This is a genomic window from Methylobacterium nigriterrae (assembly GCF_037106235.1).
GTDB classification, from domain to species: Bacteria; Pseudomonadota; Alphaproteobacteria; order Rhizobiales; family Beijerinckiaceae; genus Methylobacterium; species Methylobacterium nigriterrae.
In genome coordinates, this window is the sequence record NZ_JBAWTG010000037.1 from 1 (window position 1) to 55,498 (window position 55,498).

Consider the following 55,498-nt stretch of genomic DNA (forward strand, 5'->3'; position numbering starts at 1 on the left):
ACTGAGCCGACCCCACGATCCCCGCGCGGATCCAAGCCCGATCCCGCCACACTCACGACAAGCCCGGCCGAGAGGCCGGGCTTTTTTCGTCGCCCCAAAACACCGCCGCCGGCGCGATTGGTGCAGCATCGTCCGCCGACGCGGCGGGTTCGGGGCGCGACACTGCGGCGCCATGACGGGCGCGCTGTCCGTGGCCCGGAGATCAGGGAGGATGCCTTGCCGCCGGGGCCGCCACGCGCCTCGGGGCGCGGATCCTTGCCCGCGGCAGCAGCCGAGCCGTCAGCTCTCGCGACGGCCGAAGGTCCGATCATGCGCCGAGGCGGCGGCCCGGCCCCGCGGCCGGGCCGCTGCCTCGGCGCCCGATCCGGGATCAGATGTCGAGCTCGGCCCCGTCCGCGAAGGCGGCACGCTCGGAGATGAAGGCGAAGCGCGCCTCGGGCTTGTTGCCCATCAGGCGGTCCACCGTGTCGCCGGTGGATTCGCGCGCCTCGTCGAGCACTGCGACCCGCAGAAGCGTGCGCTTCTTCGGGTCCATGGTGGTCTCCTTCAGCTGGGCCGGCATCATCTCGCCGAGGCCCTTGAAGCGGCCGATCTCGACCTTGCCGTTCTTGAACACCGTCCTGATCAGCTGATCCTTGTGGGCATCGTCGCGGGCATAGGCCGTCTTCGTGCCCTGCTGCAGCCGGTAGAGCGGCGGGATCGCGAGGTAGAGATGCCCCTTGTCGATGAGCTTGGGCATCTGCCGGTAAAAGAAGGTGATCAGCAGCGAGGCGATGTGGGCGCCGTCGACGTCCGCATCCGTCATGATCACCACCTTCTCGTAGCGGAGATCCTCCTCGCGGTAATGGCTGCCGGTGCCGCAGCCGAGCGCCTGGGTCAGGTCGCTGATGAGCTGGTTCGCGCCGAGCTTGTCCCGGCTCGCCGAGGCGACGTTCAGGATTTTTCCGCGCAGGGGCAAGATGGCCTGGGTCTGGCGGTCACGCGCCTGCTTGGCGGAGCCGCCGGCCGAATCGCCCTCGACGATGAAGATCTCGGAGCCCGCCATGCCGGCCGCCGAGCAATCCGCGAGCTTGCCGGGCAGGCGGAGCTTGCGGGTCGCGGTCTTGCGGGCGACCTCCTTCTCCTGGCGGCGGCGCAGGCGCTCCTCCGCCCGGTCGATCACCCAATCGAGCAGCTTGTTGGCCTGGGTCGGCGAATCCGCGAGCCAGTGGTCGAAGGCGTCGCGGATCGCCGTCTCGACGATGCGTGAGGCCTCCACCGTCGCGAGCTTGTCCTTGGTCTGGCCCTGGAACTCGGGCTCGCGGATGAAGACCGAGAGCATCGACGCGCAGGTCGCCATCACGTCGTCGGTGGTCACCGCCGCCATGCGCTTGGCCTGGTTCACGCGCTCGGCGTGCTCGCGCAAGGCCCGCAGGAGAGCGACGCGCAGGCCCGATTCGTGGGTGCCGCCGTCCGGCGTCGGGATGGTGTTGCAGTAGGAGGACGAGACGCCGTCGTCGGTGACCATCCAGGCCACCGCCCATTCCAGCGAGCCGTGGCTGCCCGGCCTCGTCACCTTGCCGGAGAAGATCGCGTCGGTGACGAGCTCCTTCCCGTCGATGTCGCGGGCGAGATAGTCGCGCAGTCCACCGGGGAAGCGGTGCACGGCCTCCGGCGGCACGTCGGGGAGCCCCTCGAGGAGGGCGGACGCGCAGCGCCAGCGGATCTCGACGCCGCCGAACAGGTAGGCCTTGGAGCGGGCCATCTTGAACAGGCGGCGCGGATCGAACTTCAGCGAGCCGAAGATCTCGGCGTCCGGATGGAACCGGACCCGGGTGCCGCGCCGGTTCTGCACGCGGCCGACCGTCTCCAGCGCCCCCTGCGCATGGCCCCGCGAGAAGGTCTGGCGGTAGAGCGTCTGGTTGCGGGCGACCTCGACCTCGAGGAGGTCGGACAGGGCGTTCACCACCGAGATGCCGACGCCGTGCAGGCCGCCGGAGGTCTCGTAGACCTTCGAATCGAACTTTCCGCCCGCGTGCAGCGTCGTCATGATGACTTCGAGCGCGGACTTTCCCGGGAATTTCGGGTGCGGGTCGACCGGGATGCCGCGGCCGTTGTCGGTGACGACGAGGGCGCCGCCTTCCTCAAGCTCCACCTCGATGAAGGTGGCGTGGCCGGCCACCGCCTCGTCCATCGCGTTGTCGATCACCTCGGCGAAGAGGTGGTGGAGCGCGCGCTCATCCGTGCCGCCGATATACATGCCGGGCCGCCGCCGCACCGGCTCCAGCCCCTCCAGCACCTCGATGGCGGAGGCGTCGTAGCCGGCCTCGGCCGCATCCGGGACGGCGTGCGGCGGGGCCGAAGGCGCGGGGCCGAGCTTGCGCCGCCGCTCGCCCTCGCCGGCCGTCGGCAGCTGCGAGAGAGAGGCCCCCTTCGTCCCCGGCCCGAACAGATCACGTGCCGGATCGCTCACGCGCGTCCCCCGTGCAGGTGAATTTCGTCTCGCAGCATTCGCCTTCATCCGCTCGTTCTACCGGAACAAACCGGAAACATCAAAGCGCTCGTTCCGCAGAACCGTGCGGTGGACCATCGCACGCGCACGGGCGCCGAACCAACCGCGCCGCGCGCGGACCGGATGCTCCTCCCGCGCCGGATCGTGCGGTCGTCATCAAACTGATGCGGCAGGATGGTTAAGATCGCCTCACGCGCCAGTTCAGGGAACCTTCAGGCGCATCCGCGCATTGATACGGCAAAGCTTGGCCGTGCCGCGCGCGGCACGTGGAGGGAGCGGGAACCTGATGAGCAACGCCGCAGCGCAAGCCCGCCACATCGCCCTCGCGCGCTGCGAGCGCGTCGCGGGCGAGGCGTTCGGGTTCGCGGAAGAGGGCGGCCGCGTCGGGCGCGGCATCGTCGTGACGCCGACCGTCGTCGCCCTCGCCACCTTCGCGACCGCGCTCGCCGCCACGATCACCTACCTCGTCTGAGCCGCGGCCGCCGTCCCCGCTCATCGCGGTTCGGACGAGCCGCAGCCACCGCGCGGGGCGGCCGGATTCCTCAGCCCCCCGCCGCCTTCTTCGCGGCCGCCTTGACGGCAGGCGCGGTCTTGGCGCCGGTCTTGCCCGCGGGCTTCGCGGCAGCCCGCTTCTTGGGGGCAGCCCGCTTCTCGGGCGCCGTCTCGTCGCCATCCGCCTGCGCCGTCCGCGCGGCCGCCTTGCGCGGCGCCGCACCCTTGCGGCCGCGGGCCGGGACCTTGCCGCCGCCGGCGGCGCGCTTGGCGTTGACGAGGGCGATGCCCTCCGCGAGCGTCAGCGCCTCGGCGCTCATCGACTTCGGCAGGGTCGCGTTGGTCTCGCCGTCCGTCACGTAGGGCCCGTACTTGCCGGCCTTCACCACGAGGGCCCGGCCGGTGGTCTCGTCGGTGCCGAGTGCCCGGCCGGGGTCGGAGGACGGGCGCCCGCGCCCGCCGCCCTGCTCCTTGGCGACGATGAGGTCGATCGCCCGGTTCGCGCCGATCTCCAGCACGTCGTCGTCGCGCCCGAGATTCGCGTAGGTCTTGCCGTGCTGCACGTAGGGGCCGAAGCGGCCGAGATTGGCCAGGATCGGCTCGCCGCTCTCGGGATGGCGCGCCACCTCGCGGGGAAGCGCCAGGAGCCGCAGCGCCTTCTCCAGGTCGACGGCCGAGGCACTGAGCCCTTTTGGCAGGGAGGAGCGCTTCGGCTTCTCGGCGCCCTTCTCGGCGGATGCCTCGCCGAGCTGCACGAAGGGCCCGAAGCGGCCGTCCCGCAGCGTGACGGGCAAGCCCGTGACGGGATCGTTGCCGAGCACGCGGGTGCCGGGCTGCGCCCCGTCGGCCGAGGCGCCGTCGCCCTCGCCCTCGATGCCCGTCGCGGAGAGCTGGCGCGTGTACTTGCACTCGGGGTAGTTCGAGCAGCCCACGAAGGCCCCGAACTTGCCGAGCTTCAGCGAGAGGGAGCCGGAGCCGCAATTCGGGCAGGCGCGCGGATTCGACCCGTCCGCCCGCTCGGGGAAGATGTGTGCGCCGAGCAGGTCGTTCAGCGCCTCGAGCACTTCGGCGACGCGCAGCTCCTTGGTGCCGCCCACCGCCGCCGAGAAGTCGCGCCAGAAGTCGCGCAGCACCTCCCGCCAGTCGATCTCGGCATTCGAGACCCGGTCGAGCTGCCCCTCGAGGTCGGCCGTGAAATCGTACTCGACGTAGCGCTTGAAGAAGCTCTCCAGGAAGCCCGTGACGAGGCGGCCCTTGTCCTCGGGCACGAGGCGCTTCTTCTCGATCCTGACATATTCGCGGTCGCGCAGCGTCTGCAGGATCGCCGCGTAGGTCGAGGGCCGGCCGATGCCGAGCTCCTCCATGCGCTTGACGAGGCTCGCCTCCGAGTAGCGCGGCGGCGGCTCGGTGAAGTGCTGCGTCGCGGCGATGCGCTCGCGCCTGAGCGGGTCGCCCGCCTTCATGGACGGCAGGCGCCGGCTCTCCTCGTCCTCCTCGTCGTCCTTGCCCTCCTGGTAGAGGGTGAGGAAGCCGTCGAACTTCACGACCTGTCCGGTGGCGCGGAGATCGATGCGGCGCGGACCGACGCGCGCCGCCACCTCGACGGTGGTGCGCTCGAGCTCCGCCGATTCCATCTGGCTCGCCACCGTGCGGGTCCAGATCAGGTCGTAGAGCCTGGCCTGCTCGGGATCGAGGTAGCGGGCGATCTGCTTGGGCAGGCGGCCCATCTCGGTCGGACGCACGGCCTCGTGGGCCTCCTGCGCGTTCTTGGCCTTGGTGCTGTACTTGCGCGGGGCGCCGGGCACGTAGGCATCGCCGAACTCGCGCCCGATCACCCGGCGGGCGTCCTGGACGGCCTCGGGCGCCATGTCGACGCCGTCGGTGCGCATGTAGGTGATGATGCCGACCGTCTCGCCGCCGATCTCGACGCCCTCGTAGAGCTTCTGGGCGACCCGCATGGTCTGGGCCGGCGCCATGCCGAGCTTGCGCGAGGCCTCCTGCTGCAGCGTCGACGTCGTGAAGGGCGGCTGCGGATGGCGCTTGGCGGGCTTGGCCTCGACGCTGGCGACGCTGAAGGTCGCGAGTTCGAGGTCGCGCTTGAACGACGCCGCCTCGTCGCCGGAGCCGACGTCGAGGCGCTGGATGCGCTTGCCGTCCGCGCCCACGAGCCGCGCCTCGAAGACGCCGCCGGCCTCCGTCGCCAGCGTGGCCACGATCGACCAGTACTCGCGGGGCCGGAACGTCTCGATCTCGTACTCGCGCTCGCAGACGAGGCGGAGGGCCACCGACTGGACGCGGCCGGCCGAGCGGGCGCCCGGGAGCTTGCGCCAGAGGACCGGCGAGAGGTTGAAGCCGACGAGGTAGTCGAGCGCCCGGCGCGCGAGGTAGGCGTCGACCAGCGCCTGGTCGATCTGCCGCGGCTGGCGCATCGCGGTCTCGACCGAGGCCTTGGTGATGGCGTTGAAGGTGACGCGCTCGATCGGGATGCCCTTGAGCGCCTTGCGGGCGGCGAGCGCCTCGACGACGTGCCAGGAGATGGCCTCGCCCTCGCGATCCGGGTCGGTGGCGAGGATCAGCTTCTCGGCGCCCTTGACCGCCTTGGCGATCTCGGAGACGCGCTTCGAGCCGCGGTCCTCCAGCTCCCAGACCATGTGGAAGTCGGCCTCCGGGTCGACGGAGCCGTCCTTGGCCGGCAGGTCGCGGATATGCCCGAACGAGGCGATGACCTCGTAATCGCGGCCGAGATACTTGTTGATGGTCTTGGCTTTGGCCGGCGACTCGACGACGACGACTTTCATGAACGGTTTAGCCTCTCGCCGGAGTCCACCGTGACGACGGTCAGATGCAGTTTTCGCGGATGCCGGCCGTCTCGGGGGAGGGACCTTGCGCCGCGAGAAGTGGTGGAAGGGCGCCGGGTTGTCAAATCACGGGGACGCGGCACGCCGGGGCTTGCCCGCGAGGGTTGTCTCAGCGGAATGGTTCGCGCGGGGTCGCGGGGCGTTTCTCCTCGACACCGCGACGGTCGGCGAAGCGTCCCCGTCCCGCGCGGGCCCGCCGGATTCACGCATCGACGCCGGCGCACGCCTCACTTCTCCCGTGCGGGAACGGGTGCGCGTTGCCCGTCTCAGCCCGTTGCCGCCCACGATGCGTGAACAGGTTGGCCCGCACGGACGAGGCGAGGCGCGTTTCGTACGAAAGCGGACGTTTCCGGCCCGCCGTCAGATCCCGGCGTACCACTCGTAGCCGCGATCCTCCCAGTAGCCGCCCCGGCCGTCGCCGAACCTCGCGAGGGAATCGACCACCTCGACCCGCATCACGTACTTCGCCATCTTGTAGCCGAGCTGGCGCTCGAGGCGCAGGCGCAAGGGGGCGCCGTGCTGCACCGGCAGGGCCTGGCCGTTCATGTCGTAGGCGAGGATCGTCTGCGGGTGGTAGGCGTCGGTGAGGTCGATGCTCTCGTAGTACTGGATCGGCGTGCCGGCCTCGTCGAGGCCGCCGCCCGCGAGTTCCATCGTGTCGGCGCAGTGGAACACGATGTAGCGAGCGGTGGGCTTGAGCCCGGCGCGCGCGAGGATCTCGGCGAGGGGCACGCCCGTCCACCGGCCGATCGAGCTCCAGCCCTCGACGCAATCGTGCCGGGTGATCTGGGTGCGCGCGGGCATGGCCCGCAGGTCGGCGAGGCTGAGGGCCTGCGGCGCCTCGACGAGGCCGCCGACCGCGAGCTTGAACCCCGAGAATCCGTCGGCGACGAGCGCCTTGTAGGCTTCGTCTGGCGGGTCGATCGTGCCGTTCGGCTTGAAATCGGCCGAGATGGCGGATTCCGGGAACTCTCGGGCCAGAGATTGCGGCGTCAGGAGCAGGCGCTGCACGAACAGGTTCGCGTCCTCGCCGAGCTTGAGGGCGCGCTGGCCGAACGGCGTCCCGGCGAGCCGGTCGCAGCCGCCGAGCGCCGCCGCGCCGAGCAGTCCGGCCGCGCCCCGGAGCACGCGGCGGCGATGGGGGGCCGTGCGCTTCACCGGCTTTCTCCCGCGTTGACCTCGGCGCCGCGGTCCGACCGGATCGCGAACCAGCCCGTGACCATGCCCCGCATGTTGTTCCAGAACCCCGAGACCAGCACGAGCACGACGTGCACGAGCACGAACAGCACGAGGAGGTTCGCTACGATGAAGTGGACGGAGCGCGCCGATTGCCGGCCGCCGAACAGATCGGTGAGGACGGGCAGGGCCGCATCCATCCCGGGCGACATCGCGAGCCCCGCGAGCACCATCACGGGCAGGAGGATCGCGACGACGACGAGGTAGGTCAGCTTCTGCAGCACGTTGTAGCGCCTTGCCTCCTCGCCTTCCGGGAAGTGCAGCGTCAGGTGCTCGCGGATCGAGCCGCCGATGTCGCGGATCTGGTCGCCGTCCGGGATGACGCGGCGCCGCAACTGCCCGCTGCCGATCCCGTAGAGGAGGTAGACGAGCCCGTTGATCACGAAGGCCCAGGCGAACAGGAAGTGCCAGCGGCGGCCCGTCGCGAGATCCTGGCCCGCGGGAAGCGTCGACCAAGACGGAAAGGCGCGCTCGGCCGTCTCGCCCCCGACCTGCGAGAGGCCGAGCCAGCCCGTCGTGTCGAAGCGGCGGCCGCCGATCTGCGTGAACCCGCGCAGCTTGCCGTCCGGCCCCTCGTCGCTCGTGATGGCGAGCGCGGGCGAATCGAATGTCGAGGCCGCGCCCCAGTAGATGGCCGGGTGGGCGTTGAAGATCTGCAGCCCGCTCATCAGAAGCACGGCGAGGCAGACGACGTTGATCCAGTGCGCGAGGCGGATCACCAGGGGATGGCGGAAGATCAGGAGCCGCGCCGAGCGGGAATCGTCTCCCGCGAGGCGGGCCGGAGCCGATGGGGAAGCCAAGGGATGTCGCTCGCGGTTCGGTGGCGTCGTTCGTCGACCGCTGTCATTCGCCGCGGACGCACGGGAGTTACCGCCCATACGTCGGGCGGCCCGCGCAGGTTGCGAGGTGCGCGCACTTCACGCCTTCGTGGGGGAGGGCCGGCACCAGCCTTGCGGCGGCTCCGCCCGCGACCTATAGCCCGGCCTCAGCATGAGCGCGCCCAGTCCCCCGAGCTTCCCGCACCGCCACCTGCTCGGCATCGAGGGCTTGTCGCGACCCGATATCGAGGCCCTGCTCGACCGGGCGGATGCCGCCGTCGATATCTCCCGGCAGGTCGAGAAGAAGCGCAACACCTTGCGCGGGCGCACGCAGATCAACCTGTTCTTCGAGCCCTCGACGCGCACGCAATCCTCCTTCGAGCTCGCGGGCAAGCGGCTCGGCGCCGACGTGATGAACATGTCGGTGGCCTCCTCGTCCGTGAAGAAGGGCGAGACCCTGATCGACACCGCCGCGACGCTGAACGCGATGCGGCCCGACATCATCGTGGTGCGCCACCACGCGGCGGGCGCCGTGCATCTTCTGGCGCGCAAGGTCGATTGCGCGGTGGTCAATGCCGGCGACGGTGCGCACGAGCACCCGACCCAGGCGCTCCTCGACGCGCTCACCATCCGCCGCAACAAGGGCGGCATCGAGGGGTTGCAGGTCGCGATCTGCGGCGACGTCCTGCACTCGCGGGTCGCGCGCTCCAACATCATCCTGCTGCAGGCGCTCGGCGCGCGCGTGCGGGTGATCGGCCCCTCGACGCTCCTGCCCACGGGGATCGAGCGCTTCGGCGTCGAGGTCGCGACGAACATGCGCGCGGGTTTGGCGGGCTGCGACATTGTGATGATGCTGCGCCTGCAGCGCGAGCGCATGAACGGGTCCTTCGTGCCCTCCGTGAAGGAGTATTTCCGCTATTTCGGCCTCGATCGCGACAAGCTGGCGCTCGCCAAGCCCGACGCGCTCGTGATGCATCCGGGTCCGATGAACCGGGGCGTCGAGATCGCCTCCGACATCGCCGACGGGGCGCAGTCGCTGATCCGCGAGCAGGTCGAGATGGGCGTCGCCGTGCGCATGGCGGTGCTGGAGGCTCTGGCGATCCACCTGCCGAACGCGTGAGACCCATGTCCCTGCGCCCGCTCCTCCTCACCAACGCCCGCCTGATCGATCCCGCGACCCTCCGCGAGGCGCCCGGCGCGGTCCTCGTCCGCGAGGGCCGGATCGCCGACGTCGCCTGGGGCCAGCCGCCCACGGCACCGGAGGGCGCCGAGACGATCGACTGCGCTGGCCACGTCCTGACGACCGGCCTCGTCGACCTGCGCGCCTTCGTCGGCGAGCCCGGCGCGGAGCACCGCGAGACGCTCGCGAGCGCGAGCGCGGCCGCCGCCGCCGGCGGCGTGACGACGCTCGTGTGCATGCCCGACACCAACCCGGTGATCGACGGGCCGGCCATCGTCGACTTCGTGCTACGGCGCGCCCGCGACACCGCGAGCGTCAATGTCCTGCCGGCCGCAGCCATCACCAAGGGCCTCGCTGGCCGGGAGATGACCGAGTTCGGCCTGCTGCAGGAGGCCGGCGCCGTGGCCTTCACCGACGGCCTCAAGGCGGTGACGAACGCGCAGGTGATGCGCCGCGCGCTCACCTACGCGCACGATTTCGGCGCGCTCCTGATGCAGCACGTGGAGGAGCCGGACCTCGTCGGCGACGGCGTGATGAACGAGGGCGAGATGGCCTCGCGCCTCGGTCTCCTGGGCATCCCTCGGGAGGCCGAGACCGTGATGCTCGAGCGGGACATCCGCCTCGTGCGGCTCACCGGCACGCGCTACCACGCGGCGATGATCTCCTGCGCGGATTCCGTCGAGATCGTCCGGCGCGCCAAGGAGGACGGCCTGCCGGTGACCTGCGGGGTGTCGGTGAACAACCTCGTCCTCAACGAGGGCGATATCGGGCATTACCGCACCTTCTGCCGCCTCTCGCCGCCGCTGCGGAGCGAGGCCGACCGGCTGGCGGTGGTGCGGGCCTTGAACGAGGGCCTGATCGACGTCGTCGTGTCGGATCACAACCCGCAGGACGTCGAGACCAAGCGCCTGCCCTTCGCGGAGGCCGCCGACGGCGCACTCGGCATCGAGACCCTGCTGGGGGCGGCGCTCCGCCTCGTCCACACCGGCGACATCGCGCTGCCCAGGCTGCTGCAGGCGCTCTCGGCGCGCCCGGCCGGGATCCTCGGTCGCGAGGCGGGCCGCCTCACGGCGGGCGCCCCGGCCGATCTCGTGCTGATCGATCCGGACGTGCCCTACCTCCTCGACAAGCGCCGGCTGAAGTCGCGCTCGAAGAACTCGCCGTTCGACGAGGCGCGCCTGCAGGGCGCGGCCGTGCTGACCCTCGTCGGCGGCCGGATCGTCCACCGGGGCCACGATTTCGCGGAGGCCGCGTGATGGGGGAAGCCGCCTGGCCGATCCTCGCCACCTGCCTCGTCGGCGGCTACCTCCTCGGCTCGATCCCGTTCGGCCTCCTGTTCACGCGGTTCGCCGGCCTCGGCGACGTGCGGGCGATCGGCTCCGGCAATATCGGGGCGACGAACGTGCTGCGCACCGGCCGCAAGGGGCTCGCGGCCGCAACGCTCCTGTGCGACGCCCTCAAGGGCGCGGCCGCGGTGCTGCTCGCCGCCCGGTTCGGCGCGGACGCGGCCCTGGCGGCCGGGCTCGGCGCCTTCCTGGGCCATCTCTTTCCGGCCTGGCTCGGATTCAGGGGCGGCAAGGGCGTCGCGACCTTCATCGGCGTTCTGCTGGCGCTGAGCCCGCTCGCGGTGCTGGCCTTCGCGGCGCTCTGGCTCGGGCTGGCCTTCGCGCTCCGGTACTCGTCGCTCTCGGCCCTCGTCGCCTCCGCCGCCACGCCCGCCGTGCTCTGGGCCCTCGGGCAGCCGCGCGCGGCCCTGCTGTTCCTGGTTCTCGCCGCCCTGCTGTGGTGGAAGCACACGCCGAATATCCGCCGTCTCATGGCCGGCACCGAGGGCCGGATCGGCCAGAAGGGCTGAGCCCGGCCGCCTCCGCCGAACGTGAACGCGGCGCCCGTGCCGGCGCCCCTGCCGCGGTGCTAAGACTCGGCTCCGCCCATCGGGGGCGGCTCGACGGCCTTTCGGGGGAGGGGCCATGCACCTCACGGACGCCCAGCGGATCGACTGGCTGCGGCTGATCCGCAGCGAGGGGATCGGCCCGCGCACCTTCCGCGGCCTCGTCAACCGGTTCGGCGGGGCCGCGCCCGCCCTGGAGGCTCTGCCCGAGCTGACCCGAACCCGCGGCAGGCGCGTCGTGCCGCCGACCCGGGCCGAGGCCGAGGCCGAGATCGCTGCGGCCGGCCGAATCGGGGCGCGCCTCGTGGCGCTCGGCGAGCCCGACTACCCGAGGGCCCTGCAAGCGACCGAGACGGCGCCGCCCCTCCTGGCGATCCGGGGGAACGCCGCCGCGCTGGGGCGCCCGAGTGTCGCGATCGTCGGCTCGCGCAACGCGTCGGCCGCCGGGCTCGCCTTTACGGAGCGCCTCGCCCGGGGCCTCGGCGAGGCCGGTCTCGTCGTCGCCTCGGGGCTCGCCCGGGGCATCGACGCGCGCGCCCACGGGGCGGCCCTGACCACGGGCACCGTCGCGGTGCTGGCGGGCGGCCAGGACCGGATCTACCCGACGAACCACGCCGACCTCGTCGCGGCGATCCTCGACCAGGGCGGCGCCGTCGTCGCGGAGATGCCGATGGGCTGGGTGCCGCGCGGGCGCGACTTTCCCAGGCGCAACCGGATCATCTCCGGCCTGTCGCTCGGGACCGTCGTGGTCGAGGCGGCACGACGCTCGGGGTCCCTCATCACGGCGCGCTTTGCCCTGGAGCAGGGTCGCGAGGTCTTCGCCGTGCCGGGCTCGCCGCTCGATCCGCGCGCCGAGGGCACCAACGACCTGATCCGCCAGGGCGCCACCCTGGTGGCGGAGGTCGATCACGTCCTCGCCGTCCTGGCGCCGCTGGTCGAGGGCGAGGGGGCGGGCCCCGGACTCGCGGTCGACCGGCCGGACCTTGCCGATGCGCCGATCTTCTGGGACGAGACGGATTTCGACGGCGACGTGATCCCGGTTCCCGTTCCGAGCCTCGACGCGCCGGAGGATCCCGAGGGCCAGGAGGACGAGAGGCCGGGCCTCGTCGAGCCTGCGGACGAGCGTGCCCGGCTGATCGCCGTCCTCAGCCCGGCGCCGATCACGACGGACGAGCTGGCACGGGTGACCGGGCTCGGCGTGCGGATCGTCCAGACGACGCTCCTCGAACTCGAGCTCGACGGCCGCATCGAGCGTCACGGCAGCGGCGCCGTCTCGCTCATCGGCTGAACCGCTTCAGAACTCCTCCTCGGGCCCGATGAGCCGGTGCATGGCGTCGAGACAGCCCTGCAGGATGTAGGCGGCCGCGAGCTTGTCCACGAGCTCGCTGCGCCGCGCACGCGAGGCGTCGGCCTCGAGCAGCGCCCGGGTGACGACCGCGGTGGAGAGGCGCTCGTCCCAGTACAGGACCGGCAGGTCGAGGAGCGGCTTCAAGTTCCGGACGAAGGCCCGGGTCGACTGGACGCGCGGACCCGCGCTTCCGTCCATGTTGAGAGGCAGGCCGAACACGAGGCCGCCGACCCGATGCTGCTCGCAGAGCGCGCGCAGGCGCGCGACGTCGGGGGTGAACTTGACCCGCCGGATCGTCTCGAGCGGAGAGGCGATCCGGCGGCCGACATCCGAGAGCGCGAGCCCGATCGTCTTGGTGCCGAGGTCGATCCCGATGAGGCGCGGGCCGCCCTGCGAGGCCTCCGCGAAGGCGCTGATCTCTTCAGGGCTCACCGGCCGCTCCTCCCTGGCCCGCTACCGCGCAGGTCCGCCGTCGGGCCTTATCCGTCCGCGTCGGCCCGCGCCAGGATCGCCTCGTCGATGCCCTCGAATCGCGCGGGCAGGGGCTCGGCGGCGGGGCCGAGGATGGTGCGGACCCCGGCCCCCTGCGTCGCCCGCAGGAACGCGACGAGCGTCTCGCCCCCGAAGCGGACCGTCTCGAGGTCGGCACCCATCACCCAGATGTCGTACTCGCCCGTCCCCTGCACGTCCCAGAACAGGAAGGCGCCGTCCTCGCCCTCGCCGAAGAAGCAGGCCCGGTCGAGGATCCCTGTGTCGCCGCCCTCGATCTCGAAGCGGAACGGCGTGCCCGCGAAGGCCGGGTTGTCGTCGAGCGCCCGGATCGCCGCGCCGACGCTGTGGGCGATGAGACCCGAGCGCGCGACGAGATCGGGCGCCTCGAAGGGCAGGGGCGTGGCGATCCGGAACTGCGCGTTGGCGCGCCCTGCCCCGCACTCGCGGCAGAAGCTCCGGTAGGAATCCGGCAGCGCGAAGCCGAGCGCCGCCTCCGCCCGCGCGATCTCGGCCTCGCTCGAGGCGAAGCCGCGCCGGAACTCCCGGAACACCCCGTCGTACATCGCAGCCCCTCCCTCTGATCGCGCCGCGTTAACCATAACGAAACGTTGCTCTGGCCCCGCCGGCACCGGTTCCGCCATAAGCTCGTTTAACGTTTCGTTAACCCTGTGCCCCGGGCTGCCATGACCGCGCCGAATCCGACCTCGCGAGAGCGGCCGCTCCTGCGCCTCGTCGCCGACGGGACGGGCGCAGCGGTCGCGCCGCGCCGGACGGTGCCGACCGAGGCCATCGTCGCCGTCGGGCGGACGGCGGCGCCCGCCTCCGCGCGACGCCCGATGCCGCGCAAGCACAAGCTGATGCTGCTGCTGGCGTTCGAACTCGTGGTGTTCGGACTCGCGCAGTCCGGCTTCCGCGATGCCCGGCCCGGCATCGTGATCGAGATCTCGGTGACGCCGAATCACGTCGTGACCTGACGCGTTGCGGGCGCGGGAAGGCCGATGCTATAGCGCGCCGAACCGGCGCCGCCCGCCGCGGGCGGTGCGCGGTCCTCACCTTCCAGCGCGCAAGGCGAGCCAGCGCGCAAGACGAGCAAGGCAGCATGTCGGTCGACGCACAGACAGTCCGGCGCATCGCGCATCTCGCCCGCATCGCGGTGAGCGAGGAGGACGTCGCGCCGCTCCAGGGCGAGCTCAACGCGATCCTGGCCTTCGTCGAGCAACTCGGCGCCGTCGATGTCGCGAATGTCGAGCCGATGACCTCGGTGACCCCGATGCGCATGAAGAAGCGCGAGGACGTGGTGACGGATGGCGGCCGGGCCGAGGAGGTCGTCGCCAACGCACCCGAGACCGAGGATCACTTCTTCATCGTGCCCAAGGTGGTCGAGTAGGGCGCCCCCGGGCGCCCGCCGGCCGCGGCCGGCTTCCAGCGACGCAGAGCCCATTCCGGCCCACCCCCGGCTCCATCCCCGGGACGGGCCAAGCCCGCCGCACGGGCGGCCGAGGACGAACAGCGTGACCGAACTCAACGAACTCACTCTCGCCGAGGCGCGCGACGGCCTGAAGGCCGGGACCTTCTCGGCCCGCGAGCTGACGCAGGCGCATATCGCGGCCGTCGAGAAGGCGCGGGCGCTCAACGCCTACCTGCTCGAGACGCCCGAACGCGCCCTGAGGATGGCCGAGGTCTCGGACGCCAAGATCGCGAGCGGGGCGGCGCGTCCGCTCGAAGGATTGCCGCTCGGCATCAAGGACCTGTTCTGCACCCACGGCGTGGTCACGACTGCGGGCTCGAAGATCCTCGAGGGCTTCGAGCCGCACTACGAATCGGCCGTGACCCACAATCTCTGGCGCGACGGCGCCGTGATGCTGGGCAAGCTCAACCTCGACGAGTTCGCGATGGGCTCCTCGAACGAGACCAGCGCCTACGGCAACGTCGTCTCGCCCTGGCGGCGCAACGGGTCGGAGACGCCGCTGGTGCCCGGCGGCTCGTCCGGCGGCTCGGCCGCCGCGGTGGCGGCGCATCTGTGCCTCGGGGCGACGGCCACCGATACCGGCGGCTCGATCCGCCAGCCGGCCGCCTTCACGGGCACGGTCGGCATCAAGCCGACCTACGGGCGCTGCTCTCGCTGGGGCACGGTGGCCTTCGCCTCCTCCCTCGACCAGGCCGGCCCGATCGCCCGCACGGTGCGCGACTGCGCGATCCTGCTCGGCTCCATGGCCGGTCCGGACGCGCGCGACACCACCTGCGCCGACCTGCCGGTGCCCGATTTCGAGGCGTCGGTGGCGCGCGGCGTCAAGGGTCTCACCATCGGCATCCCGAAGGAGTACCGGGTCGACGGCATGCCGGCCGAGATCCAGCGGCTCTGGGACCAGGGCGCGGACTGGCTGCGCGCGGCCGGCGCCACGATCCGGGAGATCTCCCTGCCGCACACGCAATACGCGCTGCCGGCCTACTACATCGTGGCGCCGGCCGAGGCCTCCTCGAACCTCGCCCGCTACGACGGCGTCCGCTACGGCCTGCGGGTGCCGGGCCGCGACATCGTCGGCCTGTACGAGAACACCCGCGCGGCCGGCTTCGGCCGCGAGGTGAAGCGCCGCATCATGATCGGCACCTACGTGCTCTCGGCGGGATACTACGACGCCTACTACGTGCGCGCGCAGAAGATCCGCACCCTGATCAAGCGCGACTTCGAGCAGGCCTACGCGTCCGGCATCGACGCGATCCTGACGCCCGCGACGCCCTCCTCCGCCTTCGGCATCGGCGAGAAGGCCTCGGCCGACCCGGTCGAGATGTACCTCAACGACGTCTTCACCGTGACGGTGAACATGGCGGGGCTTCCCGGCATCGCGGTGCCGGCCGGCCTCGACGCGCAGGGGCTGCCGCTCGGCCTCCAGCTGATCGGGCGCCCGTTCGACGAGGAGACGCTGTTCGCCGCCGCCCAGGTCATCGAGGAGGCGGCCGGCCGCACCAGGCTGCCCCGGGCCTGGTGGGCGTGAGCGTCCCCTACTATCCCTGGACCGTCTGGATCTGGGCCGCCTTCGACCCGATCCTCGTGGCGCTCGCGCTCTATCTCGGCTGGTCCGCCAGCCAGTTCGGCAAGGTGTTCATCGCGGCGATCATCGCGCTCGCCGTCTCGGTCCTGGCTTCCTGGGCGATCTCGGCCCTCGGCATCCCGTGGCCGGCGCCGGTGAGCCACGACGGGCCGACCTTCTTTCCCGTCCGCGCGGTCGCGGCGCTCTCCTGGGCGGTGCTCGCCTTCCTGGCGCGCCGCGCGATCCGGCCCCGCGCTTGACCGGCGGCGGCACCGGCCCGTAACTGCCGGGAGACCGGCCCCGTCCCGCATCCTCAATCCGGCCCCGGACCACCATGAACGCACCCGTCAACCCGAAGAAGCTGATCAAGGGCGGCCTGCACGACTGGGAGGTCGTGATCGGCATGGAGATCCATGCCCAGGTCACGAGCCGATCGAAGCTCTTCTCCGGCGCCTCCACCGCCTTCGGGGCGGAGCCGAACGACAACGTCTCCCTGGTCGACGCGGCGATGCCCGGCATGCTGCCGGTGATCAACCGGGAATGCGTCGCGCAGGCCATCCGGACCGGTCTCGGCCTCAAGGCCAGGATCAACCTGCGCTCTGTGTTCGACCGCAAGAACTATTTCTACCCGGATCTGCCGCAGGGCTACCAGATCTCGCAGTACAAGGACCCGATCGTCGGCGAGGGCGAGGTGCTCGTCGACCTTCCGGACGGCGAGTCGATCACGGTCGGAATCGAGCGTCTCCACCTCGAGCAGGATGCCGGCAAGTCGCTGCACGACCAGAGCCCGAACCAGAGCTTCGTCGACCTCAACCGCTCGGGCGTGGCGCTGATGGAGATCGTCTCCCGGCCGGATCTCCGTTCCTCGGAGGAGGCGCGCGCCTACGTGACGAAGCTGCGCACCATCCTGCGCTATCTCGGCACCTGCGACGGCGACATGGAGAAGGGGAACCTGCGCGCCGACGTGAACGTGTCGGTGCGCCGGCCCGGCGAGCCGCTCGGCACCCGCTGCGAGATCAAGAACGTCAACTCGATCCGCTTCATCGGGCAGGCGATCGAGACCGAGGCGCGCCGCCAGATCGCGGTCATCGAGGATGGCGGCACGATCGACCAGGAGACGCGCCTGTTCGATCCCGGCAAGGGCGAGACCCGCCCGATGCGGTCGAAGGAGGAGGCGCACGATTACCGCTACTTCCCCGATCCGGACCTGCTGCCGCTCGAATTCGACCAGGCCTACGTCGACGGGCTCGCCGAGGGGCTGCCGGAGCTGCCCGACGCCAAGAAGGCGCGATTCGTCTCCGAATTCGGGCTCTCGGCCTACGATGCCGGCGTGCTCGTGGCCGAGCGGGCGTCCGCCGACTACTACGAGGCGGTGGCGCGGGGCCGCGACGGCAAGGCCGCGGCGAACTGGGTGATCAACGAGCTGTTCGGGCGCCTCAACAAGGAGGGCAGGACGATCGAGGAGACGCCGGTCTCGGCCGAGCAGCTCGGCGCCATCGTCGATCTGATCGGCGAGGGCGTGATCTCGGGCAAGATCGCCAAGGACCTGTTCGAGATCGTCTGGTCCGAGGGCGGCGACCCGCGCGGAATCGTCGAGACGCGCGGCATGAAGCAGGTCACCGACACCGGCGCCATCGAGGCTGCGGTCGACGCGATCATCGCCCAGAATCCCGACAAGGTGGCGCAGGCCCGCGAGAAACCGACCCTGCTCGGCTGGTTCGTCGGCCAGACCATGAAGGCGACGGGCGGCAAGGCCAACCCGGCTGCCGTCAACGCGCTGCTGAAAGCCAAGCTCGGCATCGACTAGGGGTCGGGCGCGGGCTCGGCCCGCGCCAAAATCCCCGGCTCGCGATGAGCGAGGGGGCCACGACGTTTCCGGTGGTGTCGAGGAGCGCTGAAGGCTCCGCCGCGATCCGCGGCCGGAAGCGGCTTAAGGTGGGGCATGTCGCGTGTTCGAAGTCGCGCCGTATCGGCCGCTTCTGCGCCCCTGGAGCCGCTTCCGTCCCGTTGTTCGTGTGTTTCCCGCTAGGCCTCGGGCCGAACCGGTCCCGGTACCCTCTAGGCGGCTTCCTGCTGAGGTGGAGTCATTCCTGTCTCCTCCAGCTTTGGCGTGCCGGACCGCCTCACCGAAGGCGTTGGGCCGGCCCGACTGTGCTTCGTTCGTCCAATTTCGCCGAAGCACCCACCTACCCTGCGAGCGTATTCGTACCGCGTCAAGACTGAAAATGCGGCGACGCTAGCATCTGTTATCGTGATCGATTGCTTTTCGCGGCGCACCCCTGACAATTCAGAACCTTGCGCCGAAATTTTTGCGATGCGCAAAATCCCGGTCTGGCGGCCTACTGCGCCGGCTGCCCGGCGCCCGCCTCGCCGGTCAGGCGCCGGCGCATGGCCATCAGCCAGTCCTGGCGATGCGCGCCGGGTTGGCCGACCGAGACCGTGCAGGTCATGCCGGCCACCAGGGTGATGCCGTCCGGAACCGCGTCGATGCGGATGCGCACGGGCACGCGCTGGGCGAGGCGCACCCAGGTATAGACCGGGTTGACCGAGGGCAGGCCCTGCGTGCTCGGCGTGGCGTTCGGCGTGCTGATGCCGAGCGTGATGCTCTCGACCGTGCCGCGGATCGGAGGATCGAAGCCGATCAGCGCGACCTCGGCCGGATCGCCCACATGGATATGGGCCATCTTCGTCTCCTCGAAATAGCCGTCGATCCAGAACGAATCCGTGTCGATCACCGCGATGTTGACACTGCCCCTGGTGGCGTAGTCGCCGTTGCGCAGGAGGAGATTGGTGACGCGCCCGTTCACGGGGGAGCGCACTTCCGTGCGTTCGAGGTTGATCTTGGCCTGGGCGAGCTGGGCCTTGGCGCTCTGCAGGGCGGCCTCCGCGATCTTGGCGGTGCCCTCGTATTGCTGCCTCTCCTCGACCGAGGTCGAGAGGGTGGTCAGCGCCTCGCGGCGCGCGGCCTGCGTCTGCTTGACCTGAAGGTCCGCCTCGCGGTTCTTCAGCTCGGCTTCCGCCGAGGCGATCGCGACCTCGTAGTCGAACGGGTCGATCTTGTAGAGCACATCGCCCCTGCGCACCGTCTGGTTGTCGGCGACCCGGAGCTCCACCAGCTGCCCGGAGACCTGGGGCGCGACGCTCGCCACCTGCACCCGCACCTGCCCGTCGCGGGTCCAGGGTGCGGTGACGTAGAAGCTCCACACGAAGGCGGCCGCCGCGACGGAGCAGGCGAGGATCAACACGGTCGCGAGAAGCCGGAGGATCCGGCCCGCGCGCAGGCGGCGGCGCGCCGGCAGCATCGGCTCGACGGCGAGCTCCGTCCGATCCGGCTCCGTGCGATCCTGCGTGGCCGCGCCGGCCCCGGCGCCGGCAGGGCCGGAGGCCGCCGCCTCGGCCGGTGGCTCGCTCCTGCGGGTCTCGGCGTCGGGATCGGGCATCAGAACAGGGCCACCAGGAGAGCGACGATGCAGATGTAGAGGCCGGCCTCGACCAGAGGCGGGTTGGCGACGTAGCGGCTGAAGCGGATTCGGGCGAAGCCCGCGCGCAGCACCACCATGATGACGAAGGCCGCCCCGGCATAGGCCACGAAGGGCGAGAACAGGATACCGCCGATATCGAGATCCTGGCGCATCGCTTCACAGGCTCGGGATCCGGAGATGGCGCAGGAACCGGCGGTTCCGGTCCATCACCCGCCATGCCGCCGTGAGATCGCTGACCGCCCGGGCGATGCACAAGGCCGTGTCCGCATCGGTACCGCGGGCGCGTCTCAGCAGATCGCGCGCGGCGTCGGGGATCGCGGCGGACGGCCCCTCGGCCAGCACGGTGCGGGCCCGGAGGGCGCTCTGCCGCAGGTCCGGCCGGGACCAGAGCTGACGCAACTGCGCGTGGGCGCGCGCCGCCGCGCCCTCGAGATGCGCGAGCGCGAAGGCAAGCTCCAGGCGGCGCTTCCGCACGGGCTCCGGTCCAGTGTTCCACTGCGCGTACTGGTAGAGCCGGTCGCTGTTGAGGCTCGTGCGCGTGGTGATGTCGCCGCCCTCGCCCACGAGGGCGTCCCTGACGTCCCGATGGGCCGATTCGAAGGCGTAGAGCCGGGCTCGCTCGGCCGAGACCGGAAGGACGAGCCGAACGACGAGCGACAGGATCACGGCCGAGACCACGACGAGGAGCGCGTTCTGCAGGAACGTCTGCAGGTCGTAGGCTTGCGGGTTCGCGGGCGAGACGAGAACGGGGAAGAACACCAGCAGGATGAAGCCGAGGCCGAAGGTCGGCGGGTTCAGGCTGAGGAAGCAGGCCGCGAAGATGACGGGCGCCATCGCGATGGCGAGGAGCGGGAAGCCCTGCCCGCCGGCCAGCACCACGAACAGCACGATGCCGGCCGAGAGCGAGGCCAGGATCATCCCGAACAGGACGCCGTTGGCGAATTTCTTCGGGTCGGGGTTGAGCGCGGACAGCGCGCCCGTCGCCGCGACCTGGACCAGGGCGAAGGAGGTTGCGGGCCAGCCGGCGGCGATGAAGAATGCGCAGGTCAGCCCGAAGGCGAGCGCGATCCGTGCCGCCGCCCGCAGGGCCACCGGGAAGTCGCGGTGCGTCGGAAGCCCGACGTCGCGCATGGGCCGGTGCCCGTCCGACAGGGCACGAAATCCATCCTGCGCGTAGGCGATGGCGGTCGCGAGGTCGAGGGCGCGCTGCAGGGCCAGCACCTCGCCGGAATCGGGGATCTCGGCGCGGACGGCGGCGAGCAGGAGCGCGCGCAGCCGCGCATGCGCGGCGTTGAGGGCGTCGGTGTCCGGCGGCTCGCCCCCGGTGAGCCGGGCGCAGATCCGGCCCGCCTCCGCGACGGCCGCGCTCGGCCGGTCGAGGCGCTGCACCGCCAGCGCGAAGGTACGGGCATTCGCCCCCATGCCGTAGAGCGCCGCGACGGCGCTGCGGGCGCCCGCCGCCCGTTGCGGCCCGTCGTCGAGCTCCCCCGCGATGGCGCTCGCATCCGCCCGCATCGGCGCGACCCGGCCGATCTGGGCGAGGGCGGCCTCGGGGCCGGGATCGCCGCGGGTCACGCAGGCATGCGCGAAGTCCCGGGCTGCGGCGAGCGTTCTGCCCATCGTGTCCCGCAGCGAGCGCCACGTGCTCGGCGAGGCCAGCGCATCGTTGATGAAGGTGATCGCCACGATGCCGACCGTGATGGCGGCGACCCGCGACACCGTCGTCTCGAAGGCGTTCTGGGGCGTGTCGATGTTGGAGATCGCGATGATCGCGACCGTGTAGCCCGACAGCATGGCGCCGTAGGCCCGCGTGTCCTGCAGGTAGTTCGCCACGAACACGCACAGGCTCAGCCAGGTGGTGAAGGCGACGAGCAGGAGCACGCGGTCCTGACCGAAGGCCGCGACCATCAGGAGCGCGACGAAGCCGCCGACGATCGTCCCGAGGAAGCGGTAGAGCGCCTTCGACAGGGCCTGGCCGCGTTTCGGCTGTGCCAGGATGGCCACGCAGACGGCAGCCGAGGAGGCGCTCTCGAGCTGGAGCCAGAAGGCGGCGTAGAGCGCCAGCATCATGGCGAGCCAGATGCGGATCGCGAAGGCCCAGGCCCGGGGCGCCGGGACGACGGCCTCGATGCGGTCGAGGAGGCGGTCGATGCGGGCCGGAGCGGGAGCAGGCGTCGCGGCGTCGCTCATGGCCGGCGCCTCACGCGTCCCGCATCGGGGCGGAGGCTGGCATGCGCGCCAGGCCCGCGACCCGGGTCTGCCACAGGCAGAGGAGGGGCGTCAGGCCAAGCTCCACGCAGAGCGCGGCCAGCATCGTCAGGGAAGGCAGGCCCGTGAGGTAGAGGCCGAGCAGCCGGGCGAGGCCGCCGAGCACCACCACCAGGGTCAGGAAGCGGAACAGCCGCGTCTTGCCCTCGATGCCGGGCACGCAGAACCAGAACAGGATGCCGATGCCGGTGAGGAGGCCCGACAGGTAGCGGAAATGGCTGTCGGCCGAGACGCTCTCGATCCCGCCCGCGATCCCGTTCACGCCGAACAGCACCCCGTACAGTCCGGCGGCCACGGGAATGCAGGCAGCCGCCGCCACCACGCGCTGGAGCGCCCGCCGCTCGTCCATCATCCGCCGCAGGCTCCTTGCCCCCTCGGGCGGAAGAACACGCGGGGACGCCGATCGGTTCGGGCTCGGTGCGCTCAGGCCTTCTGCTCCTTCAGGCGCTTCACGCACTTGCTAAAATACTGGGGCCATTTCGGCCCCTGAGCAGCCTTCTCGGTGGCCGAGAGGCCACGCCACTCGGCGCCGCATTTCTTCTGCCGCTCGCGGGCCGCGCTCTGGCCGACCGTCGGCTCCTTGGCCGTCTGGGTCGCCGCGGGTGCCGTCGCCGCGGTTGCCTTGGCGGACTCCCTCGCGAGGGCGGGAGAGGCGAGGAGGAGGGGTGCGGCGAGCGCCGCGAGGGAGAGGAGGCGAGGGCGCATCGGCGAACATCCCGGTGGCAGGCGAACCGGCGAGCTTGACGGTTCAACGGCGCATCTCAGCGGCAAGCCGCGGGCCCGGCAAGGGGTGCGAGGCGCTCTCCACCGGGCGCGAGCGGCAGATCTCGCGATCGTGAGACGATCCGCCGCCGATCGATCTGTCGTCTTGAGCCGACGGGGAAATCCGGGCTAGCTGCGGCGAGCAGCCGCGCGGTCCTCGATCCGCGCGCGATTTGACGGGACGAGAGCCGGCGCGAGCCGGGAGGAGCGCACGAGATGGCCGCCGTGACGGGCAAACCCATCGACGTCCACACCTGGAGCACGCCGAACGGCTGGAAGATCCCGATCATGCTTGAGGAATGCGGCCTGCCCTACAGGGTCGTTCCCGTGAATATCGGCAAGGGTGAGCAGACGGCCCCCGATTTCCTGGCGATCTCGCCCAACAACAAGATCCCCGCGATCGTCGATCACGACGGGCCGGGCGGCGAGCCGATCTCGATCTTCGAATCGGGCGCCATCCTGCAATATCTCGGCCGCAAGACCGGACGGTTCTATCCGACCGAGGAGAGGGCGCGCGTCGCGGTCGACGAGTGGCTGTTCTGGCAGGTCGGCGGCTTCGGGCCGATGCTGGGGCAGGCACACCATTTCCGCATCTACGCGCAGGACAAGATCCCCTACGCGATCGAGCGGTTCACCGCCGAGGCCAACCGCCTCTACGGCGTTCTCGACAAGCGCCTGGCGGACCGGGACTATCTCGCGGGCGAGTACTCGATCGCCGACATGGCCACATTGACCTGGGCCAAGTTCCACGGGAAGCAGGGCATCGAGTTTGACGCCCTGCCGAACGTCAAGAGATGGCTCGATCGGCTCCTGGCGCGCCCCGGCGTGCAGCGGGGCCTAGCCGCGATCTGACCGCCTCGGACAGGCCGGCGCGGCCTTACTGAGCCAGCGCAGCCTTGGGCGCCGGCTTCGCGGCGGGCTTCGGAGCCGGCACGGCCGCTTCCGAGGCGGTGTTGGCCGCCTGCTGGTTCACGTCCGGAACCTTGGTCCAGGTCTGGGAGCCGCACAGAATCTTGAGGAGGCAGCCCGAGACGTTCAGCTCGTTGCCGCTCTCCCGCTCCAGGCTGACCTGATAAACCTTGCCCTCCTCCGCGTTGTAGATGCTGCCCGAGAACTTGCCAGCCTCGTCCTTCTGCGCGTCGATGATCTGCAGGCCGATCACGGGCCGCGAGCGCTTCTTCGGGTCGGGGTTCTTCAGGTCGGTCCGCGGCGCGCCGGCATCGGTGTTCGGGACCTTGAGCCACACGACTTTGCCGCAGACCTGCGCCTGCGACTGGCCGCAGCGGTCGATCCGGATCTTCGCCCGTCCGTCCTCGGTGAGCCACGTGCCCGAGGGGTCCCTGGCCGTGTCGGCCGCGGCCGCCGAGAGGCCTGCGAGGAGAAGGGCGGAGGTCAGGACGATGCGCATCGAAATCGGCTCCAGGGCTTGCGCCTGCGGGCAGGCAGTGCGGAAGGGGTCGTCTGCGTGCAATCAACGGTGGCTTTCGGGCGATTTTTCGGCGGTGTTGCGCCGGCGCCATATTCCGGGCGTCCCATCCGCGGGTTGAGAGCCGCGGACGGGGCCGCTATAAGCCCGGCGCCGAAGCGGTTTTTCCGCCTTCGCAGGATTTCCTGACACAACCCGGACGGATCATGGCCACCGAGCGCACCTTCTCCATCCTCAAGCCCGACGCGACGAAGCGGAACCTCACCGGCGCGGTCAATGCCGTGATCGAGGAGGCGGGCCTGCGCATCGTCGGCCAGCGCCGCATCCGGATGAGCCGCGCCCAGGCGGAAAAGTTCTACGAGGTGCACAAGGAGCGCCCCTTCTTCGGCGAGCTCGTGGAGTTCATGACGTCCGGCCCCGTCGTGGTGCAGGTGCTCGAGGGCGACAACGCGGTGGCCAAGTACCGCGAGGTGATGGGTGCGACGAACCCGGCCCAGGCCGCCGAGGGCACCATCCGCAAGAAGTTCGCCCAGTCGGTCGGCGAGAACACCGTCCACGGCTCGGACTCGCCCGAGAACGCCGAGATCGAGATCGCCCAGTTCTTCCAGGACAGCGACATCGCGGCCTGAGGCCCGGAATCGGGACGGCGGTCGCCCGCGCGGTGACCGCCGCACCACACCCGTGCCGCGATGTTCGCGGGCAGGCCATGGCGCCCGGCGATTGGGGTCGGGTGTGGCGGGCGCGCCCTTGACGGGCGAGCCCTGCGGAGAGTCCAACGGCGAAGGTTTCACGACCCTGCCAAACGGACCCGATCCCCAGATGACGACCCGCCGCTTCCCCACGCTGATCGCCGCCGGCCTCCTCGCGCTCGGCGCGACCGCCGCCCTTGCCGGCGGCTCTTCCGCCCCGTTCGAGCAGTACCAGCCCGACCCGGCGCTCCGCACCGCGCCGAAGGCGAACCTCGAGGGCCGCGTCCGCCACGCCTGCGCGGTCGTCCAGGCCCGCATGACGAACGCCTCGGAGGCCTCGCTCGAGCGTCCCTGCGGCTGCTACGCCAAGCAGACCCTGCGCTCCCTCGACGAGTCGGAGATCGAGGCCTACCGGACCACCGGCTACTTCAACGATTCGGCCCGCACGAAGGCCCTCTCGGCCCTCGATTCCTGCAAGCTGCAGCGTCCGGTCTGAGGCCGGAATTCCCGTCTCCCGCGCGGGCGTTCGCGGATTCGCATCGAGGCCGGTGCAGGGTCTGGCGCGGCCACGGCCGGGGGCGGGCCACCTCTCGCGTCCGGGAGAGGTCGAGTCCGCGTCAGCGGACCGGGCGAGGGGTTCGCCATTTCCGGAGAGGTCGCACCCCTCACCCCGTCCCTCTCCCGCACGGGAGAGTGGACTCGCGCTTGCGCCGGGCGCTCTGAACACGTCCGCTTCCGAACCCGTGCATTGCCGCAGGCACGGGGGCGCAATGCCTACACGGCAAGGCTAAGCAGCGCGCCGTCCGCTCGCGCGACGTCGCCGTCGAAGGCCACGCGTCCATCCTCCAGCCTCGCGCTCCCGCCCGCCACCAGCGCGAGGGCGGCCGGGTAGAGCCGGCGCTCCTGCACGATGACCCGGTCCGCGAGACCGTCCGCGTCGTCTCCCGGTCGAACCGGCACCGCCGCCTGCGCGACGATCGGGCCGGCATCGAGCTCCGGCACCACGTAGTGCACCGTGCAGCCATGAAGGCGCACGCCGGCATCGAGCGCCTGCCGGTGCGTGTGCGTGCCCCTGAACAGGGGCAGGAGCGAGGGATGGATGTTGAGCATCCGTCCCGCCCAGCCCTCGACGAAGCCCGGCGTGAAGATCCGCATGAAGCCGGCCAGGCAGACGAGCTCGACCCTCGCGGCCTCGAGCTCCGCTTGGAGCGCGGCGTCGAAGCGTGCCCGGTCCGGGAAGTCCCGGTGGTCGATCGCCCGCGCGGGGATGCCCTCGGATGCCGCGTGCGCGAGCCCGGCCGCCTCCGGGCGGTTCGACAGCACGAGCACGATCTCGGCGGGATAGTCCGGCGCCTTCGCGGCCTCGATCAGCGAGATCATGTTCGAGCCGCGTCCCGAGATCAGGATCGCGACGCGGGTCTTGCGCAACGGCGCCGTCACAGCGCGAGGGTGCCCGTGAAGGTGACGGGCTCGGGGCCCCGCCCGGTGATCCTGCCCAGGCGCACGGCGGCCTCGCCGGCCCGGGCGAGCGCGGCGGCGACCGCGTCGGCTTTTCCCGCCTCGGTCACCACCACCATGCCGATCCCGCAATTGAAGGTGCGCAGCATCTCCGGCACCGCGACGCCGCCCTCGCGCGCAAGCCAGCCGAAGACCGGCGGCGGCGCCAGCGCGCCGAGATCGATCTCGATCCCGACCCCGTCCGGCAGCACGCGGGGCAGGTTGTCGGGAAAGCCTCCCCCCGTGATATGGGCGAGCGCCTTGATGCCGTCGCTCGCCTTGAGGGCCGCGAGCAGCGGCTTCACGTAGATCCGGGTCGGCTCCAGCAGCGCCTCGCCGAGGCTGCGGCCGGGCAAGAAGGGCGCGGGCGCGTCCCAGCCGAGCCCCGTGCGCGCCACGATCCGGCGCACCAGCGAGAAGCCGTTCGAGTGCACGCCCGAGGAGGGCAGGCCGAGCACGACGTCGCCCGCCGCGATGCCGCCGCGCGGCAGCAGGGTGCCGCGCTCGGCCGCACCCACCGCGAAGCCCGCGAGGTCGTAATCCTGGCCGTCGTACAGGCCCGGCATCTCGGCGGTCTCGCCGCCGATCAGCGCGCAGCCCGCCTGCCGACAGCCTTCGGCGATCCCCCGCACGATGTCGGCGCCGACGCCCGGAACGAGCTTGGCGGTTGCGAAATAATCGAGGAAGAACAAGGGCTCGGCGCCCTGCACGACGATGTCGTTCACGCACATCGCCACGAGGTCGATGCCGATCGTGTCATGGCGCCCGGTCTCGATGGCGATCTTCACCTTGGTGCCGACGCCGTCATTGGCAGCGACCAAGATCGGATCGCGGAAGCCCGCGGCCTTCAGGTCGAACAGGCCGCCGAACCCGCCGATCTCGGCATCCGCTCCCGGCCGGCGCGTCGCCCGCACCAGCGGCTTGATCGTCTCGACCATGGCGTTGCCGGCATCGATGTCGACGCCCGCCCCGGCGTAGGTCATGCCTTCCTTGCGCTCGGCCGTCATACCCACTCGTCCCCGTCGCGAACGCCGCGACCTCGCGGTTCCTCTATAGGGTCGGGACGGCGAGCGCGAGTCGCGACGGGGGCGGGACGGCATGCGCCGGCGTCGCCGGCGGCGCATCGCCCGGATGGCCTCGGGACCGGCGATCGGTCCATCATGCCGCCATGACCATCCCGAACCTCATCACGATCGGCCGCCTGATCCTCGTGCCCTTCGTCGTCGCGATGATCGGGCAGGGGGAATGGGGTCTGGCCTTCGCGGGCTTCGTGGTCGCGGGCCTTTCCGACGCGGTCGACGGGTTCATCGCCAAGCGCTTCGCCATGCGCAGCGAGCTCGGCGCCATCCTCGACCCGCTCGCCGACAAGGCCCTGCTCGTCTCGATCTACGTCGCGCTCGCGATCCAGGGCGCGCTGCCGGGCTGGCTCGCCATCGTGGTGGTCTCGCGCGACGCCATGGTGGTGGCCGCGATCCTGGTCGCGTGGCTGATGGCCCGGCCGCTGGCGATCCGGCCGCTCGCGATCGGCAAGCTCAACACCGCCGCGCAGATCGCCTTCGCGGCCCTCGTGCTGGGCTCCCGGGCCTTCGGCTCGGGGCTCGGCGGCACCGAGGGCTGGGCCTCGGCGGCCCTGGCCGTGCTGACGGCCCTGTCGGCGGCGCTCTACCTGAGAATCTGGCTCGTCCACATGACGTCCGGCTCCGGTCAGGCTTGATCGGCAGCCCCATCGTTCCCACTCTCGGCGCCGGTGAAGAAGCGTGGGGAAGGTCGGATGCGCGCCAGGGCGGTGATCGGGCTGACGGCGCTCGCCGTCCTCGTGCTCCTACTCTATCTGCTGCGCGACGTGCTCCTGCCCTTCGTGGCCGGCATCGCGCTCGCCTATCTCCTCGATCCCCTGGCCGACCGGCTGGAGCGGCTCGGGCTCGGGCGGCTCGCCGCGAGCCTCCTCATCCTCGCCCTCTTCGTCGTCGCCCTCGTGGTGACGCTGCTGATCGTGGTGCCGCTGGCCGCCAGCCAGATCGCCGCTCTGATCGAGGCGCTGCCCGCCATGGTCTCGCGGATCCAGGCGATCCTGGCCGAGCGGGCGGGCCCGCTCCTGCAGAAGATCGGGGGCGCAGACGTCGTCGGCGAGCTGCAATCCTCGGTCGGCAGCCTCGCGGCGCAGGGCGGGGCGTGGCTCCTCGCCTTCCTGAAATCGCTCTGGACCGGCAGCCAGGCCCTGATCTCGATCGCCTCGCTCCTCGTGGTGACCCCGGTCGTCGCCTTCTACATCCTGGTCGACTGGGACCGCATGATCGGCAAGATCGACGGCTGGGTGCCGCCCCGCCATCGCGCCACAGTGCGCCGCCTCGGCCGCGAGATCGACGGGGCCATCACGGGATTCGTGCGCGGGCAGACGCTGGTCTGCGTGATCCTCGGAACCTTCTACGCCGTCGGGCTCTGGCTCGTCGGGCTCAATTTCGGCGTGCTGATCGGGCTGATCGCGGGCTTCCTGACCTTCATCCCCTATGTCGGCACGCTGACCGGCTTCCTGCTCTCGGCGGGCGTCGCGCTGGTGCAGTTCTGGCCGGGCTCGGACTGGCTGCATATCGGGCTGACGGTCGGCGTGTTCCTCGTCGGCCAGTTCCTGGAGGGCAACATCATCTCGCCGAAGCTCGTCGGCGAGTCGGTCGGGCTGCACCCGGTCTGGCTGATGTTCGCGCTGCTCGCCTTCGGCTCGCTGTTCGGCTTCCTCGGCCTGCTCCTGGCCGTTCCCGTCGCGGCCTCGATCGGTGTGATCGTGCGCTTCGCCCTGCGGCGCTATCTCGACAGCCAGCTCTACCACGCCGACGAGCCCGTTCTGCTGCCGAGGCGCGACGGGTAAGGGGAGCATGAGATGGCCGATCGCCCTTGACCTGACCGGCGCGAGGGCCAGAGTGGGAGCCCTATGCGCGAGAACGCACCACCCCGGCAGCTGGCCTTCGACCTGCCGCTCGATCCGCGCTACGGGCGCGAGGATTTTCTGGTCAGCCCGGCCAACGAGGTCGCTTACGGCCTGATCGAATCCTGGCCGGACTGGCCCGACACTGTGCTGGTGCTGACCGGACCGCCGGGCAGCGGCAAGAGCCATCTCGCCTCGATCTGGGCGACGCGCGCGCATGCCTGGACCGTGGCGGCCTCCGAAGCCGGCGCCGGCAACGTCACGCACCTGATCTCGAACGGCGCCCTGGTCGTCGAGGATATCGACAGGGCGCCGGGCCGGGACGAGGCGGCCCTGTTCCATCTCCTCAACCTCGCCCGCGAGCGTCGCAGCCCGGTGCTGCTCACCAGCACCGTCGGAGTCGACGCGCTCGGTCTGGCGACGCCCGACCTGCGCTCGCGCCTGCGCCTCGCACCCGGCGCCGCCATCCTGCCCCCGGACGACGGCCTGCTGCGGGCCGTCATCGTCAAGCTCTTCGTCGACCGCCAGCTGGTGGTGGATCTCAGCGTCGTCGACGCGCTGGCGCTGCGCATCGACCGCTCGCTCGGACGCGCCCGCCAAGTCGTCGCCGAGCTCGATCGCGACGCGCTCGGCCGGGGCCGGCGCATCACCCGGCCGCTCGCCCTCGCGGTGCTGGAGCGGCTCGGCGCCGGCGCGCCCGAGGATGCGGAGGACGGGCTCGATTGAGGAGCCGGGGCGTCACGGAACTGTCAAATGAACCGGGGCCTCCCGTGCTACGGGAGCGCCCCCGAGGATCGCGAGGAGTGAAGGCGTTGCCCGAGATCGAGCCGAACGCGCATGCGCTGGACGAGGATCCCGCGGACGGGAACGAGGCCGGGCAGCGCGAGCAGGCCGAGGCGCGGGATCCGTTGCCGCGCAAGCGCCCCCCGGCGCGCCCGGCCGCGAGCCGGACGGCGACGGTCCGGCGCATGCCCGCCCCCGCGCGCCCCGCGCGGGCCGAGAAGGCACCGGCGACGCAGCTGCCTCCCGCCCCGGATCCGGCCGACGCGGGCGAGGACGACTGGCCGGCGACGGCCGACCTCGCCGAGGCGCGGACCGAACCGGCCTCCGACGCGGATACCGGCAGCACGGCCCGCGAGCCCGTGCTGGAGGCCGGCCGCCATCTGCGCCACACTCCCGAGCGCTTCGTGAACCGCGAGCTGTCCTGGCTCCAGTTCAATCGCCGTGTGCTGGAGGAGGCCTCCAATCCCGGGCACCCCCTGCTGGAGCAGCTGCGCTTTCTCTCGATCTCGGCCAACAACCTCGACGAGTTCTTCATGGTGCGCGTCGCCGGCCTGCACGATCAGGTCCGGGCCGGGCTCGTGGTGCCCTCGCAGGACGGGCTGACGCCCACCGAGCAGCTCGCCAGGATCGGGCACGAGGTCTCGCGGCTCGCCGAGGACCAGCAAGCGCGCTGGCGCGATCTGAGTGCGGAGCTGCACGGGGCCGAGATCGACCTCGTCGATCCGGGCGAGCTGCAGCCCGAGCACGGGATCTGGCTGGAAGACTACTTCCTGAGCCACGTCTTCCCGGTCCTGACGCCGCTCGCGATCGATCCGGCCCACCCCTTCCCGTTCATCCCGAACCTCGGCTCCACCATCGCGCTGATGCTGGTGCGGCCCCGCGACGGGCGGGTGCTGCGGGCCCTGATCCGCCTGCCCGCCGTGCTCGACCGCTTCGTGCGGCTGCCGGATCTGGCCGGCGATCCGGTCGCGCGCTTCATCGCCATCGAGCAGGTGATCGTCATGTTCACCGGCCGGCTCTTCCCCGGCTACCTCGTGCGCGGGCAGGGCGCCTTCCGGGTGATCCGCGACTCGGATCTCGAGATCGAGGAGGAGGCGGAGGATCTCGTCCTGCATTTCGAGACGGCCCTGAAGCAGCGCCGCCGCGGCGTCGTCATCCGGCTCGAGGTCGAGGCCGGGATGCCCGAGGACCTGCGCGCCTTCGTGGCGGATGAACTGGAGATGTCGAGCGACGCCGTGTTCCTCGTCGAGGGCATGCTGGCGCTGAACGAGCTCTCGCAGATCGTCGGGATCGACCGGCCGGACCTCAAGTTCAAATCCTACAACCCGCGCTTTCCCGAGCGTATCCGCGAGAGCGGCGGCGACGTCTTCGCGGCGATCCGGCAGAAGGACTTCATCGTTCACCACCCCTACGAATCCTTCGATTCGGTGGTGCAGTTCCTGGCCCAGGCCGCCCGCGACCCGCACGTCGTCGCGATCAAGCAGACCCTCTACCGCACCTCGTCGAACTCGCCGATCGTGGCGGCGCTGGCCGAAGCCGCCGAGGCCGGCAAATCGGTGACGGCGCTCGTCGAGCTGAAGGCACGCTTCGACGAGGAGGCGAATATCCGCTGGGCCCGCAACCTGGAGAAGGCGGGTGCCCAGGTGGTGTTCGGATTCGTGGAGCTGAAGACGCACGCGAAGCTGTCGATGGTGGTGCGCCGCGAGGGCGACCGGCTCGTCACCTACTGCCATATCGGCACCGGCAACTATCACCCGATCACGGCGCGCATCTACACCGACCTCTCCTTCTTCACGGCGGACGCGGCGATCGCACGGGACGTCAGCCGCATCTTCAATTTCATCACGGGCTACGCTGAGCCCGCCGAACTCGAGCGCATGGCGGTCTCGCCGCTGACCCTGAAGCCCCGGCTTCTCGAGCACATCGAGGCCGAGGTGGCGCATGCCAAGGCCGGCCGGCCGGCCGCGATCTGGATCAAGTGCAACTCGCTCGTCGATCCGCAGATCATCGACGCGCTCTACGACGCCTCCTGCGTCGGCGTGCAGATCGACTGCATCGTGCGCGGCATCTGCTGTCTCCGGCCGGGCATCCCGGGCCTGTCCGAGACCATCCGGGTCAAGTCCATCGTGGGGCGTTTCCTGGAGCACGGGCGCATCTACGCCTTCGGCAACGGCGTCGGGCTGCCGCATCCGAAGGCGACCGTCTACATCTCATCGGCCGACCTCATGCAACGCAACCTCGACCGGCGCGTCGAGGCCCTTCTGCCGATCAGCAACCCGACTGTGCATCAGCAGGTGCTCGATCAGATCATGCTGGCAAACCTTCTCGACAACCGGCAGAGCTGGCGTGTACTGGCGTCGGGCGCGAGCGAGCGCATCCAGCCGGCCGACGGCGAGGAACCGTTCAACGCGCACAATTACTTCATGACGAACCCGAGCCTGTCCGGGCGCGGCAAGTCGTCCAAGAAGTCGAGCCCGCGCGCGCTCAGCCGCAGAGCGCAACGCGCCTGATCCCCGCGAGGCCCGCGCGGCCCGGGAAGCGCGTGAGCCGCCCGCCGCGGCCGAGCGAATCCGAGCCCGGGCGGTCCCGCGGGATTGCCCGGACGCCGAAACGAGGGAAACCGTGCCTTGGGGCCCCAACGCGCCAGCCTGACGCTCGCCCATTCCGCCGGCCGGGACGCCCGCGAAGCGCCCACACCCGTCGCGATCATCGATATCGGCTCGAACTCGGTGCGGCTCGTCGCCTATGACGGGCTGACCCGCGCGCCGACGCCCCTCTACAACGAGAAGGTCCTGTGCGGCCTCGGCCGCAACGTGCTGACCACGGGCCGCCTCAACGAGGAGGCGGTCCGCCGCGCGCTCACGGCACTCGCCCGCTTCCGCGTGCTCTGCGCGACCATGCGCGTCTCGCGCCTGTTCGTCCTCGCCACCGCCGCCGCCCGCGACGCCGAGAACGGACCCGCCTTCCTCGCCGCCGCCGCGGAGGCCTGCGGTCAGCCGATCGAGCTGCTCTCCGGCCGGCGCGAGGCGGAATTGTCGGCGCTCGGCGTCGTCTCCGGCTTCCACGCACCCGACGGCGTGGTGGGGGATCTCGGGGGCGGATCGCTGGAGCTCGTCGACGTGCGCGGCGCCGTCGTCGGGCAGGGCGTCACGATGCCGCTCGGCGGGCTCGCCCTGCAGGACCTCTCGGGCGGCTCCCTCAAGAAGGCGGGCAAGCTCGTGCGCGAGCACCTGAAAAAGGCCGCCCCCCAGCTCGAGACCCTGCGGGGCCGCAGCTTCTACGCGGTCGGCGGCACGTGGCGGGCGCTGGCGCGCCTTCATCAGGCCGCCCGCGGCTACCCCATCCACGTGATGCACGGCTACAGCGTCGAGCCCTCGGACGAGCTGAGCTTCCTCGAAGTCGTCGAGCAGGTCGACGCGGCGCTGCTGCAGGACGTCGAATCGGTCTCGGAGGCGCGGCGCCCGCTCCTGGCCTACGGCGCGGTGGTGCTGGAGGAGATCATCCGCATGGGCCGCCCCCGAGAGGTGGCGATCTCGGCAAGCGGCGTGCGCGAGGGCCTGCTCTATGAGCAGCTCGACCGCGAGACCCGCGCGGCCGACCCGCTGATCGCGGCCGCCAGCGAGCTCAACGCCCTGCGGGCCCGTTCTCCCGGCCATGGCGAGGAGCTGCTGGCCTGGACGGACCGCTTCGTCGAGACCCTCGACGGGCCGGAGACGGCGGACGAGCGCCGCCTGCGCCATGCCGCCTGCCTCCTCTCCGACATCGGCTGGCGGGCGCATCCCGACTACCGGGGCGAGCAGAGCATCAACATCATCACGAACGCGGCCTTCGTCGGCGTCGACCATCCGGGGCGCGCCTACCTGGCGCTCGCGGTCTATTTCCGGCACGAGGGCATGGCGCCCGAGAAGGCGAGCGCCATGCTGCGCGGCCTGGCGGGCCCGCGCCTGTCCGAGCGCGCCCGCCTGATCGGGGGCTTGCTGCGCGTCGCCTTCCCGATCTCGGCCGGCATGGCCGGGACGCTCGACCGGATGCCGCTCGGCGTCGAGGACGGCAAGGTGGTGCTGCGCCTGCCCGCCGGCTGGGCGGATCTCGCCGGCGACCGGCTGCTCAACCGCGTCCGCGGCCTTGGCCGCGTGATCGGCCTCGACGGACGCATCGAGATCGTCTGATATGGTCTGCGCTTGACCAGAGCGGAGACCGTATCAGCCAGCCCGTGCGGCGCCTGAGCGAAACCGATTTTCCGCATCCCGAAGGGATTCATCGGAAATCGTATGAGCACGACGCGCGGAGCGGCGCCCCGGATCCGCGGGATCCGGGGGCTTGCAGCGATGGGGCGACGGCGGCCCTATTCCGAGATCATCCCGACGCCGGGCTCCGCAGCGTCCTGCGTGACGCCGAGTCCGCTCGCCTGCGCCTCGACCACCGCCGCGGTGGTGATGTTGACGATGCCGCGCGCCGTCACCGACGGCGTCAGGATGTGGGCGGGCTTGGCCGGGCCGATCAGCAGCGGCCCGACCGGGAGCGCATCCGCCAGGACCTTGGCGAACTGGAAGGCGATGTTGGCCGCGTCGAGGTTCGGGAAGACCAGGACGTTGGCCGCTCCCTTCAGGCGCGAGCCCGGCAGCACCCGGTCGCGGACGAGTTCGGACAGGGCCGAATCCGCCTGCATCTCGCCGTCGACCTGCAGGTCGGGCGCCCGCTCCTCGATGAAGGCGAGCGCGTTGCGCATTTTCTTGGCCGAGGCCGAGTCGGACTGGCCGAAATCCGAGTGGCTGAGGAGCGCGATCTTCGGGGTGAGGCCGAAGCGGGTGACGTGGTTGGCGCAGGCCACCACCACCTCGGCGATCTCCTCCGCGGTGGGATCCTGGCGCACATGGGTGTCGGCCAGGAAGAAGGCGCCCTGCTTCGTGACGATCAGGCTCATGGCCGAGCATTCCTGCATGCCCGGCTTCAGGCCGATCACGTCGCGGATGATGCGCAGGCGCGTCTCGAACCGGCCTTCCAGGCCGCAGATCAGCGCGTCCGCCTCGCCCCGGCGCACGGCCACGGCGCCGATCACCGTCGTGTTGGTGCGAACGAGCGTGCGGGCCGTCTCCGGGGTGATGCCCCGGCGCCCGGCGACATCCATGTAGGTCTGGACGTACTTGCGGTAGCGCGGATCGTCCTCGGGATCGATCAGCTCGAAATGCTCGCCCTGGCGCAGCGACAGGCCGAAGCGCTTGATCCGGGTCTCGATCACCCGCGGGCGGCCGACGAGGATCGGCTTGGCGAGCCCGTCCTCGACGATGGCCTGGACGGCGCGCAGCACCCGCTCGTCCTCGCCCTCGGCGTAGATGACGCGCTTCGGCGCCTCCTTCGCCTTGGAGAAGAGCGGCTTCATGATGAAGCCGGAGCGGTGCACGAAGCGGTCGAGGGATTCCGCGTAGGCCTGGACGTTCTCGAGCGGCCGCCCGGCGACGCCCGAATCCATCGCGGCCTTGGCCACCGCCGGGGCGATCCGCAGGATCAGGCGCGGATCGAACGGGCTCGGGATCAGTGAGCGCGGCCCGAAGGGCCTGGCCTCGCCCCCGTAGGCGCGGGCCACGACGTCGGAGGGCGTCTCGCGGGCGAGCGCCGCGATTGCCTTCACGGCGGCCTTCTTCATCTCCTCGTTGATGCTCGTCGCCCCGACATCGAGGGCGCCGCGGAAGATGTAGGGAAAGCAGAGGACGTTGTTGACCTGGTTCGGAAAGTCCGACCGGCCGGTGCAGATCATCGCGTCGGGCCGCTTCTCCTGCGCGAGATCCGGCATGATCTCGGGATAGGGATTGGCGAGCGCCATGATGAGCGGCTGGTCCGCCATCGACTCGAGGTATTCGGGCTTCAGCACGCCGCCCGCCGAGAGCCCGATGAAGACGTCCGTGCCGGCGATGACGTCGGCGAGGGTCCGGGCCTGGGTCTCCTGCGCGTAGACTTCCTTCCAGCGGTCCATCAGCGCGGTGCGGCCCTTGTAGACCACGCCCTCGATGTCGGTGACGACGATGTTCTCACGCCTGGCGCCGAGCGACACGAGCAGGTTCAGGCAGGCGAGGGCCGCAGCGCCCGCGCCCGAGGTCACGATGCGGGCATCCTCGAGCCTCTTGCCGGCGAGCTCGATCCCGTTCAGGACCGCGGCGGCCACGATGATGGCGGTGCCGTGCTGGTCGTCGTGGAAGACCGGGATGTTCATCTTCGCCCGGCAGCGCTCCTCGACCTCGAAGCACTCGGGCGCCTTGATGTCCTCGAGGTTGATGCCTCCGAAGGTCGGCTCCAGCGAGCAGACCACGTCGACGAGCCTCTCGACATCGTGCTCGGCGACCTCGATGTCGAACACGTCGATGCCGGCGAACTTCTTGAACAGCACCGCCTTGCCCTCCATCACGGGCTTGGAGGCGAGCGGGCCGATATCGCCGAGGCCCAGCACCGCCGTGCCGTTCGAGAGGACGGCCACGAGGTTCTGGCGGATGGTGAGGGTCGCGGCCTCCTGCGGGTCCTCGTGGATCGCCATGCAGGCGGCAGCGACGCCGGGGGAATAGGCAAGCGCGAGGTCGCGCTGGTTGCCGAGCGGCTTGGTGGCCTGGATCTCGAGCTTTCCGGGTCGGGGGAGGCGGTGGTAGACGAGCGCCCCGGACTTGAGATCCTCGGACATGTTGTCGGCCATGGCCCTCACTCCCTCCTGCAGGCGCTTCCGCGAAGCGGCTCATGGCCGCCCCTTACGGGGATGTTGCGCTTGAAGGCTCTGTTGCACCGCTTGCGGAACGGGCGCAACCCGCACAACGAGACCCGCATTCACCTCGGAAAGCTGGTGCGCAAGCACGGATTCTCCATCGGCGCCTACTCCTACGGCCGGCCGAAGGTGCGCTTCCCGGAATCGGGGCGGAGCCTGACGATCGGCCGCTATTGTTCCATCGCCGACAAGGTCGAGATCCTGCTCGGCGGCGACCACCGCCTCGACTGGGCCTCGACCTACCCGTTCGCGGCGATGCGCGGCCTCTGGCGGGGGGCCGAGGCGCCGGACGATTACCACGCCTCGCGGGGCGACGTGATCATCGGCAACGACGTCTGGCTCGGCTCGGGCTGCATGATCCTGTCGGGCGTGACGGTGGGCCACGGGGCGGTCGTGGCGGCGCGCGCCGTCGTCGCCCGCGACGTGCCGCCCTACGCGGTCGTGGCGGGAAACCCGGCCCGGGTGGTACGCCACCGCTTCGCGCCCGAGATGGTCGCGGCACTCGTCGAGACCGCCTGGTGGGACCTGCCGCATGCCGAGGTGTCCCGGCTCGTGCCCCTCCTGCAGAGCGGGCGCGTCGGCGAACTGATCGAAGCCGCGCGGGCCGTTGCGAAGGCAGGCTGAATCCCGTACCGGGCAGCCCGACCCATTCGAGAAGGCCTGCCCGATGCCCGACACCCCGCCCGACCGCCTCGCGGTGAACCCGAACAGCCCGTTCTACGACGAGAAGGCGCTCGAGCGGGGCGTCGGGGTGCGCTTCAAGGGCGTCGAGAAGACCAATGTCGAGGAATATTGCGTCAGCGAAGGCTGGGTCAGGCTCTCGGCCGGCAAGACACTCGACCGCGCCGGCAACCCGATGACCGTGAAGCTGAAGGGGCCGGTCGAGCCCTATTTTCGCGATGACGCCTCCGCGTCCTGAACCTCGGCTCGCGCCCGCGCGGCAGCGAAATCCCGGGCGGCCGCCGCTGCCAGGGCGGCGACTTGGGCCTCCGTCCGCGTCGAGCGGATCACCAGGCTGACGATCGCCTCCGGGTGGTTGCGCCGCTGCCTGGGCGTGCGGGCGTGGTTCGAGACCCGCAGCGCGTAGGCGCAGCCCTCCGGGCGGAGATAGACGCTGTCGCCGCGCGCGTTGCGGGCGGTCTCGCGAAAACCCTGCGCGCTCAGGAGCCGGACGGCGCGGGCGAGCGCCGCCGCCGGAGGGAGGGCGCTCACGGCCCGGCCGGCTCGATCGTGTTGAGGGTGCGCCGTCCGAGTGCCCGTGCCTTCAGCCGCAGGGCCGGCGCCTCGACCGCGTACCAGGAGACCGCCGCAACGAGCGCCGTCAGCAGCAGCGCCGGCCCGAGCAGCAGGGTCGCGGACGCCGCGGGCCACAGGGCGTGCAGGCTCTGCTGGATCGGCCAGCCGTAGAGATAGGTGCCGTAGGACAGGTCGGCCGGCGGATCGAAGGCCGCGCGCGCCAGGAACGGCGCGAGGCAGAGCCACAGGGCGCCGTAGGCTTCGGCGAGGAACAGCAGGGTCCGGTAGAGGGCGGTGCCCTGCGCCAGCGCGCAGGCGAGCGCCAGGACGAGCAGCGGCAGCGTCCGCAGGCGCAGGCGCCCGCGCCAGAGATAGAGGGCGGCCCCGCCCGAGAAGATCAGCGGCAGGCGCAGGCTCGTCTCGATCCCCTTCGGCAGCTCGGCATGGGTCGCGTCGGCAACCAGCAATGCGACGGCGAATCCGATCGTCAGGAGCAGCACCGCCGTCGGCCGCCGGAACAGGCCGAGCCCTCCCGCGACCAGCACGCCGAGATAGCACAGCACCTCGTACTTGAGGGTCCAGACCGTGCCGAGCGGGCTGCGGTAGGGGTTGTCCGGGAAGACGCCCGGCAGGGCGGCATTGCTCTTGAAGGTCGTCAGGGTGCCGCGGATGAAGCGCCAGAGCTCCGCCTCGCGCAGGTACTCGGACAGTGGCAGGACGCTCATCGCCCCCCCGAGCAGCAGCGCGACGAGGAGCGTGGCCGCGACGAGGCCCGGCAGGATGCGCAGCGTCCGCGCGAGGACGTAGTCCCGGGCGCCGCGCCGGTCGAAGCTCATGGTGACGAGGAAGCCCGAGATCGCGAAGAAGCCGTTCACGGCATGCTCGCCGAGCGTGAAGCCGGTCGCGCGGGCGAGCGGCTCGGCCGAGGCGTCCCCGGTCGTCACGCTGTAGGCGTGCGAGACAACGACCGCGCCGGCGAGCGCGAGGCGCACGGCCGAGAAGGCGTTGTGCGGGCGCGCCAGGGCCTCGGCGATCGTCGGCGCCTTCACGGGTCGAGCCCCTCCCGGGCGAGCGCGCTGCGCCTGCGCAGGGCCGCGAGCGCGCCCGCCGCCGACCCGCCGTAGCGCTCGCGGCCCGAACGCCGGAAGGCGAGAGCCGACAGGACCGCTTTGGCACCGTTCACCGCGAGCGTGACCGGGCTCGGGTCGGGGAGCCCGTACTTGCGGCTGACATAGGCGCGCGACCAGGCCTGGTGCCAGCGGGTGCGGAAGATGCGGCCGCGCTCGGGTGCCGAGGAGCGTCCGCGCCCGTGCGAAGCCATGGCGCCGTGGACATGGATGAGGGCCTGGCCGGCATCGGCGACCCGGCGGCAGAGATCGTCGTCCTCGTAGAACAGGAAGATGTTCTCGTCGAAGCCGCCGAGTTCGAGGAACAGCTCGCGCCGCATCATCAGGCAGGCGCCCGACAGGAAGGGCGCGCAGGCATCGCCCTCCGGCAGGGCGAGCCGGCCCTTCGGATTCGTCAGGTACGGGGCCAGCAGCGAGCGGGGCTGGTAGAAGAAGCGCCCGTCCGGCTCGACGAGGCGCGGAGCGTAGAGGCCGGCATCGGGATAGGCCTCGGACGCGGCGAGCAGCGCGTCCACGGCCCCGGGCCGCAGCTCGACGTCGGGATTGAGGATGAGGATGTGGGCTGCGCGCTCGGCGACCCGCACCCCGATGTTGTTCGCCCGCCCGTAGCCCTCGTTGCGGAGGTTGCGGACCACCTGCGCGCCCGCCGCCTGCGCGAGCGCGGCGGAGCCGTCGCGGCTCGCATTGTCGACGACGATGGCCGGCACGTGCTCGGCGGCGAGCGCGGCGAGGCAGGCCGGCAGAGCCTCGGCGCTGTCATGCGCGACGACGACGGCGACAAGGCTCGGCACGGTGTCTCCCAGCGCCCGGCGGCCCCGGGCCAGTGTCTCGTTAAGCCCGAGGTGCTGTCAGCGAGGCGGCCATCGCTGAAGGCCGGGTCGGGGTCGGCGCCGAGGCCACCGCGGTCCCGCCGGCTGCAAGGTCGCCTCGTATGACCCGGATGCAGCGGGACTTCCCTGCGGCCCGGGCAGGACCTCAGGCCTTCTTCTCGGGCAGGTTGAGACGAATGTGAAGTTCGCGCAGCTGCTTGGGGGTCGCCTCGGAGGGCGCACCCATCATGAGATCCTCGGCCCGCTGGTTCATCGGGTAGAGCACGACCTCGCGGATGTTCGGCTCGTTGCACAGGAGCATGACGATGCGGTCGACGCCGGGCGCGATGCCGCCGTGGGGCGGGGCGCCGAGCCGCAGCGCATTCAGCATGCCGCCGAACTTCGCCTCCAGCACGTCGGCGCCGTAGCCCGCGAGCCCGAAGGCCTTCTCCATGATCTCGGGCTTGTGATTCCGGATCGCGCCCGAGGACAATTCGGTGCCGTTGCAGACGATGTCGTACTGGAAGGCCTTGATCCCGAGGATCGTCGCCTCGTCCTCGGCCCCGAGCTTCAGGAAGGCCTCGTGGTCGAAGTTCGGCATCGAGAACGGGTTGTGCGAGAAGTCGATCCGCTTCTCGTCCTCGTTCCACTCGTACATCGGGAAGTCGGTGATCCAGCAGAAGGCGTACTGGTCCTTGTCCGACAGGTTCAGCTCGTCGCCGATGCGGATGCGGGCCTTGCCGGCGAGTGCCGCCGCCTTCGCCTCCGGGCCGGCGGAGAAGAACACCGCGTCGCCCGCCCGGACGCCCGCCTTCTCGGCGATGCGCGCCTGGATCGCGGCGGGGATGAACTTCGCGATCGGGCCCTTGCCGGTGAGCTGCCCGCCCTCGTCCTCGAACACCACGTAGCCGAGACCCGGCGCCCCTTCGGAGCGGGCCCAGTCGTTGAGCTTGTCGAAGAACGAGCGGGGCTGGGAGGCCGCGCCGGTCGCCGGGATCGCCCGCACCACGCCGCCCGACCCGATGACGCCCTTGAACGCCTTGAACTCGACCGCGTCGTCGCCGAACTCCTCGGTGACGTCGGCGATGACGAGAGGGTTCCTCAGGTCCGGCTTGTCGACGCCGTACCGCATCATGGCGTCCGCGTAGGTGATGCGCGGGAACTCCTTCGTGACGCGCTTGCCGTCGGCGAATTCCTCGAAGACGCCGCGGAGCACCGGCTCCACCGCCCGGAACACGTCCTCCTGCGTCACGAAGCTCATCTCGATGTCGAGCTGGTAGAACTCGCCCGGCGAGCGGTCGGCGCGGGCATCTTCATCGCGAAAACAGGGCGCGATCTGGAAGTAGCGGTCGAAGCCCGCGATCATCGTGAGCTGCTTGAACTGCTGCGGCGCCTGCGGCAGCGCGTAGAACTTGCCCGGATGCACGCGCGAGGGCACGAGGTAGTCGCGCGCGCCCTCGGGCGACGACGCCGTGAGGATCGGCGTCTGGAACTCGAAGAAGCCGCCGTCCCGCATGCGGCGGCGGAGCGAGTCGATGATCGCGCCGCGCTTCATGATGTTGGCGTGCAGCTTCTCGCGGCGCAGGTCGAGGAAGCGGTACTTCAGCCGCGTCTCCTCCGGATATTCCTGATCGCCGAAGACGGGCAGCGGCAATTCGGCGGCCGCGCCCAGCACCTCGAGCTCGTCGATATAGACCTCGACGGCACCGGTCGGCAGGTCCGGGTTCTCGGTTCCGGCGGGCCGCGTGCGCACGCGGCCGTCGATGCGGATGACCCACTCGGAGCGCACGGCCTCCGCCGCCGGGAAGGCCTTGGAATCCGAGTCCACCACGCATTGCGTCAGGCCGTAATGGTCGCGCAGGTCGATGAAGAGGACGCCGCCGTGGTCGCGGATGCGGTGGCACCAGCCGGACAGGCGGACGGTTCCGCCGACGTCGGACGGGCGGAGCTGCCCACAGGTATGGGATCGATAACGGTGCATGGCGGACTTCTTCGGGTGGGAGGCCGGCACCATTCACGCGAGGGGCGTGAAGTCAAGCGCGGCGCCCGGGTCGGCATTTCGAAATGCGCCCGCGCGCGCGACCAGGGCCTTCCGGAAAGACGGCCGCCCACCCATATAAGTCCTATGAACTTTCACGCTTTTTTTGCTCACGACGCGGGTCCGGTCGGACCGGCTTCCGAGGCCGCCGGTGCGCCGCAGGACACGGCCGAGCGCCAGGAGGGTGCGTGGCGCGTCCTGCCCCTCGAGGGTACGTTCGAGCTCGTCTACGAGGACGGCCGGGGCGCCTGGAGCGCCCGGACGCTGCAGGCGCGCGAGCTGAAGCTCGGGCCCGGACGCACGCTCATCGGCGGCATCGACCGCGGGCGCGGCGGCTACCGTGGCTTCCGGGTCGACCGCATCCGGCGCCTCACCGACGGGGTCACAGGCCAGCGGGTCGAGGCCGGCATCCTCGACCTTCTCCTCGCCCGCGCCGAGGACCAGCGGCGGACGCGCGCCGCCGAGGCCCGCAGGCTGGTGCGCGCCCGGCGCCATGCCGGCGTGAAGAGCGCGGCCTGAATGGCTGGGTACAGCGCGGATAGATCGCTGACTTTCCCGCTCTCGTCTCCCTTTCGCGCGAAACCTTCGGTATAGCCGGCTGCATGGATCTGATTGCCACAACGCCGGCGCTGGCCGATGCCTGCGCCCGTCTCGCCGCCCAAGCTTTCGTGACGGTCGACACGGAATTCATGCGCGAGACCACCTACTATCCGAAGCTCTGCCTGATTCAGATGGCGGGTCCGGACGGCAGCGCGGTGCTGGTCGACCCGCTCTCGCCGCAGATCGACCTCAAGCCTTTCCTCGACCTCATGGCCGACGAGGGCGTCGTGAAAGTGTTCCACTCGGCGCGACAGGACCTGGAGATCATCTGGCTCATGGGCGAGGTGCTGCCGCACCCGTTCTTCGACACGCAGGTCGCCGCCATGGTGTGCGGTTACGGCGATTCCGTCTCCTACGAGCAGCTCGTCAACGACGTCGCCAAGGCCAAGATCGACAAGTCCTCGCGCTTCACCGATTGGTCGCGTCGTCCCCTCTCGGATGCGCAGCTCGCCTACGCCCTCTCGGACGTGACCCACCTCGTGAAGATCTACGAGGTGCTGGCCGGACAGCTCCTCAAGACCGACCGCGGCGCCTGGCTCGACGAAGAGATGGGCGTGCTCACCTCGCCGGAGACCTACCGGGCCGATCCCGCTCAGGCCTGGCGCCGCCTCTCGGGGCGGATGCGCAAGCCGCGCGAGATCGCCGTCCTGATGGAGGTCGCCGCCTGGCGCGAGCGCGAGGCGCAGGGCCGGAACGTGCCGCGCGGGCGCATCCTCAAGGACGAGGCCGTGATCGACGTCGCCACCGCCGCGCCCCGCAGCGTCGAGGCACTGGGACGCCTCCGCACGATCCCGGCCGGCTTCGAGCGCTCGCGCACGGGCGCCGAGATCCTGGCCGCGGTCGAGCGGGGCTTCGCACGGGATACCGCCGACATCGCGATGCCGGAACGCAGCCGCGGTCGCGGCGGCGGCAACGGCGCCATCGTCGAGCTTCTCAAGGTCCTGCTGAAGGCGGTCTGCGAGACGGAGGGCGTCGCTCCCAAGATCATCGCGACCGTGGACGATCTGGAGGCGATCGCGGACGACGACGAGGCCGACGTGCCGGTGCTGCACGGCTGGCGCCGCAGCCTCTTCGGCGAGAAGGCGCTGGCGCTGAAGAGCGGCCGCCTCGCGCTCTCCGCGGAGCGCGGCCGCGTGGTGGTGCGCGACCTGCCCTGACGGGACCGGGCACGTTCGGGTGGGCCGCGCGACAAGCCTGCCGGTTTGAAGGGGTTTGGCTGTCAACGAACGGTGACAGTGGCGCCGGTCGGGATTAAACGGCAAATTGCTTGCCGGAATATCCCGCACCCGCCCGCGTATCCCCACAACCGATGTACGAGCCCAACGAAGTCCTGCAGACGCTGACCGGCCGCGGCCACGTCTCGGCCCAGGGCTGCGCGCCCGTCCGGGTGCGCTACAGGGTCGTGATCGAGCGTCGCCAGGGCATCGTCGTCGCCCATGGCAGCCTCGTCGGCAGCCATGCCGGCCTGCGCCCGATCTGGCTGGAGCCGGACTCGGTCCTGCGCCTCAAGAACGGACGCCGCATCGAGATCTCGATGACCGATCTCGTGGGCGATGTCGCCGAGTTCGAGAGCACTGGCGCGGTCCCGGTCTACTGAGACGCGCACTGCTCTGTGCGCCGGACCCGGGTTACGATCCAAGCGGGCGGCAAAAGCTCCGGGATCCGGGCCGGTTGACCCCGGGTTCGATCGGGTCTCTATCCTCCTGGCGCGACTTGTATTCAGTTGGTCCCCAGGAGCCGCCATGGGCAAGCCCGTTTCCCTCACCGTGAACGGCCGCGGCCTGGCCCTGTCTCCCGACGACCCGGACATCCCGCTGCTCTACGTCCTGCGCAACGACATGGACCTGCGCGGGCCCCGCTTCGGTTGCGGCCTCGGCCAGTGCGGCGCCTGCACGGTGCATGTCGACGGCCAGGCCGTGCGCTCGTGCGTGACGCCGCTCTCGTCCCTGCAGCCAGGCCAGAAGATCACCACCCTCGAAGGGCTCGCGGCGAACGGCGAGATGCACCCCGTGCAGGCGGCCTTCGTGGCCGAGCAGGCGGCCCAGTGCGGCTACTGCATCAACGGAATGATCATGCAGTCGGCCGCTCTGCTGGCGCAGAATCCGAACCCGGGCGACGATGAGATCAGGCAGGCGCTCGCCGGCAATCTCTGCCGCTGCGGCACCCATCTGCGGATCGTGCGCGCGGTCAGGCGCGCCGCCGCGAGCCTGTGAGCGGGGAGGGGACGATGAGCGAGACGAGCCTTTCCCGCCGTGCCATCCTCAGGGGCAGCGCCATCGTGGTCGGGTTCGCGCTGTCCGGCATCCGGCCGGATGCCGGGTCCGCGGCCTCGCCGACCGCGCCCTCGAAATCGGTCTCGCCCGACGAGGTCGACGCCTATCTGGCCCTGTCGCGGGACGGGCGCGCCACCATCTATTCCGGCAAGGTCGATCTCGGCACCGGCGTGCGCACCGCGCTGACGCAGATGGCGGCCGAGGAACTCGACCTGCCCCTCGACCACGTCGCCCTCGTGCAGGGCGACACCGCGCTGACCCCCGACCAGGGCCCGACCTACGGCAGCCTCTCGATCCAGAACGGCGGCATGCAGATCCGGCTCGCGGCGGCGACCGCCCGGCGCCATCTCGTCGCGCTCGCCGCCGAGCGTCTCGGACAGAAGCCCGAGGCGCTCGAGACCCGGGACGGCACGGTACGGCCGCAGGCAGGCGGCGCCGGCATCGCGTATGCCGACCTCCTTAAGGACGGCCGCTTCTCGCTCAAGCTCGACAAGGCCGTCGTCACGAAGGATCCCGCGACGTTCAGCCTCGTCGGGCAGTCGGTGGCCCGCCTCGACATTCCCGACAAGATTTCGGGCCGCTTCGCCTACATGCAGGATTTCCGGCTGCCCGGGATGCTGCACGGGCGCGTCGTGCGCCCGCCGGCGATCGGCGCTCAGCTCCAGGGCGTCGACGAGGCCTCGGTGCGGGACGTGGCGGGGCTCATCCGGATCGTGCGCGAGGGCAACTTCCTCGGCGTGGTGGCCCGCACCGAGTGGGCCGCCATCAAGGCCGCCAAGCAGCTCTCGGCGCAATGGTCCGCCTCGGAGATTCTGCCCGAGCAGGGCCGCCTCTGGGACTACGTGCGCGCGACGCGCGTCACCAAGGACGACGTCACGATGAATGTCGGTGACGCCCCGGCCGCGCTGAACGGCGCCGACAGGCGGCTCAAGGCGACCTACGACTTCGCCATCCACACCCACGGTTCGATCGGCCCCTCCTGCGCCGTCGCCATGATGAGCGAGGGCCGGCTCAGCGTCTGGACCGCGTCGCAGATGACACATGCCCTGCGCGGCCAGCTCGCGGCCATGATGGGGCTGCCGGCGGACGACGTGCGCTGCATCTACATCGAGGGCTCGGGCTGCTACGGCCGCAACGGCCACGAGGACGCGGCGGGCGACGCGGCGCTCCTCTCGCGCGCGGTCGGCCACCCGGTGCGGGTGCAATGGTCCCGGGCCGACGAGCATGGCTGGGACCCGAAGGGACCCCCGACCCTGATCGACCTTGAGGCGAGCCTCGATCCCGACGGCAACGTCGCCGCATGGGCCTCCACGTTCTTCGTCCCGGAAGGCGCGGCCGGCAACGTGCCGCTGGTGGCGGCCGACCTCGCCGGCCTGCCGCACGAGACCAGCTACGCGCCGGGCAACGTCATCCAGAATTCCGGCATTCCCTACGCCTTCCCCAACGTCCGAACGGTCTGCCACAGGCTCGCCGAGACGCCCCTGCGACCGTCCTGGATCCGGACGCCGGGGCGGATGCAAAACACCTTCGCGAACGAGGCTTTCCTCGACGAGCTCGCCGCGGCGGCAGGCGCCGATCCGCTCGACTACCGCCTGCGCGCCCTGAAGGACGAGCGCGGCGTCGCGGTCCTCCGGCGGGCGGCCGAGCTCGCCGGCTGGGAGCCCCGGCCCTCGCCGCGGGCGCAAGGCGGCGACGTGATGAGAGGGCGCGGACTCTCCTACGTGAAGTACGAGCTCTACCGGACCTACGTGGCCGCGGTGGCGGAGGTCGAGGTCGAGCGGGCGAGCGGCGCGATCCGGGTGACGCGCATCACGGTCGTCCAGGATTGCGGTCAGGTCATCAACCCGGACGGGGTGCGCAACCAGATCGAGGGCAACATGCTCCAGACGGTGAGCCGCACCCTCAAGGAGGCCGTGACCTTCGACCGCGCCCGCGTGACCAGCCTCGACTGGGCGAGCTACCCGATCCTCACCTTTGCCGAGGTGCCCGACGTGGTGATCGATCTGATCGACCGGCCCCGGGACAAGCCCTGGGGTGCGGGCGAGCCCTCCGCGGCCATCGTTCCTTCGGCGATCTCGAACGCGGTGTTCGACGCGACCGGCCTGCGGCTGCGCTCGGTCCCGTTCACGCCCGACAAGGTCAAGGCCGGCCTGCAGCGGACCTGACAGGGGCGATTCTCGGCGTAGCCGCCTCACTTCAGGGGTGCAGGGAGGCCGAATCCACAACCAGACTACTGAGATGTCGCATGCGGCGAGAAAGCGCAGACGCAACAGGATTGTGCGCATCCGGCGCGTCAGGCCCCCGAATCCTTCGGGGTCGGCACCCCGGGCAAGCTTGACCATTTTGCACTGCGCATATCGGCTCTGCCCACCGGATGAGCGCGGCACGCGCCAAATCCTCGCGACGACCGTCGCCAACGCATGACATTCCTTCAAGAAGTCCGGGACCATGCACGCGAGGCATGATCCCGGGCGCCGGCGCCGAAAAGTATTTTCCACAGGCTCGACTTCGATATTGCATCGCACAACGGATGTTCGCTGGATTGGGATCCGGTTAACCCTGATCGCGCGGTCACCAGGACTTGATCGCGATCGGTTTTGGATCATCCGAAGCGAGTTGACGGCGGCCAAATTTTTCTTAGAGTTCGTTCAAGCTTCGGTTTCGAGGGGGCCGCTAAAGGGATGGCGGCTTCTGGCTCGGTGCTCTCGCGGCACACGAAAACCTCGCCCGCTACCGAAGCGCTTCGATCCCTGTCGCAAACAACAGGTCAGGTATTCTTACGTAATCTGCCGATTGCGGGAGAAGACTCTAAGACCTGTCGGAGGAATCCATGAGAGCGGTCCATCTTCTCGCACTCGGTGCAGGCCTGGCGGTTGCCACGCCGGCGCTGGCCAACGAAGAACTGATGAAGCACCTCAACAACCCGGCCGAGCAGGCGCTTCAGACGGTTGATTACGCCAACACCCGTTACTCGAAGCTCGACCAGATCAACGCGGGCAACGTCAAGAACCTCCAGGTCGCCTGGACCTTCTCGACCGGCGTGCTGCGCGGCCACGAGGGCGCTCCCCTCGTGATCGGCAACATGATGTACGTCCACACGCCCTTCCCGAACATCGTCTACGCGCTCGATCTCGACCACGACGGCAAGATCGCGTGGAAGTACGAGCCCAAGCAGGATCCGAGCGTCATCCCGGTGATGTGCTGCGACACGGTCAACCGTGGCCTGGCCTATGCCGACGGCGCCATCCTCCTGCACCAGGCCGACACCACCCTCGTGTCGCTCGACGCCAAGACCGGCAAGGTCAACTGGTCGGTCGTCAACGGCGACCCGAAGAAGGGCGAGACCAACACCGCGACGGTTCTGCCGGTCAAGGACAAGGTCATCGTCGGCATCTCGGGCGGCGAGTTCGGCGTGCAGTGCCACGTCACCGCCTATGACCTGAAGTCGGGCAAGAAGGTGTGGCGCGGCTACTCGATGGGTCCGGACGACCAGATGCTGGTCGATCCCGAGAAGACCACCGCGCTCGGCAAGCCGGTCGGCAAGGATTCCTCGCTGAAGACCTGGGAAGGCGATCAGTGGAAGACCGGCGGCGGCTGCACCTGGGGTTGGTACTCCTACGACCCGAAGCTCGACCTGGTCTATTACGGCTCGGGCAACCCCTCGACCTGGAACCCGAAGCAGCGTCCGGGCGACAACAAGTGGTCCATGACGATCTGGGCGCGCAACCCCGACACCGGCATGGCCAAGTGGGTCTACCAGATGACCCCGCACGACGAGTGGGACTACGACGGCATCAACGAGATGATCCTCACGGATCAGAAGGTTGACGGCAAGGATCGTCCGCTGCTCACCCACTTCGACCGCAACGGCTTCGGCTACACCCTCGATCGCGCCACCGGCGAACTCCTCGTCGCCGAGAAGTACGATCCGGCCGTGAACTGGGCCACCAAGGTCGACATGGACAAGGGCTCGAAGAACTTCGGCCGTCCGCTGGTCGTGTCGAAGTACTCGACCGAGCAGAACGGCGAGGACGTGAACTCGAAGGGCATCTGCCCGGCGGCTCTCGGCACGAAGGACCAGCAGCCCGCGGCCTACTCGCCGAAGACCCAGCTGTTCTACGTGCCCACCAACCACGTCTGCATGGACTACGAGCCCTTCAAGGTGTCCTACACCCCGGGCCAGCCCTATGTCGGCGCGACCCTGTCGATGTACCCCGCCCCCAACAGCCATGGCGGCATGGGTAACTTCATCGCCTGGGACGGCGTGAACGGTAAGATCAAGTGGTCGAACCCCGAGCAGTTCTCGGTGTGGTCGGGCGCTCTTGCCACCGCCGGCGACGTGGTCTTCTACGGCACGCTGGAAGGCTACCTGAAGGCCGTCGACTCCAAGTCGGGTAAGGAACTCTACAAGTTCAAGACCCCGTCGGGCATCATCGGCAACGTGATGACCTACAGCCACAAGGGCAAGCAGTACGTCGGCATCCTGTCGGGTGTTGGTGGCTGGGCCGGCATCGGCCTCGCGGCTGGCCTCACCGATCCGAATGCCGGTCTCGGCGCGGTCGGCGGCTACGCGGCCCTGACGAACTACACCAACCTCGGTGGTCAGCTGACCGTCTTCGCGCTGCCGAACTAATCGGTCGCAGGAGATCAGCAAACTTCGGGTGCCGGCGCGGGTTTCCGCGCCGGCATCCTTATGATTTAGATGTCGTGGAAGAAGGAAGCGGCTGGGCTTGAATCCCGGTCCGGCCGGGTGTCTCAGGGAGAAACGTCAGTTGCATTACCTCAGCAAAACCGTTCTGCGGCCGTTCGTGGCCGCCCTCGCCCTAGCGACCGTCTCCGCGGTTGCCGTATATGCTGAGGATGCCAAGCCCGCCGACAAGTCCCTCGCCAACTCGCTGAATCCCGACGACAAGACCGCGGAGAAAGACGAGAAGCTTCTCGCCAAGGATGCCGCGGTAAAGGTCGAGGACGGCAAGTATTTCGATGCCGAAGGTCATCCCACCTTTCATGTCACCGAGAACGGCAAGAAGTTCGACTGGTACGCCTATTCGGGATACCGCCGCTATCACGCCGAGTGCCACGTCTGTCACGGTCCGGACGGCATGGGCTCGACCTATGCGCCCGCACTCAAGGACTCGCTGAAGCACCTCTCCTACGAGGAGTTCATCGGCATCCTGGCCGGCGGCAAGCAGGATGTGAGCGCCTCGGAGCAGAAGGTCATGCCGGCCTTCGGCGATAACAAGAACGTCATGTGCTACGCCGACGACCTCTACGTCTACCTGAAGGCGCGCGCCGCCGGCGCGATGGGCCGCATCCGGCCCAACGACAAGGAAGACAAGCCCGAGGCCGCCAAGAAGGCCGAGAAGGAGTGCCTGGGCGGTTGATGATGCGCCCCGGCCGGCTTCTCGCTGCCACGCTCGCATTCCTGCCGATCTCGGCAGGAATGCGCGATGCCGCCGCGCAGCACCTGCCCGACCTCGTCACGACGGACGTCCTGCGCGTCTGCGGCGACCCGGGCAACATGCCGTTCTCCGAGCGCAAGGAGGACGGCTTCGAGAACAGGATCGCGGCGATCGTCGCGGACGAGCTCAAGGTGAAGCTCCGCTACTACTGGTTGACCCAGGGCCCCGGCTTCGTCCGGAACACCCTGGGCACCGGCCTCTGCGACGTCATCATCGGGTCGGCTTCGGGCGCCGAGCTCGTTCAGAACACGAACCCGTATTACCGCTCCGCCTACACGCTGGTCTCGCGCAAGGGCGACCTCGCCGGCGTGGTGCGCCTCGACGATCCCAAGCTCAAGGGCAAGGCCATCGGCGTCATCGCCGGCACGCCACCGGTGAGCCGGATGGGCGATCTCGGCCTCGTCGGCACGATGAAGGCCTACGCCCCCTATCAGCTCGATCCGTCCCGCAAGCATCAGACGGTCGCCGCGGAGGTGATCGCCGACCTCGCCGACAAAAAACTCGACGCGGCGATCCTGTGGGGTCCGGCCGCGGGTTGGCTCGCCAAGCAGAGCGGGACGGAGATGGACGTGGTGCCGCTTCTGCAGGAGCCCGATCGCCCGTCGCTCGTCTTCCGCATCTCGATGGGCGTGCGGCACGAGGAGAACGACTGGAAGCGGACGCTCAACACGATCCTGCGCAAGCGTCGAGCCGACATCGAGCAGGTGCTGCGTGACTATCAGGTCCCCCTTCTCCAAGAGGAGGAGAACAGGTTGCTCGAAGCGTCGAAGCCGTGAGCCGGACGCGGGCCTCAGGCCGCCCCTGTCCCGCGTCGGGTCGGCCTGCCGGGCACGCGTCCCGCGCCGGCTCCAGAGCGTTATCTGCTGAAGTGGCCGCCGGTTCGACGATGGGCGCTGCGACGCCGTGAGAATCGGAGCGTTCTCCGCGATCCGGAGATCAGGGGAAGCGCACGATTCCGCTCGCATCGAGCCTGGACAGGGCCTCGCTCACCGTCTCGCCGCCGATGACGAGATCCGGGGCAATCTCGGCGAGCGGCACCAGCACGAAGGCGCGCTCGCGCACGAAGCGGTGGGGCAGGACGAGGCGCTCATCCGAGACCTCGGCGCCCGCATAATGCAGCACGTCGATGTCGATCACGCGCGGCCCCCAGCGGCGTGCGCGGACGCGCCCGAGCGCGGTCTCGACGGACAGGCACGCCTCGAGGAGGCCATGCGGGCTCAGGTCCGTCTCGACGCCGAGCGCCGCGTTCAGGAACCAGTCCTGATCGGTGTCGCCCCAGGGCGGCGTGCGGTAGGCGGCGGAGCGGGCGGTCACCAGGATGCCCGGCCTTGCCGCGAGCCCTTCGACAGCCGCGTCCAGCATCGCGGCCTTGTCGCCGATATTGCTGCCGAGCCCGAGATAAGCCTGGGTCATAAGCCTGCCTGAAGGGGCTGCCCGTCGCGGCCACGGGTGATCGCGATGCTGACGCCGTCGATCAGCGCGGGCACGGGAGCGCTCGGCTTGTCGACGCGCACGGTGATCGTTCGCAACAGGGCGAAGCGATCGAGACAGGCGCCGGCGATCGCCTCCGCCAGGGCCTCGATCAGGGCGAAGCGCCGTTGGGTCGCGATCTCCACCACGATCTCGGTGAGATCCGCGTAGCTGACGGTCCGGGCGACGTCGTCCGAGCGGCCGGCCTCGGCGAGGTCGAGGCCGCAATCGAGGGAGATGTAGAAACGCTGACCGAGACGCGCCTCCTCCGGCAGCAGGCCGTGATGAGCGAAGACCGCGATGCGCTGGACGAGGATGCGGTCGCTCATCGGCGGATGTCCGGCCGCATCACCGCGTCGACGACCCGCATCGCGTCGACATGGGCGGAGACGTCGTGCACCCGCACGATGTCGGCCCCGAGGGTCGCGGCGAGGACATGGCTCGCGATCGAGCCGTAGAGCCGATCGGCGGGCTTGGTATCGCGGTCGTGCAAGCGCCCGAGGAGCGACTTGCGCGAGACGCCGACGAGGAGCGGGAAGCCGAGCGCCCGGATCTCGGGCAGGCGCCGCAGGGCCTCGAGATGCTGCTCCCAGCTCTTGCCGAAGCCGATGCCCGGGTCGAGCACGATGTCGGCCTCCGGGATGCCGGCGCGGCGCGCGATGTCGAGAGAGCGCTCGAAGAAGCGGCGCATGTCGGCAACGATGTCGAGGCTCGCGTCGATCGCCTCGCGGTTGTGCATCACGATCACGGGGGCGCCGTGCTCGGCCGCCACCCGGGCGATGTCGGGCTCCCGCTGCAGGCCCCAGACATCGTTGACGATGCGGGCACCGGCCTTCAGCGCGGCGTCCGCGGTCGCGGCCTTGTAGGTATCGATCGAGATCGGGACGGGAAGGCGCGGGACAAGGCTGCGGATCACCGGCAGGACGCGCGCCTGCTCCTCGTCGGCCGGAACAGGCGTGTGGCCGGGCCGGGTCGACTCGCCGCCGACATCGACGAGGGCGGCCCCCTCCGCCACGAGACGCTCGGCCTGAGCCGAGGCCGCGTCCTCGCCGGCGAAGAGGCCGCCATCGGAGAAGGAATCCGGCGTGACGTTGAGGATGCCCATGACGAGCGTTCGCCGGCCGAGATCCGGCAGCAGACGGGCGAGATTGGCGGCTGTGTCGCTCACTGGAACGCGGGCCCTGCGGCTGGTGGGGCGTCGAGCCCCGGCATGGGCCGGATGTGGACGAAAGCGGGCTGCGAGGCAACGCCGTCATCGCGAGACGTTGAGGCGGCGCTCCTGAACGGCGAGCCCGCAGGGTCACACATCGACCCCGGCGCCTCTCGGAGGGCCCTGTCGACTCTGCGCCGCCTCACCTCGACCGCGCCGGACCCATCGAACGCCCCGAACCCTGCGCCAATGCCGCGGCGCGTCCCTGCACTCTCGCGCGCGGGCCGGGACGCGACCTCGTCCCTCAGCCGCGGAAGCAGCGGATCTCCGCTTCGGCCTGGGCGCGGCGGAGATCCGCGACCTTGTCGTCGAAGATCTTCGTCGACTTGAACTCGTTGGCGCGCTGGCCGATGCCCTGGCGCATGGACAGGATGGTGCTTGCCTGCACGTACTTCTCGTAGGACAGGATCGCCGCGAGCGCGTCGAGGGAGCAGGAGCAGCGCTGCAATGCCTCGCGTGTCTGGCCATTGGCCGCCATGCAGCCGAAGACGTAATCGGCCCGTGCCTCGGTCGGATAGTCATTCTCGAGATCGGCGGCCGCGAAGCCCGGCGCGGCCAGCGCCGCGAGGGCGAAGGCCGCGAGCGCCCCGCGCTCAACCAGCTTTCTGATCATAGCTCAACCGCTCCTCGAGGAGTTCGCCGCCCTCGGCATTCTTGGACTGGGCCTCGATCGAGACCAGTTCGCCCGGCACCGCCGGAGACGTGATGAAGGTGTAGGTCATGTTCGCCATGCCGCGCATGCGGTCGGCAAGCTTGTCGCCCTCGAAGGGCTTCGTCTCGACCCGCCAGCCGTCGACTTCCCGGCCCTGGTAGGTCACCTTGGTGGGCGTCACCGTGGCCCTGTCGCGCAGGCCTTTGCGGATGGCGTTCTTGAGGTAGCGCGGGTTCGCCTCGAGCACGCGCGCGAGGTTGATGAGGTGATGCTCGAGGAACAGCGTCATCACGGGATTGCCCGGCATGTCCTCGAAGGGGCCGGCCGGGAAGCGGTTCTGCCCGGAGAACATCTCGACGTTGATCGTGCGCTCGTCGGCCTTCTTGCCGGGCTCGAGCCGGAGCTTGATCTCGTCGGTCATCGGCGGCCCGAACGGACCCTTGGCGATGCCGGAGCGCCGCTGGTAATCGTAGGTCAGCGTCGAGCCGGGAGCCGTGTTCTTCATCTGCGGCTGCTCGAAGAGCAGGTCGGCGGCGGTCGGCGGCGCATCGGCATTGGCCCGGGTGACGGCCGGCGCAGCCGTCTGCGCCCGGCCGGGGCCGGCGGCGAGGGCCGTGCCGGCGAGCGCCAGGATGGCTGCGGTCGCGAGGGTCTTCACAGCGGTGCTTCCTCCTTGAGCGGCGACCGGACGTTGCTGCCGATCGTCCGATAGACGTAGTCGGGCGGGTTCTCGGCGGCCTCCTCGGCCGCCAGCGCCCGCACCTTGGCGTGGAGCGGCGACAGGGAGCAGGCCGGGTCGGTCGCCGCCGCATCGCCCGCGAGCGCGAGCGCCTGGCAGCGGCAGCCGCCCCAGTCCTTCTCCCGGCGGTCGCAGGAGCGGCAGGGCTCCTGCATCCACTCGGTTCCCCGGTAGGCCGTGAAGGCCGGCGAGTTCGTCCAGATGTCGGAGAGGGAATGATCCGTGACGTACCAGAACTCAAGCTGCGAAATTGTCTCGGCCGCGTGGCAGGGCAGCACCTTGCCCTGGGGCGTGACGTTCATGAGCTTGCGGCCCCAGCCGCCCGCGCAGGCCTTGGGATACTTCGCGTAGTAGTCGGGCACCACGAGGTCGATGACCAATTGGCCCTTCAGGCGCTCGCGCGCGGCCTCGACGATGCGGATCGAGGCGTCGACGTCGGCCTTGTTCGGCATCAGGGCGGCGCGGTTCACGTAGGCCCAACCGTAATACTGGGTGTGGGCCACCTCGAGCCGCTTGGCGCCGAGCTTCACCGCGAGGTCGATGAAGCCCTCGACCTCGTGGATGTTGCCGCGGTGGATCACGGAATTCAGGGTCAGCGGCAGGCCGAGGGACGTCACCTTCTCGGCGAAGGCCAGCTTCTGCGGCTGCGCGTTCTTGAGGCCGCCGATCTTCTCGGCATTCGCCACATCGACGCCCTGGACCGAGAGCTGCACGTGATCGAGGCCGACGTCGTAGAGCGCCTGGAGCTTGTCGAGCGCGCCGCCGACCCCGGAGGTGATCAGGTTCGAGTAGAGGCCGAGCTTGGCGCAGGTCTCGGTGATCTCGACGATGTCGTTGCGGGCCGTCGGCTCGCCGCCGGAGAGGTGGACATGCAGCACGCCGAGCGCCGCGGCCTCCGTCAGCACCCGCTGCCACGTCGCCGTATCGAGTTCGCGCGAGCGGCGGTCGAGCTCCAGTGGGTTCGAGCAATAGGGGCAGCGCAAGGGGCAGCGATGGGTCAGCTCGGCCAGGAGTCCGACCGGGGCGGGAATCGCTTGGCGGCTCGGCGTGATCGCGTTCATCGCTCCAGCACCCTCTTCGTCGCGAGGTCGTTGAGCATCACGAGAATGTCGGCCTCGATCAGCTTCGGGTCGGCGGCATAGGTCTCGCCGAGCGTGTTCGCGATGTCCGAGACCGTGCGGCTGCCGTCGACGAGGCTCAGCACGGCCACCGCGTTGTCGTCGAGGTCGAAGGTGCGCTCGGGCGCGAGCAGGACGTGCTTCTGGCGCGTCTCGTCGAAGCGCATGCGCACGCCGCGGGGCAGGCGCGGCGCATGGGCCGCCTCGATCCGGCCCGTGCCGGCGGCCCGGGGCGCGCCGGGCGCCTCGGGCACGAGACCGATGCCGGGGGTCCAGGCGTCCGGCGGGATCATGCCCGGCGCCACGTAGGCGAAGTAGAGCGCGTCGAGCTGCGTCCAGAGGACATTGCACTTGAAG

54 protein-coding genes are annotated in these 55,498 nt (G+C 70.3%); 28 read left to right on the forward strand and 26 right to left on the reverse strand.

All coding sequences use genetic code 11. The annotated features are described in order from the left end of the window. Positions 1-370 precede the first annotated feature (370 nt). Positions 371-2,452 (reverse strand): DNA topoisomerase IV subunit B, encoded by a 2,082-nt coding sequence (parE, locus tag WDW90_RS19065; RefSeq protein WP_336489020.1) that lies wholly within the window; start codon positions 2,450-2,452, stop codon positions 371-373. A 325-nt stretch (positions 2,453-2,777) separates the two neighbouring features. Here parE and WDW90_RS19070 point away from each other — a divergent pair, with 325 nt between their 5' ends. Then, complete coding sequence (locus WDW90_RS19070; protein WP_336489021.1) at positions 2,778-2,963, forward strand: hypothetical protein; 186 nt, start codon at positions 2,778-2,780, stop codon at positions 2,961-2,963. Between the two features lie 70 nt (positions 2,964-3,033). On the opposite strand, the gene topA is transcribed toward WDW90_RS19070, so the two are convergent. The 3 genes from topA to WDW90_RS19085 all read right to left on the reverse strand — a co-directional run bounded on the left by topA (position 3,034) and on the right by WDW90_RS19085 (position 7,877). Beyond that, the gene (gene topA, locus WDW90_RS19075; protein ID WP_336489022.1) at positions 3,034-5,781 is read right to left on the reverse strand and encodes a type I DNA topoisomerase; all 2,748 of its coding nucleotides are present in this window, start codon (positions 5,779-5,781) and stop codon (positions 3,034-3,036) included. Between the two features lie 420 nt (positions 5,782-6,201). Then, complete coding sequence (locus WDW90_RS19080; protein ID WP_336489024.1) at positions 6,202-6,999, reverse strand: molybdopterin-binding protein; 798 nt, start codon at positions 6,997-6,999, stop codon at positions 6,202-6,204. Then, entirely contained in the window at positions 6,996-7,877 is an 882-nt protein-coding gene (locus WDW90_RS19085; RefSeq protein ID WP_431311075.1) for a cytochrome b/b6 domain-containing protein, read from the reverse strand. The genes WDW90_RS19080 and WDW90_RS19085 overlap by 4 nt, the downstream gene beginning before the upstream one ends. A gap of 190 nt (positions 7,878-8,067) precedes the next feature. On the opposite strand from WDW90_RS19085, the gene WDW90_RS19090 reads away from it, so the two are divergent. The 4 genes from WDW90_RS19090 (at position 8,068) to dprA (ending at position 12,254) form a co-directional block, all read left to right on the forward strand. Then, on the forward strand, positions 8,068-9,015 hold the full coding sequence (locus WDW90_RS19090; protein ID WP_336489025.1) for an aspartate carbamoyltransferase catalytic subunit: 948 nt from the start codon (positions 8,068-8,070) through the stop codon (positions 9,013-9,015). Between the two features lie 11 nt (positions 9,016-9,026). Next, the gene (locus tag WDW90_RS19095; protein WP_336489072.1) at positions 9,027-10,331 is read left to right on the forward strand and encodes a dihydroorotase; all 1,305 of its coding nucleotides are present in this window, start codon (positions 9,027-9,029) and stop codon (positions 10,329-10,331) included. Beyond that, positions 10,331-10,930 carry a glycerol-3-phosphate 1-O-acyltransferase PlsY gene (gene plsY / locus WDW90_RS19100; protein ID WP_336489026.1) on the forward strand — a complete coding sequence of 200 codons (600 nt, stop codon included), beginning with the start codon at positions 10,331-10,333 and terminating at the stop codon, positions 10,928-10,930. The genes WDW90_RS19095 and plsY overlap by 1 nt, the downstream gene beginning before the upstream one ends. Before the next feature lie 115 nt (positions 10,931-11,045). Beyond that, positions 11,046-12,254: a DNA-processing protein DprA gene (gene dprA, locus WDW90_RS19105; RefSeq protein ID WP_336489027.1), complete on the forward strand. Its 1,209-nt coding sequence runs from the start codon at positions 11,046-11,048 to the stop codon at positions 12,252-12,254. Between the two features lie 6 nt (positions 12,255-12,260). Here the strand turns inward: dprA and ruvX are convergent, their stop codons facing one another. Then, positions 12,261-12,746: a Holliday junction resolvase RuvX gene (gene ruvX / locus WDW90_RS19110; protein ID WP_336489028.1), complete on the reverse strand. Its 486-nt coding sequence runs from the start codon at positions 12,744-12,746 to the stop codon at positions 12,261-12,263. A 47-nt stretch (positions 12,747-12,793) separates the two neighbouring features. Continuing rightward, entirely contained in the window at positions 12,794-13,369 is a 576-nt protein-coding gene (locus WDW90_RS19115) for an SMI1/KNR4 family protein (protein WP_336489029.1), read from the reverse strand. A 120-nt stretch (positions 13,370-13,489) separates the two neighbouring features. Here WDW90_RS19115 and WDW90_RS19120 point away from each other — a divergent pair, with 120 nt between their 5' ends. The 5 genes from WDW90_RS19120 to gatB all read left to right on the forward strand — a co-directional run bounded on the left by WDW90_RS19120 (position 13,490) and on the right by gatB (position 17,642). Further along, positions 13,490-13,780 carry a hypothetical protein gene (locus WDW90_RS19120; protein ID WP_336489030.1) on the forward strand — a complete coding sequence of 97 codons (291 nt, stop codon included), beginning with the start codon at positions 13,490-13,492 and terminating at the stop codon, positions 13,778-13,780. A gap of 125 nt (positions 13,781-13,905) precedes the next feature. Beyond that, on the forward strand, positions 13,906-14,193 hold the full coding sequence (gene gatC / locus WDW90_RS19125) for an Asp-tRNA(Asn)/Glu-tRNA(Gln) amidotransferase subunit GatC (RefSeq protein WP_336489031.1): 288 nt from the start codon (positions 13,906-13,908) through the stop codon (positions 14,191-14,193). 124 nt (positions 14,194-14,317) lie between these two features. Then, complete coding sequence (gene gatA, locus WDW90_RS19130; RefSeq protein ID WP_336489032.1) at positions 14,318-15,799, forward strand: Asp-tRNA(Asn)/Glu-tRNA(Gln) amidotransferase subunit GatA; 1,482 nt, start codon at positions 14,318-14,320, stop codon at positions 15,797-15,799. Further along, a complete protein-coding gene (locus tag WDW90_RS19135; RefSeq protein WP_336489073.1) occupies positions 15,796-16,095 on the forward strand; it encodes a hypothetical protein in 300 nt (99 codons plus the stop codon). The genes gatA and WDW90_RS19135 overlap by 4 nt, the downstream gene beginning before the upstream one ends. Before the next feature lie 74 nt (positions 16,096-16,169). Continuing rightward, the gene (gene gatB / locus WDW90_RS19140; protein ID WP_336489033.1) at positions 16,170-17,642 is read left to right on the forward strand and encodes an Asp-tRNA(Asn)/Glu-tRNA(Gln) amidotransferase subunit GatB; all 1,473 of its coding nucleotides are present in this window, start codon (positions 16,170-16,172) and stop codon (positions 17,640-17,642) included. 532 nt (positions 17,643-18,174) lie between these two features. On the opposite strand, the gene WDW90_RS19145 is transcribed toward gatB, so the two are convergent. The 5 genes from WDW90_RS19145 to WDW90_RS19165 all read right to left on the reverse strand — a co-directional run bounded on the left by WDW90_RS19145 (position 18,175) and on the right by WDW90_RS19165 (position 22,290). Further along, the gene (locus WDW90_RS19145) at positions 18,175-19,137 is read right to left on the reverse strand and encodes an efflux RND transporter periplasmic adaptor subunit (protein ID WP_336489074.1); all 963 of its coding nucleotides are present in this window, start codon (positions 19,135-19,137) and stop codon (positions 18,175-18,177) included. A gap of 137 nt (positions 19,138-19,274) precedes the next feature. Next, a complete protein-coding gene (locus WDW90_RS19150) occupies positions 19,275-19,469 on the reverse strand; it encodes a DUF1656 domain-containing protein (RefSeq protein ID WP_336489034.1) in 195 nt (64 codons plus the stop codon). 4 nt (positions 19,470-19,473) lie between these two features. After that, a complete protein-coding gene (locus WDW90_RS19155) occupies positions 19,474-21,507 on the reverse strand; it encodes an FUSC family protein (protein ID WP_336489036.1) in 2,034 nt (677 codons plus the stop codon). 10 nt (positions 21,508-21,517) lie between these two features. Beyond that, a complete protein-coding gene (locus WDW90_RS19160; protein ID WP_336489037.1) occupies positions 21,518-21,937 on the reverse strand; it encodes a DUF4345 domain-containing protein in 420 nt (139 codons plus the stop codon). 71 nt (positions 21,938-22,008) lie between these two features. Continuing rightward, the gene (locus WDW90_RS19165; protein WP_336489038.1) at positions 22,009-22,290 is read right to left on the reverse strand and encodes a hypothetical protein; all 282 of its coding nucleotides are present in this window, start codon (positions 22,288-22,290) and stop codon (positions 22,009-22,011) included. A gap of 273 nt (positions 22,291-22,563) precedes the next feature. Here WDW90_RS19165 and WDW90_RS19170 point away from each other — a divergent pair, with 273 nt between their 5' ends. Then, a complete protein-coding gene (locus WDW90_RS19170) occupies positions 22,564-23,199 on the forward strand; it encodes a glutathione S-transferase N-terminal domain-containing protein (protein ID WP_336489039.1) in 636 nt (211 codons plus the stop codon). 25 nt (positions 23,200-23,224) lie between these two features. On the opposite strand, the gene WDW90_RS19175 is transcribed toward WDW90_RS19170, so the two are convergent. Continuing rightward, positions 23,225-23,755, reverse strand: a complete 531-nt coding sequence (locus tag WDW90_RS19175) for a DUF2147 domain-containing protein (protein ID WP_336489041.1) — start codon at positions 23,753-23,755, stop codon at positions 23,225-23,227. A 224-nt stretch (positions 23,756-23,979) separates the two neighbouring features. Between WDW90_RS19175 and ndk the strand changes: the two genes are divergently transcribed. Both ndk and WDW90_RS19185 read left to right on the forward strand, forming a co-directional pair. Next, complete coding sequence (ndk, locus tag WDW90_RS19180; RefSeq protein ID WP_336489042.1) at positions 23,980-24,402, forward strand: nucleoside-diphosphate kinase; 423 nt, start codon at positions 23,980-23,982, stop codon at positions 24,400-24,402. Between the two features lie 190 nt (positions 24,403-24,592). Next, a complete protein-coding gene (locus tag WDW90_RS19185; protein WP_336489043.1) occupies positions 24,593-24,958 on the forward strand; it encodes a hypothetical protein in 366 nt (121 codons plus the stop codon). Positions 24,959-25,236: 278 nt separating this feature from the next. On the opposite strand, the gene purN is transcribed toward WDW90_RS19185, so the two are convergent. Both purN and purM read right to left on the reverse strand, forming a co-directional pair. Then, a complete protein-coding gene (purN, locus tag WDW90_RS19190; RefSeq protein WP_336489045.1) occupies positions 25,237-25,902 on the reverse strand; it encodes a phosphoribosylglycinamide formyltransferase in 666 nt (221 codons plus the stop codon). Next, positions 25,899-26,966, reverse strand: coding sequence for a phosphoribosylformylglycinamidine cyclo-ligase (gene purM / locus WDW90_RS19195; protein ID WP_336489046.1), 1,068 nt, complete (start codon positions 26,964-26,966; stop codon positions 25,899-25,901). Before purM ends, purN begins: the two co-directional genes overlap by 4 nt. A gap of 161 nt (positions 26,967-27,127) precedes the next feature. Here purM and WDW90_RS19200 point away from each other — a divergent pair, with 161 nt between their 5' ends. From WDW90_RS19200 to ppx, 5 genes are all read left to right on the forward strand, one after another. Beyond that, positions 27,128-27,673 (forward strand): CDP-alcohol phosphatidyltransferase family protein, encoded by a 546-nt coding sequence (locus WDW90_RS19200; protein WP_336489047.1) that lies wholly within the window; start codon positions 27,128-27,130, stop codon positions 27,671-27,673. 57 nt (positions 27,674-27,730) lie between these two features. After that, positions 27,731-28,822 carry an AI-2E family transporter gene (locus WDW90_RS19205; RefSeq protein ID WP_336489049.1) on the forward strand — a complete coding sequence of 364 codons (1,092 nt, stop codon included), beginning with the start codon at positions 27,731-27,733 and terminating at the stop codon, positions 28,820-28,822. 63 nt (positions 28,823-28,885) lie between these two features. After that, positions 28,886-29,605 (forward strand): P-loop NTPase family protein, encoded by a 720-nt coding sequence (locus WDW90_RS19210; protein ID WP_336489051.1) that lies wholly within the window; start codon positions 28,886-28,888, stop codon positions 29,603-29,605. Positions 29,606-29,847: 242 nt separating this feature from the next. Continuing rightward, positions 29,848-32,172: an RNA degradosome polyphosphate kinase gene (locus WDW90_RS19215; protein ID WP_336489075.1), complete on the forward strand. Its 2,325-nt coding sequence runs from the start codon at positions 29,848-29,850 to the stop codon at positions 32,170-32,172. A 117-nt stretch (positions 32,173-32,289) separates the two neighbouring features. Further along, positions 32,290-33,831: an exopolyphosphatase gene (gene ppx / locus WDW90_RS19220; protein WP_431311076.1), complete on the forward strand. Its 1,542-nt coding sequence runs from the start codon at positions 32,290-32,292 to the stop codon at positions 33,829-33,831. A gap of 176 nt (positions 33,832-34,007) precedes the next feature. Here the strand turns inward: ppx and WDW90_RS19225 are convergent, their stop codons facing one another. After that, positions 34,008-36,341: an NADP-dependent malic enzyme gene (locus tag WDW90_RS19225; RefSeq protein ID WP_336489052.1), complete on the reverse strand. Its 2,334-nt coding sequence runs from the start codon at positions 36,339-36,341 to the stop codon at positions 34,008-34,010. A gap of 60 nt (positions 36,342-36,401) precedes the next feature. On the opposite strand from WDW90_RS19225, the gene WDW90_RS19230 reads away from it, so the two are divergent. Further along, complete coding sequence (locus tag WDW90_RS19230) at positions 36,402-37,031, forward strand: CatB-related O-acetyltransferase (RefSeq protein ID WP_431311077.1); 630 nt, start codon at positions 36,402-36,404, stop codon at positions 37,029-37,031. 43 nt (positions 37,032-37,074) lie between these two features. Next, complete coding sequence (locus tag WDW90_RS19235) at positions 37,075-37,326, forward strand: DUF3297 family protein (RefSeq protein WP_336489053.1); 252 nt, start codon at positions 37,075-37,077, stop codon at positions 37,324-37,326. On the opposite strand, the gene WDW90_RS19240 is transcribed toward WDW90_RS19235, so the two are convergent. The 4 genes from WDW90_RS19240 to aspS all read right to left on the reverse strand — a co-directional run bounded on the left by WDW90_RS19240 (position 37,296) and on the right by aspS (position 41,560). Then, positions 37,296-37,619: a hypothetical protein gene (locus WDW90_RS19240; RefSeq protein ID WP_336489054.1), complete on the reverse strand. Its 324-nt coding sequence runs from the start codon at positions 37,617-37,619 to the stop codon at positions 37,296-37,298. The genes WDW90_RS19235 and WDW90_RS19240 overlap by 31 nt on opposite strands. Then, a complete protein-coding gene (locus tag WDW90_RS19245) occupies positions 37,616-38,692 on the reverse strand; it encodes an acyltransferase family protein (protein WP_336489055.1) in 1,077 nt (358 codons plus the stop codon). Before WDW90_RS19245 ends, WDW90_RS19240 begins: the two co-directional genes overlap by 4 nt. Next, positions 38,689-39,561 carry a glycosyltransferase family 2 protein gene (locus WDW90_RS19250; RefSeq protein WP_336489056.1) on the reverse strand — a complete coding sequence of 291 codons (873 nt, stop codon included), beginning with the start codon at positions 39,559-39,561 and terminating at the stop codon, positions 38,689-38,691. The genes WDW90_RS19245 and WDW90_RS19250 overlap by 4 nt, the downstream gene beginning before the upstream one ends. Before the next feature lie 184 nt (positions 39,562-39,745). Next, positions 39,746-41,560 carry an aspartate--tRNA ligase gene (gene aspS / locus WDW90_RS19255; protein WP_336489057.1) on the reverse strand — a complete coding sequence of 605 codons (1,815 nt, stop codon included), beginning with the start codon at positions 41,558-41,560 and terminating at the stop codon, positions 39,746-39,748. A gap of 144 nt (positions 41,561-41,704) precedes the next feature. Here aspS and WDW90_RS19260 point away from each other — a divergent pair, with 144 nt between their 5' ends. From WDW90_RS19260 to xoxJ, 8 genes are all read left to right on the forward strand, one after another. Further along, positions 41,705-42,136 (forward strand): hypothetical protein, encoded by a 432-nt coding sequence (locus WDW90_RS19260; protein WP_336489058.1) that lies wholly within the window; start codon positions 41,705-41,707, stop codon positions 42,134-42,136. Between the two features lie 83 nt (positions 42,137-42,219). Continuing rightward, positions 42,220-43,374: a ribonuclease D gene (rnd, locus tag WDW90_RS19265; protein ID WP_336489059.1), complete on the forward strand. Its 1,155-nt coding sequence runs from the start codon at positions 42,220-42,222 to the stop codon at positions 43,372-43,374. A gap of 152 nt (positions 43,375-43,526) precedes the next feature. After that, complete coding sequence (locus tag WDW90_RS19270) at positions 43,527-43,814, forward strand: hypothetical protein (RefSeq protein WP_336489060.1); 288 nt, start codon at positions 43,527-43,529, stop codon at positions 43,812-43,814. Positions 43,815-43,959: 145 nt separating this feature from the next. Continuing rightward, a complete protein-coding gene (locus WDW90_RS19275; protein WP_336489061.1) occupies positions 43,960-44,430 on the forward strand; it encodes a (2Fe-2S)-binding protein in 471 nt (156 codons plus the stop codon). A 14-nt stretch (positions 44,431-44,444) separates the two neighbouring features. Continuing rightward, a complete protein-coding gene (locus WDW90_RS19280; RefSeq protein WP_336489062.1) occupies positions 44,445-46,655 on the forward strand; it encodes a xanthine dehydrogenase family protein molybdopterin-binding subunit in 2,211 nt (736 codons plus the stop codon). A 665-nt stretch (positions 46,656-47,320) separates the two neighbouring features. Beyond that, positions 47,321-49,123 carry a lanthanide-dependent methanol dehydrogenase XoxF1 gene (gene xoxF1, locus WDW90_RS19285; RefSeq protein ID WP_336489063.1) on the forward strand — a complete coding sequence of 601 codons (1,803 nt, stop codon included), beginning with the start codon at positions 47,321-47,323 and terminating at the stop codon, positions 49,121-49,123. A 139-nt stretch (positions 49,124-49,262) separates the two neighbouring features. Continuing rightward, entirely contained in the window at positions 49,263-49,874 is a 612-nt protein-coding gene (locus WDW90_RS19290) for a c-type cytochrome, methanol metabolism-related (RefSeq protein ID WP_336489080.1), read from the forward strand. Next, entirely contained in the window at positions 49,874-50,728 is an 855-nt protein-coding gene (gene xoxJ / locus WDW90_RS19295; protein ID WP_431311078.1) for a rare earth element methanol dehydrogenase accessory protein XoxJ, read from the forward strand. The genes WDW90_RS19290 and xoxJ overlap by 1 nt, the downstream gene beginning before the upstream one ends. A 160-nt stretch (positions 50,729-50,888) precedes the next feature. Here xoxJ and folK read toward each other — a convergent pair whose 3' ends face one another. The 7 genes from folK to pqqD form a co-directional block, all read right to left on the reverse strand. Continuing rightward, complete coding sequence (gene folK, locus WDW90_RS19300) at positions 50,889-51,365, reverse strand: 2-amino-4-hydroxy-6-hydroxymethyldihydropteridine diphosphokinase (RefSeq protein ID WP_336489064.1); 477 nt, start codon at positions 51,363-51,365, stop codon at positions 50,889-50,891. After that, a complete protein-coding gene (folB, locus tag WDW90_RS19305) occupies positions 51,362-51,751 on the reverse strand; it encodes a dihydroneopterin aldolase (RefSeq protein ID WP_336489065.1) in 390 nt (129 codons plus the stop codon). The genes folK and folB overlap by 4 nt, the downstream gene beginning before the upstream one ends. Next, positions 51,748-52,527: a dihydropteroate synthase gene (folP, locus tag WDW90_RS19310; protein ID WP_336489082.1), complete on the reverse strand. Its 780-nt coding sequence runs from the start codon at positions 52,525-52,527 to the stop codon at positions 51,748-51,750. Before folP ends, folB begins: the two co-directional genes overlap by 4 nt. Positions 52,528-52,876: 349 nt before the next feature. Then, positions 52,877-53,245: a hypothetical protein gene (locus WDW90_RS19315; protein ID WP_336489066.1), complete on the reverse strand. Its 369-nt coding sequence runs from the start codon at positions 53,243-53,245 to the stop codon at positions 52,877-52,879. Then, positions 53,226-53,942 carry a hypothetical protein gene (locus tag WDW90_RS19320; RefSeq protein ID WP_336489067.1) on the reverse strand — a complete coding sequence of 239 codons (717 nt, stop codon included), beginning with the start codon at positions 53,940-53,942 and terminating at the stop codon, positions 53,226-53,228. The genes WDW90_RS19315 and WDW90_RS19320 overlap by 20 nt, the downstream gene beginning before the upstream one ends. Beyond that, a complete protein-coding gene (gene pqqE, locus WDW90_RS19325; protein ID WP_336489068.1) occupies positions 53,939-55,084 on the reverse strand; it encodes a pyrroloquinoline quinone biosynthesis protein PqqE in 1,146 nt (381 codons plus the stop codon). Before pqqE ends, WDW90_RS19320 begins: the two co-directional genes overlap by 4 nt. Next, a partial coding sequence (gene pqqD, locus WDW90_RS19330; protein ID WP_336489070.1) for a pyrroloquinoline quinone biosynthesis peptide chaperone PqqD occupies positions 55,081-55,498 on the reverse strand: 418 nt, incomplete at its 5' end. The genes pqqE and pqqD, both read right to left, overlap by 4 nt.

Coding starts and splice junctions, on each gene's coding strand:
- plsY (WP_336489026.1), top strand. CDS start 10,331: ATGGGGGAAGCCGCCTGGCCGATCCTCGCCACCTGCCTCGTCGGCGGC.
- gatB (WP_336489033.1), top strand. CDS start 16,170: ATGAACGCACCCGTCAACCCGAAGAAGCTGATCAAGGGCGGCCTGCAC.
- folK (WP_336489064.1), bottom strand. CDS start 51,365: ATGACCCAGGCTTATCTCGGGCTCGGCAGCAATATCGGCGACAAGGCC.
- purM (WP_336489046.1), bottom strand. CDS start 26,966: ATGACGGCCGAGCGCAAGGAAGGCATGACCTACGCCGGGGCGGGCGTC.
- WDW90_RS19205 (WP_336489049.1), top strand. CDS start 27,731: ATGCGCGCCAGGGCGGTGATCGGGCTGACGGCGCTCGCCGTCCTCGTG.
- WDW90_RS19210 (WP_336489051.1), top strand. CDS start 28,886: ATGCGCGAGAACGCACCACCCCGGCAGCTGGCCTTCGACCTGCCGCTC.
- WDW90_RS19070 (WP_336489021.1), top strand. CDS start 2,778: ATGAGCAACGCCGCAGCGCAAGCCCGCCACATCGCCCTCGCGCGCTGC.
- xoxJ (WP_431311078.1), top strand. CDS start 49,874: ATGATGCGCCCCGGCCGGCTTCTCGCTGCCACGCTCGCATTCCTGCCG.
- WDW90_RS19185 (WP_336489043.1), top strand. CDS start 24,593: ATGACGACCCGCCGCTTCCCCACGCTGATCGCCGCCGGCCTCCTCGCG.
- WDW90_RS19175 (WP_336489041.1), bottom strand. CDS start 23,755: ATGCGCATCGTCCTGACCTCCGCCCTTCTCCTCGCAGGCCTCTCGGCG.
- WDW90_RS19170 (WP_336489039.1), top strand. CDS start 22,564: ATGGCCGCCGTGACGGGCAAACCCATCGACGTCCACACCTGGAGCACG.
- WDW90_RS19280 (WP_336489062.1), top strand. CDS start 44,445: ATGAGCGAGACGAGCCTTTCCCGCCGTGCCATCCTCAGGGGCAGCGCC.
- aspS (WP_336489057.1), bottom strand. CDS start 41,560: ATGCACCGTTATCGATCCCATACCTGTGGGCAGCTCCGCCCGTCCGAC.
- folB (WP_336489065.1), bottom strand. CDS start 51,751: ATGAGCGACCGCATCCTCGTCCAGCGCATCGCGGTCTTCGCTCATCAC.
- dprA (WP_336489027.1), top strand. CDS start 11,046: ATGCACCTCACGGACGCCCAGCGGATCGACTGGCTGCGGCTGATCCGC.
- topA (WP_336489022.1), bottom strand. CDS start 5,781: ATGAAAGTCGTCGTCGTCGAGTCGCCGGCCAAAGCCAAGACCATCAAC.
- WDW90_RS19155 (WP_336489036.1), bottom strand. CDS start 21,507: ATGAGCGACGCCGCGACGCCTGCTCCCGCTCCGGCCCGCATCGACCGC.
- folP (WP_336489082.1), bottom strand. CDS start 52,527: ATGGGCATCCTCAACGTCACGCCGGATTCCTTCTCCGATGGCGGCCTC.
- WDW90_RS19115 (WP_336489029.1), bottom strand. CDS start 13,369: ATGTACGACGGGGTGTTCCGGGAGTTCCGGCGCGGCTTCGCCTCGAGC.
- gatC (WP_336489031.1), top strand. CDS start 13,906: ATGTCGGTCGACGCACAGACAGTCCGGCGCATCGCGCATCTCGCCCGC.
- xoxF1 (WP_336489063.1), top strand. CDS start 47,321: ATGAGAGCGGTCCATCTTCTCGCACTCGGTGCAGGCCTGGCGGTTGCC.
- WDW90_RS19200 (WP_336489047.1), top strand. CDS start 27,128: ATGACCATCCCGAACCTCATCACGATCGGCCGCCTGATCCTCGTGCCC.
- WDW90_RS19225 (WP_336489052.1), bottom strand. CDS start 36,341: ATGGCCGACAACATGTCCGAGGATCTCAAGTCCGGGGCGCTCGTCTAC.
- WDW90_RS19230 (WP_431311077.1), top strand. CDS start 36,402: ATGTTGCGCTTGAAGGCTCTGTTGCACCGCTTGCGGAACGGGCGCAAC.
- WDW90_RS19270 (WP_336489060.1), top strand. CDS start 43,527: ATGTACGAGCCCAACGAAGTCCTGCAGACGCTGACCGGCCGCGGCCAC.
- WDW90_RS19315 (WP_336489066.1), bottom strand. CDS start 53,245: ATGATCAGAAAGCTGGTTGAGCGCGGGGCGCTCGCGGCCTTCGCCCTC.
- WDW90_RS19260 (WP_336489058.1), top strand. CDS start 41,705: ATGAACTTTCACGCTTTTTTTGCTCACGACGCGGGTCCGGTCGGACCG.
- WDW90_RS19090 (WP_336489025.1), top strand. CDS start 8,068: ATGAGCGCGCCCAGTCCCCCGAGCTTCCCGCACCGCCACCTGCTCGGC.
- pqqE (WP_336489068.1), bottom strand. CDS start 55,084: ATGAACGCGATCACGCCGAGCCGCCAAGCGATTCCCGCCCCGGTCGGA.
- WDW90_RS19120 (WP_336489030.1), top strand. CDS start 13,490: ATGACCGCGCCGAATCCGACCTCGCGAGAGCGGCCGCTCCTGCGCCTC.
- rnd (WP_336489059.1), top strand. CDS start 42,220: ATGGATCTGATTGCCACAACGCCGGCGCTGGCCGATGCCTGCGCCCGT.
- WDW90_RS19150 (WP_336489034.1), bottom strand. CDS start 19,469: ATGCGCCAGGATCTCGATATCGGCGGTATCCTGTTCTCGCCCTTCGTG.
- ndk (WP_336489042.1), top strand. CDS start 23,980: ATGGCCACCGAGCGCACCTTCTCCATCCTCAAGCCCGACGCGACGAAG.
- WDW90_RS19215 (WP_336489075.1), top strand. CDS start 29,848: ATGCCCGCCCCCGCGCGCCCCGCGCGGGCCGAGAAGGCACCGGCGACG.
- WDW90_RS19160 (WP_336489037.1), bottom strand. CDS start 21,937: ATGATGGACGAGCGGCGGGCGCTCCAGCGCGTGGTGGCGGCGGCTGCC.
- WDW90_RS19275 (WP_336489061.1), top strand. CDS start 43,960: ATGGGCAAGCCCGTTTCCCTCACCGTGAACGGCCGCGGCCTGGCCCTG.
- WDW90_RS19235 (WP_336489053.1), top strand. CDS start 37,075: ATGCCCGACACCCCGCCCGACCGCCTCGCGGTGAACCCGAACAGCCCG.
- WDW90_RS19165 (WP_336489038.1), bottom strand. CDS start 22,290: ATGCGCCCTCGCCTCCTCTCCCTCGCGGCGCTCGCCGCACCCCTCCTC.
- WDW90_RS19145 (WP_336489074.1), bottom strand. CDS start 19,137: ATGCTGCCGGCGCGCCGCCGCCTGCGCGCGGGCCGGATCCTCCGGCTT.